This window comes from Streptantibioticus rubrisoli (genome assembly GCF_024436055.1).
Taxonomy (GTDB): domain Bacteria; phylum Actinomycetota; class Actinomycetes; order Streptomycetales; family Streptomycetaceae; genus Streptantibioticus_A; species Streptantibioticus_A rubrisoli.
On sequence record NZ_JANFNH010000002.1, the window covers coordinates 109867 to 167537 of the forward strand.

At 71.2% G+C, this 57671-nt stretch carries 43 protein-coding genes and 2 pseudogenes (2 of these 45 only partly in view); 18 read left to right on the plus strand and 27 right to left on the minus strand.

Annotated features, from left to right (window positions below):
• The 3 genes in view from NON19_RS03845 to NON19_RS03855 are tightly spaced (at most 39 nt apart) and all read left to right on the plus strand, a layout consistent with a single transcriptional unit that may run on beyond the window.
• Window positions 1-565, plus strand: the 3' portion of a protein-coding gene (locus NON19_RS03845; RefSeq protein WP_255925137.1) for a proline racemase family protein. It extends 440 nt beyond the left edge of the window; the window shows 565 of its 1005 coding nt (coding positions 441-1005); its start codon lies off the left edge, out of view; it ends in the stop codon at window positions 563-565.
• The gene (locus tag NON19_RS03850) at window positions 562-1941 is read left to right on the plus strand and encodes an aldehyde dehydrogenase family protein (protein ID WP_255925138.1); all 1380 of its coding nucleotides are present in this window, start codon (window positions 562-564) and stop codon (window positions 1939-1941) included. The genes NON19_RS03845 and NON19_RS03850 overlap by 4 nt, the downstream gene beginning before the upstream one ends.
• Before the next feature lie 39 nt (window positions 1942-1980).
• Window positions 1981-2661 carry a GntR family transcriptional regulator gene (locus NON19_RS03855; protein WP_255925139.1) on the plus strand — a complete coding sequence of 227 codons (681 nt, stop codon included), beginning with the start codon at window positions 1981-1983 and terminating at the stop codon, window positions 2659-2661.
• Window positions 2662-2729: 68 nt separating this feature from the next.
• Here NON19_RS03855 and NON19_RS03860 read toward each other — a convergent pair whose 3' ends face one another.
• From NON19_RS03860 to NON19_RS03895, 8 genes and pseudogenes are all read right to left on the minus strand, one after another.
• On the minus strand, window positions 2730-3524 hold the full coding sequence (locus NON19_RS03860; protein ID WP_255925140.1) for a methyltransferase domain-containing protein: 795 nt from the start codon (window positions 3522-3524) through the stop codon (window positions 2730-2732).
• A gap of 58 nt (window positions 3525-3582) precedes the next feature.
• Window positions 3583-4308: a maleylpyruvate isomerase family mycothiol-dependent enzyme gene (locus NON19_RS03865; RefSeq protein ID WP_255925366.1), complete on the minus strand. Its 726-nt coding sequence runs from the start codon at window positions 4306-4308 to the stop codon at window positions 3583-3585.
• A gap of 385 nt (window positions 4309-4693) precedes the next feature.
• Window positions 4694-6982, minus strand: a pseudogene (locus tag NON19_RS03870) (acyl-CoA reductase); the annotation flags it as partial.
• Window positions 6983-7020: 38 nt separating this feature from the next.
• Window positions 7021-8175 carry a LuxE/PaaK family acyltransferase gene (locus tag NON19_RS03875; RefSeq protein WP_255925141.1) on the minus strand — a complete coding sequence of 385 codons (1155 nt, stop codon included), beginning with the start codon at window positions 8173-8175 and terminating at the stop codon, window positions 7021-7023.
• Window positions 8172-9308 (minus strand): GNAT family N-acetyltransferase, encoded by a 1137-nt coding sequence (locus tag NON19_RS03880; RefSeq protein ID WP_255925142.1) that lies wholly within the window; start codon window positions 9306-9308, stop codon window positions 8172-8174. Before NON19_RS03880 ends, NON19_RS03875 begins: the two co-directional genes overlap by 4 nt.
• 5 nt (window positions 9309-9313) lie before the next feature.
• On the minus strand, window positions 9314-10597 hold the full coding sequence (locus NON19_RS03885) for an MFS transporter (protein ID WP_255925143.1): 1284 nt from the start codon (window positions 10595-10597) through the stop codon (window positions 9314-9316).
• Window positions 10594-11856, minus strand: a complete 1263-nt coding sequence (locus NON19_RS03890) for a phenylacetate--CoA ligase family protein (protein WP_255925144.1) — start codon at window positions 11854-11856, stop codon at window positions 10594-10596. Before NON19_RS03890 ends, NON19_RS03885 begins: the two co-directional genes overlap by 4 nt.
• Before the next feature lie 447 nt (window positions 11857-12303).
• The gene (locus NON19_RS03895; protein WP_255925145.1) at window positions 12304-14835 is read right to left on the minus strand and encodes a glycoside hydrolase family 15 protein; all 2532 of its coding nucleotides are present in this window, start codon (window positions 14833-14835) and stop codon (window positions 12304-12306) included.
• A 269-nt stretch (window positions 14836-15104) separates the two neighbouring features.
• Here NON19_RS03895 and NON19_RS03900 point away from each other — a divergent pair, with 269 nt between their 5' ends.
• On the plus strand, window positions 15105-16778 hold the full coding sequence (locus tag NON19_RS03900; RefSeq protein ID WP_255925146.1) for an alpha/beta hydrolase: 1674 nt from the start codon (window positions 15105-15107) through the stop codon (window positions 16776-16778).
• A 1-nt stretch (window position 16779) separates the two neighbouring features.
• On the opposite strand, the gene NON19_RS03905 is transcribed toward NON19_RS03900, so the two are convergent.
• The 4 genes from NON19_RS03905 to NON19_RS03920 all read right to left on the minus strand — a co-directional run bounded on the left by NON19_RS03905 (window position 16780) and on the right by NON19_RS03920 (window position 19154).
• A complete protein-coding gene (locus tag NON19_RS03905) occupies window positions 16780-17046 on the minus strand; it encodes a hypothetical protein (protein ID WP_255925147.1) in 267 nt (88 codons plus the stop codon).
• Window positions 17025-17192 carry a hypothetical protein gene (locus NON19_RS03910; RefSeq protein ID WP_255925148.1) on the minus strand — a complete coding sequence of 56 codons (168 nt, stop codon included), beginning with the start codon at window positions 17190-17192 and terminating at the stop codon, window positions 17025-17027. The genes NON19_RS03905 and NON19_RS03910 overlap by 22 nt, the downstream gene beginning before the upstream one ends.
• A gap of 81 nt (window positions 17193-17273) precedes the next feature.
• Window positions 17274-18437 carry a glycoside hydrolase family 64 protein gene (locus NON19_RS03915; RefSeq protein ID WP_255925149.1) on the minus strand — a complete coding sequence of 388 codons (1164 nt, stop codon included), beginning with the start codon at window positions 18435-18437 and terminating at the stop codon, window positions 17274-17276.
• Window positions 18438-18581: 144 nt separating this feature from the next.
• Window positions 18582-19154, minus strand: coding sequence for a TetR/AcrR family transcriptional regulator (locus NON19_RS03920; protein ID WP_255925150.1), 573 nt, complete (start codon window positions 19152-19154; stop codon window positions 18582-18584).
• Window positions 19155-19309: 155 nt separating this feature from the next.
• On the opposite strand from NON19_RS03920, the gene NON19_RS03925 reads away from it, so the two are divergent.
• On the plus strand, window positions 19310-20896 hold the full coding sequence (locus tag NON19_RS03925) for an MDR family MFS transporter (protein WP_255925151.1): 1587 nt from the start codon (window positions 19310-19312) through the stop codon (window positions 20894-20896).
• A 46-nt stretch (window positions 20897-20942) separates the two neighbouring features.
• On the opposite strand, the gene NON19_RS03930 is transcribed toward NON19_RS03925, so the two are convergent.
• Complete coding sequence (locus NON19_RS03930; RefSeq protein ID WP_255925152.1) at window positions 20943-24134, minus strand: bifunctional cytochrome P450/NADPH--P450 reductase; 3192 nt, start codon at window positions 24132-24134, stop codon at window positions 20943-20945.
• 203 nt (window positions 24135-24337) lie between these two features.
• On the opposite strand from NON19_RS03930, the gene NON19_RS03935 reads away from it, so the two are divergent.
• A complete protein-coding gene (locus NON19_RS03935) occupies window positions 24338-24991 on the plus strand; it encodes a helix-turn-helix transcriptional regulator (RefSeq protein ID WP_255925153.1) in 654 nt (217 codons plus the stop codon).
• A gap of 165 nt (window positions 24992-25156) precedes the next feature.
• Here NON19_RS03935 and NON19_RS03940 read toward each other — a convergent pair whose 3' ends face one another.
• Together NON19_RS03940 and NON19_RS03945 are read right to left on the minus strand one after the other, a co-directional pair.
• Entirely contained in the window at window positions 25157-26749 is a 1593-nt protein-coding gene (locus tag NON19_RS03940) for an APC family permease (protein WP_255925367.1), read from the minus strand.
• A 215-nt stretch (window positions 26750-26964) separates the two neighbouring features.
• Window positions 26965-27561, minus strand: a complete 597-nt coding sequence (locus tag NON19_RS03945) for a TetR/AcrR family transcriptional regulator (RefSeq protein WP_255925154.1) — start codon at window positions 27559-27561, stop codon at window positions 26965-26967.
• 113 nt (window positions 27562-27674) lie between these two features.
• Here NON19_RS03945 and NON19_RS03950 point away from each other — a divergent pair, with 113 nt between their 5' ends.
• From NON19_RS03950 to NON19_RS03965, 4 genes are read left to right on the plus strand one after another with little or no spacing between them, the layout of a single operon-like run.
• Window positions 27675-28865, plus strand: a complete 1191-nt coding sequence (locus NON19_RS03950; protein ID WP_255925156.1) for a cytochrome P450 — start codon at window positions 27675-27677, stop codon at window positions 28863-28865.
• A 5-nt stretch (window positions 28866-28870) separates the two neighbouring features.
• Window positions 28871-29086 (plus strand): ferredoxin, encoded by a 216-nt coding sequence (locus tag NON19_RS03955; RefSeq protein WP_255925157.1) that lies wholly within the window; start codon window positions 28871-28873, stop codon window positions 29084-29086.
• A 42-nt stretch (window positions 29087-29128) separates the two neighbouring features.
• On the plus strand, window positions 29129-30664 hold the full coding sequence (locus tag NON19_RS03960) for an ATP-dependent DNA ligase (protein WP_255925158.1): 1536 nt from the start codon (window positions 29129-29131) through the stop codon (window positions 30662-30664).
• A gap of 57 nt (window positions 30665-30721) precedes the next feature.
• Window positions 30722-31516 carry a TIGR01458 family HAD-type hydrolase gene (locus NON19_RS03965; RefSeq protein WP_255925159.1) on the plus strand — a complete coding sequence of 265 codons (795 nt, stop codon included), beginning with the start codon at window positions 30722-30724 and terminating at the stop codon, window positions 31514-31516.
• Between the two features lie 45 nt (window positions 31517-31561).
• Here NON19_RS03965 and NON19_RS03970 read toward each other — a convergent pair whose 3' ends face one another.
• The gene (locus NON19_RS03970; RefSeq protein ID WP_255925160.1) at window positions 31562-32593 is read right to left on the minus strand and encodes a methyltransferase; all 1032 of its coding nucleotides are present in this window, start codon (window positions 32591-32593) and stop codon (window positions 31562-31564) included.
• 309 nt (window positions 32594-32902) lie between these two features.
• On the opposite strand from NON19_RS03970, the gene NON19_RS03975 reads away from it, so the two are divergent.
• The gene (locus tag NON19_RS03975) at window positions 32903-34993 is read left to right on the plus strand and encodes a SpoIIE family protein phosphatase (protein WP_255925161.1); all 2091 of its coding nucleotides are present in this window, start codon (window positions 32903-32905) and stop codon (window positions 34991-34993) included.
• 2 nt (window positions 34994-34995) lie between these two features.
• On the opposite strand, the gene NON19_RS03980 is transcribed toward NON19_RS03975, so the two are convergent.
• Window positions 34996-35961, minus strand: coding sequence for an alpha/beta hydrolase (locus tag NON19_RS03980; RefSeq protein ID WP_255925162.1), 966 nt, complete (start codon window positions 35959-35961; stop codon window positions 34996-34998).
• Window positions 35958-37694: a glycoside hydrolase family 3 protein gene (locus NON19_RS03985; protein WP_255925163.1), complete on the minus strand. Its 1737-nt coding sequence runs from the start codon at window positions 37692-37694 to the stop codon at window positions 35958-35960. Before NON19_RS03985 ends, NON19_RS03980 begins: the two co-directional genes overlap by 4 nt.
• Window positions 37695-37896: 202 nt before the next feature.
• On the opposite strand from NON19_RS03985, the gene NON19_RS03990 reads away from it, so the two are divergent.
• The 3 genes from NON19_RS03990 to NON19_RS04000 all read left to right on the plus strand — a co-directional run bounded on the left by NON19_RS03990 (window position 37897) and on the right by NON19_RS04000 (window position 42145).
• Window positions 37897-39138: an exo-beta-N-acetylmuramidase NamZ family protein gene (locus NON19_RS03990; RefSeq protein WP_255925164.1), complete on the plus strand. Its 1242-nt coding sequence runs from the start codon at window positions 37897-37899 to the stop codon at window positions 39136-39138.
• A gap of 35 nt (window positions 39139-39173) precedes the next feature.
• On the plus strand, window positions 39174-40934 hold the full coding sequence (locus tag NON19_RS03995) for a serine hydrolase domain-containing protein (RefSeq protein ID WP_255925165.1): 1761 nt from the start codon (window positions 39174-39176) through the stop codon (window positions 40932-40934).
• A gap of 122 nt (window positions 40935-41056) precedes the next feature.
• Window positions 41057-42145 (plus strand): glycoside hydrolase family 6 protein, encoded by a 1089-nt coding sequence (locus NON19_RS04000; protein WP_372513993.1) that lies wholly within the window; start codon window positions 41057-41059, stop codon window positions 42143-42145.
• Here the strand turns inward: NON19_RS04000 and glxA are convergent.
• The 4 genes and pseudogenes from glxA to NON19_RS04020 form a co-directional block, all read right to left on the minus strand.
• The gene (gene glxA, locus NON19_RS04005; RefSeq protein ID WP_504979125.1) at window positions 42093-43925 is read right to left on the minus strand and encodes a radical copper oxidase GlxA; all 1833 of its coding nucleotides are present in this window, start codon (window positions 43923-43925) and stop codon (window positions 42093-42095) included. The genes NON19_RS04000 and glxA overlap by 53 nt on opposite strands.
• Before the next feature lie 31 nt (window positions 43926-43956).
• Window positions 43957-45829, minus strand: a pseudogene (locus tag NON19_RS04010) (glycosyltransferase family 2 protein).
• 226 nt (window positions 45830-46055) lie between these two features.
• Window positions 46056-46826: a maleylpyruvate isomerase N-terminal domain-containing protein gene (locus tag NON19_RS04015; RefSeq protein WP_255925167.1), complete on the minus strand. Its 771-nt coding sequence runs from the start codon at window positions 46824-46826 to the stop codon at window positions 46056-46058.
• 81 nt (window positions 46827-46907) lie between these two features.
• Window positions 46908-47807 (minus strand): LysR family transcriptional regulator, encoded by a 900-nt coding sequence (locus tag NON19_RS04020; protein ID WP_255925169.1) that lies wholly within the window; start codon window positions 47805-47807, stop codon window positions 46908-46910.
• Window positions 47808-47893: 86 nt separating this feature from the next.
• On the opposite strand from NON19_RS04020, the gene NON19_RS04025 reads away from it, so the two are divergent.
• Window positions 47894-49156, plus strand: coding sequence for a flavin-dependent oxidoreductase (locus tag NON19_RS04025; RefSeq protein WP_255925171.1), 1263 nt, complete (start codon window positions 47894-47896; stop codon window positions 49154-49156).
• 12 nt (window positions 49157-49168) lie between these two features.
• Complete coding sequence (locus NON19_RS04030; protein WP_255925172.1) at window positions 49169-49840, plus strand: alpha/beta fold hydrolase; 672 nt, start codon at window positions 49169-49171, stop codon at window positions 49838-49840.
• Window positions 49841-49861: 21 nt separating this feature from the next.
• On the opposite strand, the gene NON19_RS04035 is transcribed toward NON19_RS04030, so the two are convergent.
• Window positions 49862-51181, minus strand: a complete 1320-nt coding sequence (locus tag NON19_RS04035) for a phosphodiester glycosidase family protein (protein WP_255925173.1) — start codon at window positions 51179-51181, stop codon at window positions 49862-49864.
• 242 nt (window positions 51182-51423) lie between these two features.
• A complete protein-coding gene (gene ligD / locus NON19_RS04040) occupies window positions 51424-52431 on the minus strand; it encodes a non-homologous end-joining DNA ligase (protein WP_255925174.1) in 1008 nt (335 codons plus the stop codon).
• Between the two features lie 66 nt (window positions 52432-52497).
• On the opposite strand from ligD, the gene NON19_RS04045 reads away from it, so the two are divergent.
• Both NON19_RS04045 and NON19_RS04050 read left to right on the plus strand, forming a co-directional pair.
• Window positions 52498-53568 carry an ATP-dependent DNA ligase gene (locus NON19_RS04045; RefSeq protein ID WP_255925176.1) on the plus strand — a complete coding sequence of 357 codons (1071 nt, stop codon included), beginning with the start codon at window positions 52498-52500 and terminating at the stop codon, window positions 53566-53568.
• Between the two features lie 197 nt (window positions 53569-53765).
• Window positions 53766-54866, plus strand: a complete 1101-nt coding sequence (locus tag NON19_RS04050) for a type III polyketide synthase (RefSeq protein WP_255925177.1) — start codon at window positions 53766-53768, stop codon at window positions 54864-54866.
• On the opposite strand, the gene NON19_RS04055 is transcribed toward NON19_RS04050, so the two are convergent.
• The 3 genes from NON19_RS04055 to NON19_RS04065 form a co-directional block, all read right to left on the minus strand.
• Window positions 54861-55739 (minus strand): ABC transporter permease, encoded by an 879-nt coding sequence (locus NON19_RS04055; RefSeq protein ID WP_255925178.1) that lies wholly within the window; start codon window positions 55737-55739, stop codon window positions 54861-54863. The genes NON19_RS04050 and NON19_RS04055 overlap by 6 nt on opposite strands.
• Window positions 55739-56749: an ATP-binding cassette domain-containing protein gene (locus tag NON19_RS04060; RefSeq protein ID WP_255925179.1), complete on the minus strand. Its 1011-nt coding sequence runs from the start codon at window positions 56747-56749 to the stop codon at window positions 55739-55741. The genes NON19_RS04055 and NON19_RS04060 overlap by 1 nt, the downstream gene beginning before the upstream one ends.
• A gap of 75 nt (window positions 56750-56824) precedes the next feature.
• Window positions 56825-57671 carry the 3' portion of a PfkB family carbohydrate kinase gene (locus tag NON19_RS04065; protein WP_255925180.1) on the minus strand. Its footprint extends 134 nt past the window's final position, so the window shows 847 of its 981 coding nt (coding positions 135-981); the start codon falls outside the window, past its right edge; the stop codon is at window positions 56825-56827.

Genomic DNA, 57671 nt, shown 5'->3' on the forward strand with positions numbered 1-57671 from the left:
GTTCTGCCTCGGCCTCGACCGGGAGGTCCAGGTGCCGGGGTACGGGACGGTGCGCTACGACCTGGCCTTCGGCGGCAACTTCTACGCCTTCGTCGAACTGGACGCGCTGCGGCTGCCGTTCGACCGCTCCCGCAAGGACGACCTGCTCACCGCGGGCCTTGCCGTCATGGACGCCGTCAACGCCTCGCCGAGCCGCCCGGTCCACCCCGAACGGCCGGAGATCAGCGGTCTCAAGCACGTCTACCTCGCCGCGCCCGGCTCCGACGCGCAGCGGTCCCGGCACGCCATGGCGATCCACCCCGGCTGGTTCGACCGGTCACCCTGCGGCACCGGCACCTCCGCGCGCATGGCCCAGCTCCACGCGCGCGGCGAACTCCCGCTCCACCGCGACTTCGTCAACGAGTCGTTCATCGGTACCGAGTTCACCGGTCGGCTCGTCGAGGAGACCCGGGTCGGCGGCGTGCCCGCCGTCGTCCCCACCATCACCGGACGGGCCTGGATCACCGGCACCGCCCAGTACTTCCTCGACCCGGCCGACCCCTTCCCCGGAGGCTTCCTCCTGTGACCACGTCCTCGCTCGTCGTCTCACACAACCCAGCCGATCCGGCAGACCTCCTGCTGCGCGTCCCGGAGCCCGGTGCCGCCGCCGTGGCCGATGCCGTCACCAAGGCCCGCGCCGCCCAACCGGGGTGGCTGGCCGGTGGCGCGGGCGCCCGTGCGGCGGCCCTGGCCGCCATCGCCGAGGCCATCGAGGCCGCGGCAGCCGAGCTGGCCGCACTGGCCGTGCGCGAGGTGGGCAAGCCGCTCACCGAAGCCCGGGCCGAGGTGGCACGTACCGCGGCCATCTGGCGGTACTACGCCCAGGCCCCCTACGACCCCACCGGCGCCGTCCACGAACCCTTCGGCGGGTCCGGGCTGTTGCTCACCCGCCGCCGCCCGCACGGAGTCGCGGGCCTGATCACCCCCTGGAACTTCCCCTTCGCCATCCCCAGTTGGAAGGCGGCCCCGGCACTGGCGGTCGGCAACACGGTGGTCCTCAAACCCGCGCCCGAGGCCACGGCATGCGCCCTGCGCCTCGCCGAGATCCTCCAACAGACGCTGCCGCGCGCGGTGTTCACCGTGGTTCCCGGCGGCGCGACCGAAGGCGGCGCCCTGATCGCGTCCTCGGACGCCGTTTCGTTCACCGGGTCCACAGCGGTCGGCAACGAGGTGGTGCGCACCGCGACCGCCCGTAACATCCCGGTACAGGCCGAGATGGGCGGGGTCAACGCGGCGATCGTCCTACCCGACGCCGACATCGAACGGGCCGCCGCCCACATCGCCGCCGCGATCGCCGGATACGCCGGACAGAAGTGCACGGCCACCAGCCGGGTCATCCCGGTCGGCGCCGCCCACGGCCCGCTGCGCGAGGCCCTCGCCGCGGCGCTGGGGGAGTTGCGCACGGGCGACCCGGCCGACCCGGCCACCGTCTGCGGCCCGCTCATCAGCGAGCAGGCCCGAGAACGCGTCGGCCAGGCATGTCAGGGCCTGGCGGTACTGGCTGGCGGCACCACCCCCGACCGGCCCGGCTGGTACGCGGCTCCCACCCTGGTCGAGAAGCTGCCACCGGACCACGGACTGCTTCACGAGGAGGTCTTCGGCCCCGTCGCCGCGCTGCTGCCCGCGGACGACCTGGCCCACGCGGTACGGATGGCCAACTCCGTCCGGTACGGCCTGGTCACCTCGGTGCACACCGCTGACCTTGACGCGGTTCTGCACGGGCTCGACCATCTCGACACCGGCATGGTCCGCCTCAACGCCCCGTCCACCGGCGTCGACTTCCACCTGCCGTTCGGCGGCACCAAGGCCTCCAGCCACGGGGCCCGCGAGCAGGGGCGCGCCGCCCTTGACTTCTACACCCGCACCCGCACGTACACCCTGACCCCGGGCGCGGCCATGTGACACCGTACGCTGAAGTCCGACTCGGAAACGGAGAGCGTCATGGGGCACCTGAAATCGCGCAACCTCATCACCGCCCATGAGCGGTTGCGCGACCAGGTCGCCCACGCCCTGCGCGCCGCGCTGATCTCCGGTGAACTCCGCCCCGGCGAGCTGTACTCGGCGCCGGGGCTCGCCGAGGACTTCGGCGTCTCCGCGACGCCGGTCCGCGAGGCGATGCTCGACCTGGCCCGCGAGGGGCTGGTCGAGCCGGTCCGCAACAAGGGCTTCAGGGTCACCGAGGTCAACGAACGCGACCTCGACCAGTACACCGAGATCCGCACCCTGATCGAGGTCCCCACCGTCGGCCGGATAACATGCACCGCGTCCGCCGAGCAACTCCAGGCGCTGCGCCCGCTCGCCGAGGAGATCGTGAGCGCCGCGCGCCGCCACGACCTCATCGGCTACCTGGAAGCCGACCGCCAGTTCCACCTCGGCCTGCTGGCGCTCGCCGGCAACGAACGACTCGTCGAGACCGTGGGCGATCTGCGCAAGCGCTCACGCCTGTACGGGCTGACCGCCCTCAACGAACGCGGCCAACTGCTCCCCTCCGCCGAGGAACACCTGGAACTGCTGGAGCTGATGCTGGCTGGTGACGCCGAGGGCGCCCAGAAGTGCATGACCCGCCACCTGGGACATGTCCGCTCCCTGTGGGCCAAGGGCGAGGGTCGGCAAGCCCGGTAGCGCGGGACCGGGGGGCGGTCAGGGCGCCCAGCGCGCAGCTGGCCCGGACTCGCGCGGACCAGGGTGAGTCAGGCGGGGCGGCGGCCCCAGCAGGTGATGAGCGGGGCGGTGGTGACGTCCAGTTCCTCGCTGTCGAGGTTGGCCAGGTGCTGGTCGATCTCCGACTCGGTGGCCAGCCGGTTCCCCACCAGCTGCTCGCGCAGCTGACGTACGGTGGCCGCCTCCAGCTCCCGGCAGTCTGGCGAGGTGACCGGGAAGTACCCTTCCGCTCGAACATCGCGCAGCCCGGCACCGCGCAGCAGGGCGGGCAGCGTCCGGCCGAAGGAGAGGTCCACGCCCCGCTGGGCGAGCAGCGTACGGAACCCCCGACGGATGCGGTTGGCCAGTTCCTCCACTGGACCGCGCTCGTGCAGGCAGGCCAGCGGCTGCAGCGCCGGGTCGGCGTCCTCCACCACCAGCCAGCCGCCAGGGCGCACCGCCGCGGCCAACCGCCGCAGCACCTCGGCCCGGGTGGGCAGATGCACCAGCACCAGGCGCGCGTGCACCAGGTCGAAGCCACCGCCCGGCGGTTCCTCCCGCACCACATCGTGCCGCCGCACCTCGACCGGGGCGGCCAGACCGGTCAGCCAGCAGGTGTCGATGTCCGTCGCCAGCACGAGCCCGGTGGTCCCCACCCGTTCGGCGAGGGCGGTGGGCACCGAGGTCCCGCCCGCACCCACCTCCCAGCAGCGCCACCCGGCCGTCAGCCCCACCCGCTCCAGGTGGCCGAGCGTCCAGGGATCGAAGATCCCGGCGAAGGCATCGAACCGCCGACCGGCCTCACGTTGCCGGTTGTCCAGCAGATACCCGTTTTCTTGCGTCATGCGGCCATCCTCGCGCACCGAGGATGCGCGGCCGACCAGGACATACGCTGCCGCGCGCTTACAGCGGCGGCACCTTGGGCAGCGGCCCGCCGCCACTGTCCAAACCGGTGCCGTCGGTGCGGCCGGTCAACCAGCCGACCAGGGCGTGGGCGGAGCCCGTGACCGTCAGCGGCGGGCCTTCCGGGCGGCCGGTGGGCCAACGCTGGCCGTCGTCGGTGACTAGGAGCAGGGCGGGCAGCCCGCCGTGCCCGGCGAACTTCACCGTTGCCAGGAAGCGCAGTTCGGCGTGGACGAACTCCGGCGGGAGCTGGTCGACGGTGTAGCCGACGTCGAGATCCACATGGTGCAGCTCGACCTCGGCCAGGCGGCGCAGCGCCAGCCGCTCCGCCCGTTCCACCACGCCGTTGCGCATTTCGACCTGGTAGCCGAAGCGGTCGGGGGGCAGTGCGGCGGCGGCCGCGTCGAAGCGGGCGGCGGTGGCGCGCAGATCGGTCAGGTGCTCGGCCAGCGGCCGGTCGGCGTCGCGCTCGATGTCGGCCGCGCGTGCGTCGGCGCTGGCGTACATCGGGGTGCGGACGTCCGTACGCGCCCAGTTGAGCAGGTTGACCAGGGCGTCGGCGTTGCGTGCCAGGTGCGCCAGTACATGGCCGCGGGTCCAGCCGGGCAGCAGGGACGGCTCGCGGGCGGCCGCGTCGTCCAGCTTGCCGACGGACACGAGCAGGCGCTCGGTCGCCTCGTGGACGGCCGCCGCGCCATGCCGGAAATCGAACGGGGTGCCGGTCATGGGGCAAAGCTAGCGCGGCGGGCCCCCGCTTGGGGAGAGCACCGCGCAACTCCGCGCACCCGTCCAGGAACGCATCGCGTGCCGCCTGCGCCGACGGGGCGTAACGGCGGTCGAGGCGCAGCGTCAGGTGCTCACGGTCGGCCCCGCGGTCCAGCACCATCTGCAGCTCACCGCGGTAGGCCAACCGCTCCTCGGCGGTGCGGACGAACTGGCGGTAGTTGTAGAAGTAGGTGCCCACCCGCACCACATCGCCGTGCCGCCCGAGCAGTTCGACGCGCGGGGTGCGGCTGCCGCAACCGCACTCGCCCGGCACCGTGCGGCCCAGGTCGCCGATGTCGTACCGCTCAAGGCGCTGCCCCTGCCGCACCCGGCTGGTGAAGACCAGCCGACCGGGCTGCCCGTCCGGCACCGGGCGGTCGGCCTGCGGGTCGAGCACCTCCAGGATGTGCAGTTCGGTCAGCACATGGTGCACCGAGCCCTCGGCGTACGCGCACTGGTAGCCGAGCGGCCCGAGGTCGGTACTGCCGTAGGCGGCCGAGCGGATCACCTCTACCCCGAAGTCCGCCTCCAGCGTGCGGCGTTGCTCCGCGGTGAAGTGCTCACCGCCGTAGAACACCTTGCGTATCCCGCCGTACGGCCGGAGCAGGTCGGCCTGCGAGTGGAACAGCTGCCACAGGTACGACGGCATGCCGAAGACGGTGTTCACCCGGTACTCGATCAGCGCCTCGGCGATCGCCCGGTGGTCGGACCCCGCGGCGATCGGGATCTGGGTGGCGGTCAACCGCTCCAGGATGGAGAAGAAGCTGATGAAGCTGCCGTACATCCCACCGCAGAAGAACAGGTTCGCCGCCCGGTCGTGCCGTGGATCGAACCCGGCGGCCAGCAGGCCGTGCGCACCGGCGCGCATCTGGGTGTCGTAGTCGTCGTGGGTGAAGACCGACAGCGCGGGCGTCCCCGTGGTGCCGCCGCTGCGGAAGTACAACTGCGCGTCGTCCGGGTCGATGTCGCGCAGCGCGCGCTGTACGCCCGCCTTGTCCAGCAGCGGTCCGCTCGGCGGCGCGGGCGGGATCACCGGGCGCACCAGGTCGTCCAGGCAGGCCACGTCGGCGAACCGGTCGTCCGCCTGCACGCTGACCCGGCGGCTGTAGCGCTGCAGCGCGTACACACCGTCGTGCGGTTCGCCGTGGTAGCTGTCCGGCATCGCGCCGACCGGGGTGACCCGCAGGACCCCGGCCGCGATGGCGGCCCGGGACAGCACCGCGATGTCGGACCTGCCACCGCCGATCGCCGCGGTCTGCAGATAGCGGCGCATCGGCCGCAGCACGGAGGTCATCCGGGCGCGCGGCAGCGGCTTGACCCAGATGCTGCGGTGCAGCGGTGAGGCGGTCAACGCGGGCCGGGAGTCGGCCAGTACCCGCCAGGAACCGTCCTCGGCGGTGATGACCTGGGTCAGCCCCAGATGGCTCTCCAGCCGGGCGACCAGTTCCGTGGTGGTGATCTCGGCCCGGGCGGCCTCGTCGATCCGCGGCACCGGTCGCTCGGCCGACACCTCGCGGAGCACGGCGGCGAACCGCCGGGCGAAGTCAAAGACCTCCTGCGTGTCGTCGGTGTCGAGGTAGACCACCTGCGGGCTGGAGCAGGCCTGTTGCTCGAAGCGGCACACGTCCACCGCCAGCGCGGCCAGCGTCCGCGGATCGGCCCACACGTCGCGGGTCAGATAGCCGAACGAGATCCTGTGGCCCCATTCGACCAGTCGGCAGCCCGCCGGAACGTGCGCGGCCACCCCCTCGACGGCCGCCTCGCCGCCCCAGACGGCCACCGCGTCCGCGGCGGCGCAGATGTCCCGCAGCCACTCCTGCCGCGACGACGGGAAGCGCAGCGCGATCAGCCGGGACGCGATGGCGCCGGTCGGGTCGGCGGCGGCCAGTTCGGCCAGCAGGAGTTGGGCGAGCGCGGTGTCACCGCTGCTGGTCTTGAGCACGTTGACGTTGCCCGCGAGCAGCCCCTCGATCACGCTCAGCGGGGCCACGCCCGCCGAGTTGCCCGGTGCGATGTGTACCACCAGGCCGACCGGCGCCCACGCCTCGAACACCGTGCTGCGCGCGTCCGGGCGGGTCAGCCGCTCCGGCGCGGGACCGCCCAACTCCCGGCGCAGCTTGCGGGTGAGCGCGGTACGGCTGACGGCCTCGGCGATCTCGGTGAGCACCGCGTCCGCCTCCGCGGCGTCCGTACCGGCGTCGAGCAGTGGCTGGGCCAGCCGGGCGCGTACGCCACGCGCCCGGTCGCGCAGCGCGGTGCTGAGCGCGTCGCAGGCGGCCAGCACGGTGTCGGTGTCCAACGGCTCGGCCAGCGCCGCCTCCACGACGGCCGGAAGGTCGACAAGTCGCTTGGCGGCTTCGTCGTCGCCGATGAACTCCCCCTGCCAGAAATGCACGTCGCCGGTCACAGCACCTTCTTGTTCGCTTCTCCGCCCGCGCGGCGTGGGTGCGGGCATCGATGTTTCCTGCGGCCCGGCGGCCGCGCGTGCGTCGCTCGCAGCGCCTTCTTGTTCGCTCCTCCGCCCGCGCGGCGTGGGTGCGGGCATCGTTGTTTTCTGCGGCCCCGCGGCCGCGCGTGCGTCGCTCGCAGCGCCTTCTTGTTCGCTTCTCCGCCCGCGCGGCGTGGGTGCGGGCATCGTTGTTTTCTGCGGCCCCGCGGCCGCGCGTGCGTCGCTCACGCCATTCCCTTCAGCAGTTCCGCCGCCGCGACCGCGCAGCTGCGGTTGCGGCTCAGTCCGGCGCGCCCGTGGATGGTGAACCAGTCGGTGCCCAGCGGGCAGTCGCACGCCTCGCCGGGCTGGAGCGAGGCCAGGTCGCCCATCACGACGCTGTGCGCCGGAACGGAGGTGATGTACGGGGAGACCAGGTGCAGATATCCGCGCTGGCCGTACGGCAGTTGCTCCAGCGTCTCCGTGGAGCGCACGGCCGCCCGCGACCACACCGGGACGTGCAGCCGGTGGCGTTTGCACTCCACGTACGGCACGCAGTGCTCGACGGAACCGTAGGTGTCGCGGATCCGCTCGCCGGGGATGCCCAGTTGGTCGGTGACGGCCGCGTAGAACAGGTCCTTGGGGATCTGCCGGTCGGCATGCCCCTTCCAGCCGCCGCCGAGCACCACCAGCGAGTCCTCGGGCAACCGCAGTGCGGGCAGGCCCAGTTCGCGCATCCGCTCCAGCGTGAAGTGCAAGAACGCGGGAAAGCCCAGGATCCGTACCGGCAGCCCTTCGTCCGCGTAGCGCTGGAGCGCGCCCAGCACACCGAAGACATCGAACTCATGGCCGCGGCCGGTGTGCTTCAGCGCGTACGTCACCTGCCGGGCGGGCGCGAAGTCACACAGGTAGTTGTCGGTGAACGAGGTGCCAAGGCGCATCTCAGGCGCCGGTTGGTAGCTGTACAGCAGGTAGTTGACCGGCTGGTCGGGGGTGATCCAGCCGTAGAAGTCGAAGATCCGGGCGACCATGCGCTGTGCCGCGCGGATGGTCCACTCGTCGAAGAACATCTGCGACTTCTGACCGCTGGTACCGGACGAGGTCAGATGGAGGAACACCTCCTCGCGCGGGATGGACAGCACCTCGTGCAGCTTGAAGAAGTTGGCGTGCACCAGCGGGGCGAGGTCGCCCGGCGGGGTGTCCGCGAGCAGCGAGCGGAAGAACGGCGAGCGCTCCGCGTGCCAGGCGTTGGCCTCGGCCATGGCGGTGGCGAACAACTCGTCGGCGTCCGTCGCGTACGGGTCGGCCAGGTCGCACAGCCGCTGTACGTGGGGCAGCGCCGCGGGGTCGGGGACCTCGACGGGGGCCAGGTGCGGGTTCGGTGGATTGGCGGGGGTCATGAGACAACCTCGGGAAGGGGCAGATACGTCGAAGTCCAGGCCGTCAGATAGGCCGTGAGGTACGGCTGGAGCACACCGTCGGCCGTGACGTCGCGGAAGTCGATCTGGCGGCTGGTGCGGGAGAGCACCACATAGTCGTGGAACCGGTCAGCGGCCCGGCGCATCGCCGGATACACCGCGGCCGGAACGAATCCCTGGGCCAGGAAGGCGGCGAGACCGGCGGTGTCGGCCAGTGGAAGCAGCGCCTCCACATAGTCCGCACCGGCTCGTGCCACCGCGTCCATCAGCGGTTCCAGCGCGTCGGTGGCCGCGCCGAGGTGCGGATGCACCGCGAGCAGCGCGCAGCTTCCGGCCGCCCGGTCCAGCTGCGCGTACACCTCGAAGCGGCCGTCACCGGGCAGCAGTACGGCGTTCGGCGTGTGCAGCGGGAAGAACCGGCTGGCCGGGTCGGGGTAGAGCTCCAGGAACCGGCGCCGTACGAAACCGGGCGCGTCGAGCAGTTCGAAGTCGGCCCCCGAACGCCTGGTTCGACGCGGCGAGTTGGGCTCAGCCGGTGTGACGGCCACCGTGCCGAAGCCGATGCCCGTGCTCTCCTCGCAGGCGCGCAGCAGTGGGCACAGCGCCCGCGGCACCTTCGCCACCGGCTCCCGGCGGCTGAGCACCCCGTCGGCGTAGCGGACGAACAGCGCCAGGCTCTCGCAGCCCTCCACCTCGGCCGCGTTGGGCATCAGGCCGACCGGCTGGAACCCGTTGCGCAGCACCACGTTCCGCGGGCCTCGGGTGACCATGCGGACCGTGGCGTACACCGAGTCCACCGCGCCGCCGTCGAACGCCGCCGCGCACACCGATCCGGTCAGCTGTCCGGCGAGCCCGGCCTGGCGGTGCGCGGGGTGGACGGCGAGGCCGACGAGCTTGCCGACCCGGGTGCCGGGATCGGTCTGGACGACCGCGGAACCGGCCAGTTCGCCGGTGCCGGTACGGGCGGTGAGCCAGTGGGTGTCCGGGTCGGCGATCAGCCGCCGCATGACCGCCGGGTCGCTGCCGAGGGCGACCGGGTAGCCGTGCCCGTAGACGTCGAAGTACAGCTGCCGCAGCTCGGCGATGTCGCGCGGTGTCGCCGGGGTGAGCGTCATGGCCGTCACCGTTCACCCGCCAACGCCATGGCCGCCTCCAACGGCTGGTCGTCCTCGACGGGTTCCCCCTGCTGGCGGCCGCCCAGCAGCCACAGCGCGAGGGCCGCCGGGACCAGTCCGGCCGCCTGGACCAGGCACAGCGAGCGCGGCGAGAAGTGGTCGCCGAGGAAGCCGAACACCAGCGAGGAGACCGGGAACGTCGCACCGAGCAGGGCCTGCATGGCGGCGAAGAACACCGGCTTGTCCGCGGTGGGTACCAGCCGCTGGAACAGCGCCACGAAACGCACCCCGACCGCACCCACACACCATCCGGCCACCACCAGTGCGCCCGCGACCGCGCTCTGGCTCGCGATCGCGCCGGGCAGCCCCAGCGCGGCGGCCATCGCCACCAGGCACACGCCGCCGGTGGTCGCCGGACCGCCGGGCAGCCGTCGGCCGGTGAACGATCCCACCAACGCGCCGACGCCCAGGACGGATTCGAAGGTGGCGACCGTGCTGCCGTCGGAGTGCAGCACCGAGCGCGTGTAGAGCGGCATCACCACATAGACGGACGTCGTGAACAGGTTGGCCGCCGTCAGGCACAGCAACACCCAGCGCACCAGCGGGTGTCCGGTGAGCACCTGGCGCAACGTACGCCGCTCGACGGTGCCTTGCTCCTCGTCCGGCCCCGCCGCCACGGCTCCCGCGAAGCGGGCCAGGCCGAGCAGTGCGGCCGCCGCGAGATACGCTCCGGCGCACCCGGCGAGCACCGCGGGGAAGCCCCCGGCGTCCACCACCAGCGGCCCCAGCAGACCGCCCGCGAGCCCGGCGAGCGACTGGGTGGACAACTCGAACCCGGTGGCCGCCTCGATGTCCGCGTCGTCCACCAACTCCGGCACCGACGTGGTCAGACACGGGTCGAACAGGGCCTGGCAGGCCGCCAGCACCAGCGCCGCCGCGTACGCCACCACCAGCGGCAGCGCGTGCAGCCAGGCCCATGCCGCCACACCCGCCGCGGCCACCCCCGCCACCGCCGCGGAAATCCGCAGCACCTCCCGGTGCGGGCACCGGGCGATCACCCGGGCCACCAGCGGGGCCAGCGCCACCGCGGGCAGGGTGCTCACCGCCAGGAAGGCGCCGGAGGCCAGCCCCCGGTCACCGCCGACGGCGTAGCCGACCAGCCACCACACGGCACCGACCTGGAACATCCGGTTCGCCGCCTGGGTGAGCACCTGGGCGGCCCACACGGTGCCGAACGCCCGGTTGCGCAGCACCAGGGGCAGTCGCCGGGCGCTTGCCGTCGCCGTCATGACCGCGGCCTCTCGTCCAGCACCCGGATCAGCTTGCCGGAACGGGAGTTGACCGCCAGCTCGCCGATGCGGGCCCACTCGACGACCGGCGGATGGATGTGACCGGCCTGTACCGCCTGGCCGTACAGCGGACGGGCCGCGAGCAGCTCCTTGACGATCGCGGCGGCCAAATCCTCCAGCCCGGCGGCCTCCTGGTCGTACGCCAGCCGCAGCACCAGCTCGTCGCGGCCGTCCCGGCGGCGGGCCACCAGCTGCGTGCCGACCACCCGCCCGGCCAGGTCGGCGGCGCTGACGATGTCGTGCACGTCCTGCGTGTAGAGCGACACCGGGCCGATGCGCACGCCCTCCTCGGAGCGGCCGAGGATCCTGAAGTGCCCCGCGTCGGCGTCCACCCACTCGGCGCGGTCGCCGGCGGGGTAGCGAAGGATCGGCATCAGGCGCCGCCGCAGATCGGTCACCACGGCCCGGCCCGGTACACCGTTGACGGTGATCGGCTGGCCGGTGTGCTCGTCCAGGATCTCCATCACGGTGTACGGCGAGAACGGCCGGTGCACCCGGGGGTCGCCGCCGGGCACGGCGGCGCCGAGCAGCCCGGCGTCGACGCTGGCGTAACCGATGGAGCGCGGGAGGGCGTTGGGAAAGGCGCGCGCCAACAACCGGTGCTGGTCGGAGAAGAGGCTCTCGCCGCCGAAGAACAGCAGTTCCACGTGGTGGAGTTGGCGACCGGCGGCGATCAGATGGTCGGCCAGTGAGCACAGGGTGGTCGGCGTACCGGCCACCACGTCGACCTCGAACTCCTCCAGGGTGTGCGCGGTCGACTCCAGCGGCGCCGCGCCGCCGATGGGCAGCCGGACGTTGTCGACGGGGGAGTGCTGGAGAGAGTCCAGGATGAAGGTGTAACTGGCGTACAGCTCGCCCGCGTAGAACAGGTCGGCGACCCGGTGCCCGGGACGCAGCCCGGCCCCGACCAGGTTCTCGCCGAACGCGGTGGTGAATTCTCGCCACTCGTCACGCGTGTAGAAGGAGAATTTCGGCGCCCCGGTGGTGCCACCGCTTTTGAAGACCACCGCTTCCGTGAGCGCCCCGGTCAACAGGCGATTGCCGCGTGGTGAGTTGGCTCGCCAGAACTCGGCCTGCGGCACCACCGGCAGGTCCGTCAGCTCGGCCACCCGATCCGGCAGACCGGCGTAGAGCTCGGAGTAGAACGGTGAGTTGTGACGCGCGAAGCGTATGAGTTCCGTTGTTTGTTGAACGGGCATCGATTCCTGCTTTGTGGCATGCGAAGGAGAGTGACCTCACATGGTTGAGAGATCACTTGACGGATTGCGGTGCCGCCGTACGGGCCGCCTCACACCGGTGGCAGCGGTCCGTCTCCCGTGTTTCGGGAGTATTTCCGGCGGGTGGGGAGCACGCTAGCTGTAGCCGAGGTGACCCCGGCAGGCGAGCAGGCGATTTCCAGCCGGTCGGAGCTGGAAGGAATGCGCCAGGTAAAAGGTTGAATTCTGGCCAACTCGCGGTACGCGCGGGCCGTTTGATGTCCCCACAGTGCAATAACGGTACCACCCCTTCCGGTCCCATTCCGCACTGCGGCCGTGGGCTGCGGGTATACCGCTGTCCCGGAACCGTGGTATGAGCGGGGCCTGCCGGAAAGCCCTCCGGCCCGCCCCGAATGAACGGGACGGGCCGGAGGGGGACGGGCAGTTGGATCAGCGCCAGGTGTCGTTCAGCGTGACCGATGATCCCGAAGCGCCGGTCGTGTACGAGCGGTTGGGATCGCTTTCCCAGGTGACGCTGCCGTCCGGGTTCTTCTTGATGTACTTGTACTGGACAGTGGTGTTCGCCGGAAGCGGGACCGTGCCGCTCCACACCGGATAGGACGCCGAGGACAGCGCCACCGACTTGGCCGGGTCCCAGGAGCCCAGCGCCGGAACGGAGCCCACGACGAACACGTTCTGGCCCCAGTACGTGGTGGCGTTCTCGTCGAAGGTGACCGAGACCTGGTTCGGCGGGCCGCCGCCCGCGTACCGCTGGGCCACGACCGCCGGGGTGTCCACCGTCTTGCCCGCCGAGATGTCGACGGCCAGCCGCACGTACTGCGCCATGGTCCACATCAGCGGGGTCGCGGAGTTGTCCGGCTGCCCCTGGGTGAAGCCGTCCGCGCTGGCACCGGGCCAGATCTGCTCGGAGATCTGGTAGCCGGTGTTGGCCGCGTTGGCCATCGAGCCCAACATGGCCTGGGCGCCCGCCAGATCACCGGTCTGCACGTCGTACTCGCCGCGCTCCCCGCTGAGCACCGGCCACGGCCGCCCGAGGCCCGCGCCCGTGTAGTCGCCACCGGACGAGGTCTCCCCGTAGCCGTCGTGGTTGTAGCGGCCCCAGTAGGTGCCGTAGCCGGGGACGGCCGTCTTGATAGTGGCGTCGACGGCCGCCAGCGAGTTGGTGATCTGCTGCGACGACGCGGGCTTCACCCCGAGCCGGGACAACTCCAGGAAGCCCTGGTCGACGACGGCCCGTTCGTCGTAGGTGCCACCGTTGTTGGAGATGGTGACGGTGTCGCCGTTGTTGGGATTGCCGTTCGGGGTGATCCGTACGTAGTACGAGCCACCGGCGATCGAGCCCGTGGTGGTGTACGTGTCGGAGTCCACCGCTGTCTGGAAGGCGTCGGCCTTGGCCAGATAGGTGGCCGCGTCCGAGGAGTCCCCGTTGGCGGTGGCTAGCTGCGCGGCACACACCAGACCGGCCACCTCGGCGGCCATCGTGGACGGGGAGTAGCCGCCGTTCTCCTCCCACCGCTCCTGGCCGGTGGCCGGGCCGTTGCTGACGAGGTAGTCGGCGAGCAGCTTCACCTTGGACCACGTGGCGGCGTCGGTCCTGCCCAACTGGTAGGCGAGCACGATGGGGAAGGCGACCTGGTCCTCCTGGACCCCGCCCCACTCCTGGGTGCCGTCCAGCCAGCTGTTCTGCTTCACATAACCGCTGGACGTCTCTTCGTAGTTGAGGACGTAGCTCAGCGCGTCGTTGGCGTCGGCGGTGTCACCGGCCGCCAGCAGGGCGGTGGCCATCTGGTACTCGTCGCGGGTCCACACCAGGTGGTAGCCGTGCGCCCCCGCGCTGTTGGCGCTCACGCTCCCGCCCCACGGGGTGAGCGGCGCCGCGACGAAGCCGCCGACGTGGGTCTTGTCCTCGTCCGCCTTCACCTCCATCAGCGAGACCTCGTACTGCTGCTTGAGCTTGGTGTCCGAAGCCACCGACGCGGGCGGTGCGTTGAGGCCGCCGAGCCAGTTGTGCCAGCCGGACCGAAAGCCGCTCTCGGCCGTGTCGAAGCCCGCGCCCAGCGAGGCGGAGGCGTCGCTGACCGCCGCACCGGTGCTGGTGTCGAAGGCCAGGGCGAGGGTGAAGGTGGTGCTGCCGCTGGCGGCCACCGGGATCTGGGCGGTCTGCGCGATGTGTCCCGCGGTCGGCGCGCTCTGCCCCGGTGTGGTGAGTTGGTGACTGGCGGTCAGCTCGCTGGCGCCGTCGCTGGTGGTGCCCGCGTAGCCGGTGGAGGACGCGGTGAAACCGGTGGACGACGCCAGCGCGCTCGCCACCGAGCCGTTCGCCGCCGTCAGATCACCACTGGTGTCGGTGGACCCCGTGTTGCCCATGCCCTCGTTGCCCAGCGCCGGGTTGTACTGCGCGTACAGCGACAACGGGCTGCTGGAGAGGTTCTGGAACGTGGTGCGCACCAGGACGACCGAACGGTCCGGGTCGGCGACATACGTCTTTGTGATCTTGTACTTGCCGTTGGTCGCGGTGTTGGTCTGTTGCCACTCCAATGACGTGGGATCGACGAGCGAGACCGCGTGGCTGGTGTTCGCCACCTCGTTGTCGGTGAACGACGAGCCGTCCGTGACGTAGTACTGGAGCCCGAAGGTGTCCGGGGTGTCGGGCTGCGGATAGAACACGTTCTGCAACTCGCCGTCGCCGATGGTGTACCAGATCTTCGACTGGGCGGACAGCGCGTTGGCGAAGCCCTGCACGTGCGGCTCGTTCCAGTACGCGTTCGCACCGGGTGCGCCGGGCGCCGGTGCGGCGACCGCGCTGCCCGCGGAACCGGCGAGCACGGCGGCGGCCAGCGTGACCGCGGCGGTGAGCAGTGACGTTCTGCGCGGCAGCGGGGCGCTACGCGGCCGGGACGGTGATCTGCCGGGTGGTCTGGTGGGCTGGCGGGGTGGCCGCTTGCTCGACTTGTCGAACATATCGCTGCACTTATGCCTTTCGGTCGCCAGGGGTGGGGGACCTCGCACGACGTCAAACGTGATCGAGGCGCCGCAGGGCGCGCCACCGCCCCAAGGGTGCTGGAACGGGCGCTGTGTGAGCCTCCTTCGACGACGCGTACCTGTCAAGATTTCAAACAGTGGTCGTCTGGGCGCGGTTGCGGTGTTCAAGCGGTGAAGACGGCGTCGGTCGTCACCGAAGTGGCGGCCTCCCGGGTGCGGGGCGGCAGGGTGCCACTTAGTGTGACGGCATGGGTCCCGTCCGGTCACGATCACCGCTGTCCGGCATGCTGGCACGGCGCGGACCGGGCGGCGTCTGGATCATCGTGCTGGCCGTGCTCGCCGTGGTGGCGCTGGTGCTCGCCGCGCTCGCGTACGCGGCCACCCTGCCGTACGCGCCGTACGACCCGCCCTCCGACTCCCGCGACCCCCGGCCCGACCTGCGCCGCTACTACCAGCAGACACTCAGCTGGACGCACTGCGGCCGACACGGGGTGAGCGGCGGCGTGCGAACGCCTGCCGCCGTCTCCGCCATGCGGTGCGCCCGGCTGAAGGTGCCGCTGGACTACTCCGCCCCGGCCAAGGGCACCCTCACGCTCGCGGTGAGCCGCTTCGGGGCCAGCGGCGGACGGCACCGGCTGGGCTCGCTGGTGTTCGGCTTCGGCGGCCCCGGCGGATCGGGTGTGGACCAACTCGCCGCTCACATCGGCGGTTTGGCCCGGCTGCGGCAGTCGTACGACCTCATCGGCCTGGACCCGCGCGGCTGGGGCCGCAGCCACCCGCTCACCTGCACTGACCCGCGAGGCGCGGCCCCCGTCGCGGCATCGGCCGACACGGCCGCGCCGGGCGACGCCGACCCGGTGGACGACGCGGCGGTGCAACTGCGCACCGAAGCACAGCAGTACGCGGATCACGCCCGCGACTGCGCGCGGCTGTCCGGTCCGATGCTGCCCTACGTCGGAACCACCAACATCGCCCGCGACCTGGACGTGCTGCGGCAGGCCCTGGGCGACCGCAAGCTCAACTACTTCGGAACGTCCTACGGTTCGCAACTCGGCGCCGTCTACGCCCACCAGTTCCCGCACCACACCGGCCGCTTCGTGCTCGACGGCATCGTCGACCCCACCTCGGACACCAAGCGGACGGCGCTCGCCAGGGCCAACGAGGACGAACGCGGCATCCGTGACTTCCTCACCGACTGCCTGCGGCGACACGGTGCCGAGTGCCCCTTCCACGGCACGGTGGACACCGCCGAGGCCCGGCTGCGCCGCGCTTACGACGCGCTGGACGGCCATCCGCTGGCGGTACGTGGCGCCGTACTCGACCAGCAGACCTTCAGTCACGCCCTCGCGGACTCCGTCTTCGACCAGGGTGAATGGCATGCGCTGCGGTCCGCGCTGCGCGCCCTCGTGATCCGCCGTGACGCCCTGCCGCTCGCCCGGCTCGGCGGCGCGACCGGGCCGGGCGGCGCCGGTGTGACCCGGCGGGTCGCGGCCGGTGACCCTCCGGCCGACAACGCGTACGCGGCGAGCCTGGCCGTACGGTGCCGGGACTCCGCCGACCGCTACACCCCGCAGGAGGCGCAGGCGGTACTGCCCAGCCTGGTGCGGGCCGCGCCGATCCTCGGCCCGTTGGGCGTGCACGAACTGCTGGCGTGCACCGGATGGGTCGGCGGCGGGGACGACTCCTGGCGTGACGTACGGGCCGGGGGCGCGCCGCACATCCTGATGGTGGCGACGGCCACCGACCCGGTCACCCCGCACGGCGGTGCGCGACGGATGGCGGAGGCGACCGGTGTCGGCGTGGTGCTCACCTACCGGGGGCAGGGCCATGGCGCCTACCGGCTCAGTGAATGCGTTCGGCAGCGGGTGGACCGGTTCCTGCGCACCGGTCTGATGCCCGCGGACGGTAGTACCTGCGACTGACTCAGCGCACCATGACGCGGTACACATCGGAAGCCGCGCTCGGTTGGAGGCGCTTGTGCCAGTCCTCGAAGAGCACGCCGCGGAACTCGTAGATCCCGCGACGCGCCGCCTTCACGTCCATGGTGACGCTGCCGCCCGAGACATCACCGCCCCTGGCGCACCTGAGGTTGTGCCATGCCTGGTGTCCGGTGCGCTCCTGGACGCAGAACCGCTTGAAGAAGTAGTCGTCGTTGTCCCCGCTGCCCTTCAGATGGATCCGGGCGTGCACCGTCCATGTGGGTGGACGGTGCGCGGCCCCGCCGAGAACTCGATGTCGGACTTGGCGGAGGCCGTCGCGGCCGCCAGGCCCAGCGCCGAGGCGCCTGCCAGGGCGACGACGACGCTGCGCGTCGCCAGCCGGTTGAGTCGGCTCATGGTGTGCGTTCCCCCTTGCTCAGAAGGTCGGTCGTACCGGTGGTACGACTGAAAGATGGCGGAACGCCAACTTCCGTTGCCTCACCACGGCGTGAGGGTGAGGGTGAGTCCCGTGGGCGCCGTGTCCTGGATATAGCTGGCGAACCCGGCGACATCATCGAAGGCGAAGCCGTACGCCTTGCCGTCCACCGTGGCCGAGTGCACCGCCTTCGCGTAGTGGTTGGTGGTGTCGGCGGTGTAGAACGCCCTGGCGTCCGTGACCGGCTGGTTGTGCTGGGCGGCGAGCACCGAACGGTTGAACCCGGCGCCCAGGACCGCCGCGACCGGCCCCGTCGTACCGTCGTTGGGAGCGGCCAGCGCACCGTCGCAGAACAGTACGTCACGGGTGGACGGGCGGGAGAAGGAGACCGGACGCGGGCCGTTGAACGTGAGCGCGTCACCGCTGACCCGGCCGGTGAACGTACCGGAGTTGACGGTGACCGTCAGATCCGTGCCGCGGTAGGTGTCCCAGACCTGGTTGACGTACGCGTCGTAGTACGAGGGGGAGAACAGCCCCGCGTCCAGTCCGTGCCCCGGGGCGATGACGCGCAGCTTGTTACCGACGACCAGCTTGTCGAAGCCGGGCGCGGCGGCCACCGCCGAGAAGACGGCGTCACGCCCGCCGGGCCGGATCGTTCCGGTGCTCTGGTCGGCCGCACCGGTCAGCCGCAGGGAGAGCGGCACGCTGAACTGGTCGACGGCCGTGGTGTTGCAGTACATCCCGCCGCTGTTGAACGTGAACTCCGAAAAGTCGTGCAGGACCCGGTAGTTGGGGTCGGACGACACCCAGCCCGCCGGGTACTGGAGCGCGGGACGCCCCGCGCCGTCGGCGACCGCCTTGAACCTCAACTTGTCGCCCAGGGCGACGTAGATCCGGCCGGACATCCTCGGCAGCGTGAGCCGGGTGTCCCCGGAGGCGGCCAGCGGGATGGCGTAGTCGGTGTACCCGTCGGACCCGTTGTCGCCCAGCGACACGGGGGTCAGCGTGCCGTCCGGCTTGACGTAGCACTGCTTGCCGGTGGCCAGGTCGGTGCCCACGATGTAGAGCCGCACCGAAGTGTTGGCGTAGTTCCCGGAGTTGTTCACCACGGTGAGCGGCAGGCCGCTGCCCGCCGCCGACCCGGCGAACGCACGAGAAGTGAAGATTCCGGCGGCGGGTATGGTCGCTCCCGCCAGCCCGAGAAGAAACGATCGTCGCTTGACCATGGCTCATTCCCTGAGGTGTGGGGGGTGTGACGGCCACTCATGTGGGGTGAGTGGAAGCCACGTTCAGGTTCTGACCCGAAGCCAAGCAGAAATGGTGTAGTCCTTTCAAGAGGTGTGCGCGGCGGGGCTCTTCCTCAGCCCGCGCTAGTCTTCGCTCCGTGGCATCAGGTCCTGGGCGACCTGGCGGGCGACAGCGAGGATGTCCGGGTCGGGGATGGCGAGGTCCTGGGCGGCGAAGCCCGCCATGTTGACGCTGAACAGGGCCATTCGGGCGCGCAGTTGGTCGGCCGGTGTGGCGTCCGGGCCGAGGAGGAGCTCGACCAGTTCGGCGATTCGGCCCTTCACGCCGCCGCGGTCGGGGGCCAGGTCGCGGATGACGTGCTGGTTGGTGGTGGCGAACCGGGCGATCTGCAGGCCGCGTCGGCCCGTCATGCCCACCCAGCGGGTCAGCAGTTCCTCCCGCAGCGCCGCGCCGCGAGGCTGGGTGCGGCCCCAGGCCAGTAGCTCCTCGAACTCCTCCATGTACTCATCGAACAGCGAACGGATGATGTCTTCCTTGCCCGCGAAGTGGTAGTACAGCGCGGCCTTGGAGATGTCCAGGCGCTCGGCGATCTCCCGCATCGAGGTCGCCTCGTAACCGTTGTCGGTGAACAGTTCGAGCGCGATCTCCTGGATCTCCGCCTTGGTGTCGCTGCCCTTGCGCCGCCGCTCTGTCATCTCGTGCCTCATTTCTCGTCCGTCGCCCTCGATCTTCCCTCATCGTCGGCCGCACTTGCCGACCGGTCGGTAAGTAAGTTAGTGTCTCGCTTGCCGCTTACTGACCGGACGGTAAGTGACGGCTTCGGATCCCATCGAACCCCTGGACGGACTTCATGGCTAAGGACACCGTGGCGGGCGTGCCCGGCGCAGCGCCCGAACACGTTCGGTTCAGCGGCCGTCAGATCCTCGTCGCCATGAGCGGCCTGGTCATCGCGATGCTGCTGGCCCAGCTCGACAACATGATCGTGGCCCCGGCGCTGCCGACGATCGTCGGCGATCTCGGCGGTCTCAACCACCTGGCCTGGGTCACCACCGGCTACATCCTGGCCTCGACGGTGGCCACCCCGCTGTGGGGCAAGCTGGGCGACCTGTACGGGCGCAGGTCCAGCTTCATGTCCTCGATCGTGATCTTCCTGATCGGCTCCGCGCTGTCCGGTATGTCGCGGAACATGGCCGAGCTGATCGGTTTCCGCGCCCTACAGGGGCTGGGCGCCGGTGGTCTGATGGTCGGCGTGATGGCGATCATGGCCGACCTGGTGCCGCCGCGTGAGCGCGGCAAGTACACCGGCGTGATCATGGCTGTGATGCCGGTGGCGATGATCGGCGGCCCGCTGGTGGGCGGCTTCATCACCGACCACCTGACCTGGCGCTGGGCGTTCTACGTCAACCTGCCGCTGGGCGTGATCGCGCTGGTGGTGTGCTGGTTCACCCTGCGGCGGCTGCCCACCGGCAGCGGGGCGGCGCGCGTCGACTGGAGCGGCGCCGCGCTGCTGACCCTCTGGATCACCGCCCTTGTGCTGATCACCAGTTGGGGCGGCAGCCAGTACGCGTGGGGCTCCTGGCAGATCGCCGCGCTCGGCGTCGTCACGGCGGTGGCCTTCGCGGCGTTCGTCGCCGTGGAACGGCGGGCGGCGGACCCGATCATGCCGTTGAACGTGTTCAAGGACACCAACTTCTCGCTGGCCGGTGCGCTCAGCTTCATCTCCGGCTTCGCGCTGTTCGGCGGGGTGACGTTCCTGCCGCAGTTCCAGCAGTTCGTGCAGGGCGCCTCGGCCACCAACAGCGGTCTGCTGCTGATGCCCATGATGATCGCCGTCATGGCCGTCTCCCTGGTGGGCGGCGCCCTGATCACCAGGACCGGCCGCTACCGCGCCCTGCCGATCATCGGCAGCGCCCTGGTCGTCGTCGGCCTCGGGCTGTTCGCCACCATGGGCGCGCACACCTCCAGCACCACCACCTCCCTCTACATGGTGGTGCTCGGCGCGGGCATGGGCGGACTGCTCCAGACCACCTCGCTCATCGCCCAGAACAGCGTGCCGCCGCGCGACATGGGCGCCGCCACCGGCGCGTCGACCTTCCTGCGCAACATGGGCGGTTCCCTCGGCGTCTCCCTGCTCGGCGCCGTCTACACCACCCGCCTCAGCGACTACCTGGCCGCCCACGGCGCCACCCCCGGCCACCACACCGGCTCCGCGGCCCAGATGACCCCCGCAGCACTGCGCGCCCTGCCGGAGGCGGCCCGCCAGTTGTTCCAGGGCGCGGTGGTCAACGGCATCGGCGCGATCTTCACCTGGGGCGCGGCGATCGCCGCCGTGGGCTTCGTCCTCGCCTGGTTCATCCGCCATGTCCCGCTGCGCGGGGCGGCACCCCGGCCGGTCGAGTCCGCGGCGGCGGACGAGCGGGCGCCGCTGACCGTCTGACCCGCACGTTCGGCCCCACCGCGGCAGCGGTAGGGCCGTCGTGCTGTCAGCGGCTGGCGTAGACGTCCTCCACATAGCGGCCGTGGTCCACCAACTCCCGCCACCAGCGCTCCGCCTCCGCCGCGTCCGCGCCCGTGTGGTGCGCGTACAGGCGCTGGAACGCGGCGCGCACACCGGGGGCCATCCGGGCGCCGTCGCCGCAGACGTACACCTTGGCGCCGGAGTCGAGCAGTCGCCACACCTCGTCGGACTCGGCGGCGATGCGGTCCTGCACGAACCGGCAGTCGTTCACAGGGGCCTTGAAGAACGTCGGCCGCATCGACACCGCGCCCGAAGCCTGCGCGCCCTCCAGTTCCGCGCGGTGCAGGTAGTCGACGTCCGGGTGGTCACAGCCGAAGTAGCACAACGCCGGTGCCAGCGCGGCCCCTTGGCGGACCAGGGCGAGCCGGTCGGCTATCGCGCCGCGGAACGGCGCCAGACCGGTACCGGCGCTGACCATGATGACCGGAGTCTCCGCGCCGGGCTCGACGCGGAAGGAGTCACGGCACGGCTGGACCCGCGCGTACACCGTGTCCCCGGGCCGCACCCGGTGCAGATACGCCGAGCCCACGCCCTGGAAGGTGCCGCGTCCGGACCTGGCCGGAGCGCTGAGCAGGGAGACCATCAGGTCCACATGGCGCGCGTCGGCGGCGGGCGAGGAGGACACCGAGTAGTGGCGCGGACGCATCGCGGGCAGCAGCTCCAGCAGCACGGGCCAGCTCAGGCGGCCGTGCAGGGCTGGGTGGTCCTCGATCACGTCGAGCAGCCCGGCGTCCGTCCCCTCGGCGGCCAGCCGCCGCAGCGCGGCCTGCTCGGGCGGGCACGGGTTGAGGTCGGCCAGCAGGGCGAGCTGCCGGGCGGTGGGGGAGTCCTGCAACTCCACGTAACGGCTGAGGAGTTCGAAGGCCGAAACCGGCCGGTCGAGGGGGAGCGTGCCGCGGTTGGGCCGGTGCGCGCGGATGTTCAGCAGCGTGGCCGGGGCGGCGCCGAACAGTCGCAGCGCCCGCTCGACCAGTTCCGGGTCGTTGACCGGCAGCACGGTCAGGTGATCGGCGGTCCGGTAGCCAACGCCCTCGGGCAGCGCGAGGCGCACGAAGCGCTTCGAGCGGCCCAGCGGGTGCCGCAGATCCGCGAGGTCGCCGGTCTCCACCACGGTCATCGGGACCATCCCGTGCCGCTCGGCGAGCGCGTCCAACGGCGCGCCGACCACCTCCGTCACCTGGTACGTGTGGCCGGGGTCCGAAGACGTGTCCGGGGCCGCGTCCGGGTCGCCGTACCGTTCCAGCAGTGTGCGGCGCAGCGCCGAGGTGAAACGTTCCACGGAGCCCGCCAGATCCCCGGACGCGTCGGCCTCGGCGCGCGGCAGCAGCCTGGTGCCGCCGAGCTCCGCGAGCCGGGCGTCGATCAGGGTGGGCACCCGCTGGTACGTGGCCGCCCAGTTGCGGTCGCCGACCCCCAGGACCGCGAAGCGCACGCCCTCGGCGGCGCCCTGTTCGGCGTTGGCCAACCATCCGACGAACGCGTCCGCGTCGTCGGTGGGCTGGCCGTTGTAGGAGGCGGCGACGATGACCAGCGCAGCGTCGGTGGGCAGCGCCGCGGTGCGGTCGTTCAGCGCTGCCACGGTCACCTGGCACCCCAGGTCACCCGCGGCGTCGGTCAGTTGGGCGGCGTACTCGCGGCAGGTGCCGAAGTTGGAACCGTGCAGCACGGTGAGGGAGGTGCCGGGCCTGACCCGGGACGGCAGCCCGGCGTCGGCGGGGGTCGCCGCGGCGGGCTGGCCCACCGCGGGAGAGGCGGCGCGTGTGGTGCGCGGCGCCAGGGCGAGGGTGAAGCCCTCGGGCTTGAGGGTGAGGGTCTCCTTGACGCGCAGTTGGTAGCCGGTGTGGTCCAGGAACCGGTAGCGGTGGATCAGCAGCCCCAGCAGCATGGTGGCCTCGTGCAGCGCGAACTGCCGCCCGATGCAGGCGCGTTCGCCAGTGCCGAACGGCTTGAACGCGTTCGGTGAACGGGCCGCCTCGGTCTGCGGCGCGAAGCGCTCGGGGTCGAACTCCTCGACGTTGTCGCCCCACACCGGGTCGCGGTGCAGCATCGGCGTGAGCACCACCACGCACTGCCCCGCCTTGAGCGGGTACCGCCCGCCGATCACGGTGTCCTCAACGGCTTCGCGCAGGAACGCGGCGGCCGTGGGCCACAGCCGCAACGTCTCGTTGAGCACCTGGCGCACATAGCGCAGCTTGCCGATGTCCTCGAAGGACGGCTCCGGGTCGGCCGCGTCCCCCCACAGCGCGTCCACCTCGGCCTGGGCCAGCCGCAGCACCTGCGGGTTCTTCATCAGGTAGTACAGGGCGAAGGACAGGGTGCCGGAGGTGGTCTCGTGCCCGGCGATCAGGAACGTGATCACCTGGTTCCGGATGTTCGCCTCGTCCAGCAGCTCTCCGCTGACCGGATGCGGCGATCCCAGCATCAGCCCGAGCAGGTCGTCCGTGGAGGTGTCACCGTTGGCCTTCCGCTTGCCGATCACCTCGTCGACCACCTCGGCCAGGAAGGCGGCATCGGCCTGGAACGCCTCGTCCTGCTCCGTGTAGTCGACGCCCGGCACCCGCGCCAGGCGCTCCTGGCTGTGGGCGAGCGCGCGCACCAGGGCCTGGACGAACGGGTGCGGGTCGCTGCGGCGGAAGGACTCGAAGTCGTAGCCGAACCCCGACAGGCCGATGGTGTCCAGTGTCATCCGGGTCATGTCGTCCGCAACGTCCACCGGCAGGCCCTTCGCCAGGCGCTCGTCCCAGGAGGCGATCAGCCGCCGCGCCACCTTGAGCATCGTGGGGTGGTAGGTGCGCATGGAGCCGAGCGCGAACGCGGGCAGGAGGATGTCGTGCGCCTTGGCCCAGTTGGGCTCGTCGTGGTAGGCGGTGAACAGGCCATCGGCGGTGATCCCGCGGACGTTCTCCAACGCGGCCCCGATGCCCTTGCGGAACCGGGACTCGTCCGAGACCTCATCGACCAGCTCCAGCGAGGTGACGAAGGCCGTGTCGCGCTCGTGGAAGCGCTGGGCGAAGAAAGGGCCGTGACGGCGGGCGATGGCGATGGCGCGTTGCAGCGGCGTGCTGGTGGGTTCCGCCGTCGACAGGTCGACGGTGGGCAACTGGAGCTGCGGGTACCCCTGGAGGACTTGGAGCGTGGCAGTGGGCGTGTCGATCATGGCCGATGTCTCTCCCCGTGATGTGGTGCTGTCGCTGACTACGATCGCCGAGTCCGGCAGCGATTCCAGGGGGAGAACTACATGATCGTGTAGTCGCCGGCGCGTGTTTGGGTGGGCGGCGGACGGTGATGTGTGCTACGAGGGAGATCCCTGGGGCAACGGCTCACGGGAAGAGTGAGGTCGGGCACGGAGAGGAGCGCACGATGGCGGACACGCCGGAGCAGCGGGCCGCCCTCTGGCGCAACCGGTTCATCAGCCTGCTCGACCGGTCGCCGGTGCCGATAGCGATCAGCCACACCGACGGTGTGATCGCGGGCGCCAATCCCGCTTTCGCGGCGATCTGGGGGCTGCATCCGGGGCAGCTGGCCAGCCGTCAACTCATGGATCTGTTCACCCCGACCAGCGTCGGCCAACTGCGCAAACTCGACGAGGCGCTGCGGCACGGGCGCCGCTCCCGCTATCCGGTGCGGGTGCGGTGGACGGCGGGCGGCGCGAGCCATGACGGCGAGCTCGTCGTGGAGCCGGTGAGCGATCCGGAGGAGGAGTCCCCGCCACTGCTGGTGACGCTGCACCCCGACGAGGAACCGCAGGCGGCGGCGCGCCCGTCCGGGGCGGGGCCGGACGTGGTGGTCAGCGCACAGGAGTCGAGGATCCTGGCACTGGTCGCCGCGGGCAACACCACGGCGGCGGTCGCCCGGGTGGTGGGGCTCAGTGCGGACGGGGTCAACTACCACCTGAAACGGCTGTGCACCGTGCTGGGCGCCGCCAACCGTACGGCTCTCGTCGCCAGGGCGTACGTGCTGGGGCTGCTCGACCTCGGCGCCTGGCCGCCCGCGCCACCGCCCGGCGGGGGGTGAGGCCGGGCCTCGCGGGGTGCCGTGGGCTGGACACCGCGGCGCCGCGCGGGTAGTTCGCACTGCGGCAGGCTCTGTTCAGGGCGCCCCCGACGCGGATTGCTCCACCGGGACGGCGAGCGACCCGCGTGGCGCAGTCCGGCGGTGCCGAACTCACCTCGGTCCCGCCTACGCCGCAGGCGAAGCCGAAACTCCAGCCTCCGCCGAGAGCGACAGATGGCGCGCCCCCGCCCGCACCGCCCAGTAGAAGATCGCCAGCGACACAGCCGCCACGGTAAGTGAGTCGTAAGGGGCGGCAAGCCGCCCCGAGCCCTTGAACGTGCCGAGCCAGGACAGCAGCGTCAGCGCCGCCAGATACACCACCAGCCAGGCCCCGACGCGCAGTTCGGCGAGCAGCGCCGAGCCGTAACCGCCCCGCCACATGGCCAGGAACACCAGCAGCCCGGCGAGCACCAGCGGCAGCGCGAGCCGCAGGTCGTGCCACCCCGACCAGTAGACGAACTCGCTGGACACCACGAAGCTCACCGGCGCGATCCACCGCACCCCCGGCACCCAACTGGGCGCACCACCGGTCGCCCGGGTGCGGAACGCCGCCACCGCCACCGCGGAGGCCGCGTAGATCAGCAGGTACATGTCGCCCATCACGGCGACGATGTTCTGCCAGCCGCCGAACGGCAGCAGGAACACCACGATCACCGCGAGGTTCAGCGCCAGCGCCCGGTGCGGAATGCCATGGCGAGGGTTGACCCGCATGAAGAAGCGCGGCAGCAGACCGTTCTTGGCCAGCGCGTAGGTGTGCCGCGCGTCGATCGCCACGCCGACGTAGGCCGAACCGCCGGGCGACAGTACGGCGTCGGCGTACAGCAGACTGGACAGCCACTGCAGGTTGAGGATCAACGCAAGCTGCCCGAAGGGAGATTCGAAGTCCACGCCGTGCCAGCCATGGCCGAGCAGGTTCTCCGGAACACTGAAGAGGAACGCCAACTGGAGTCCCAGGTACATCAGTAGGGCCAGACCGATTCCGGCGAGCACCGAAGCGGGAATGGTGCGCCGGGGATTGCGTGCCTCGCCGGAGAAGTCCAGGGGGGCCTGGAACCCGTTGACCGAGTAGACGATGCCGCCGGTGGCCAGCGCGCTCAGGCAGGCGGCGTACCCATAGGGCGCGAAGCCGCCGTGGGCGGTGAGCCGACCGGAGTGCCAACCGGAGGCGAACAGCGCCGCTATGGTGACGATCGGCACGAGGACCTTGAACATCGACACGAGGTTGTTCAGCCGCGCGAACATCCGTACCGCGAACCAGTTCAGCGCGGTGAGCAGCACGCTCAGCGCGACCGCGAGGCCCAAACCCGACAGGGTGAGCCGGTGTCCGTGGTAGATGCCCGGCAGATAGTGCGCCGCGTACTGCATGATCGCGCTGATCTCGGCCGCAGTGCCGCCCACCGACAGCAGTGCGGACCAACCGATCAACGTGCCCACCAGCCGTCCGCTGGCGTACAGCGGCCAGCGCACCGTGCCACCGCCCTCCGGCCGCGACGCGCCGAGCTCCACCATCACCAGCGCCACCAGCCCGCACAGCACACCGGCGCCCACCCACGACAGCAGCGCGGCCGGACCGGCCGTCTGTGCCGCGTACATGGCGGCGAACAGCCAGCCGGAGCCGACGATGTTGGAGAAGCCGATCGCGGTCAGACCCCAGAACCCGAGGACGCGGCGCAACCGGTGCTCCTGTGTGGCCACGGTTGACGCATCGGCCTCGCCCATCAAGTGATCCGGCACGGAGCGGTCTCCTCCATCGTCGTTCGCGGATGGTCAAGACTGCCATGAAGCATGGCACCTGCCGGAGCACCGTCCACGATGAGGACGGCGTCCACGATGAGGACGGCGTTCACGATAGGACGGCGTTCACAATCCGGATCGACGGCCACAGTGGCGGCATACGGATCCGCCGCCCCGCCACCTTCGCGCAGTGCGGACGGTCAGGCGCCGGACGCCGGGACGGGCGTGGCCAGCCCCTCCAGCAGCGTGCGGGCCGCGCCCAGCACCAACTCGCAGATCTCGTCCGGGTCGGCGCTGGCCAGCGGCTCCTTGCCGACCACCACCCGCATCAGGCCGATGCCGAGCAGCCAGGACAGCACGAGGTCGGCCCGCAACTGACTGTCCTGCCGATCGCTGAGGGTGGCCAGCACCCGGGCGTACTCGTCCCCCAACAGCCTTCCCGTTGCGGCCACTTCGTCACTACCGCCGGTCGAGCGCAAGAACGCCTCCAGTGAGCGGTCGCCCAGCCGTCCGTCGTCGGCCAGCAGCATTCCGCGCAGCGCCGCCTCCAGCAGGCTCTCCGGCGCGGTGGCGCTCAGCTGCTCACGGCCGTTGCGTTCCAGTACCTCGCCGAACAGGGCCTTCTTCGAGCCGAAGTAGCGGAACAACAGTGCCTGGTTGACACCCGCGCGGGCCGCGATGTCCCGCACGGTGGCGCGCTCGAAGCCGCGCTCGGCGAACAGCGCGGCCGCCGCGTCCAGCAGTGCCTGCCGGGTCGCCTGGGCGTCACGTGCCCGCTTCTGCTGGATCTCGACCATCTTTGCTCCCTCCCCGAGGGTCCGTCAGAGTAGCGGCTCAACTGGACCGTTGACCGCGGCTTCCGGTGGATCTACGCTCTATGTAAGCACGTGCTTACACTTGGAGGCGCAAGGTGACCGCAGCTGACATCGAGCCCCTGACCTACCCCTTCAACGAGGCGATCGGTCTCGGGATCTCCGAGACCTACGAGCAGGCCCAAGTGACCGACGGGCTGATCCGGGTACGCATGGCGTACGGCGAACCCGCCTGGCTGGTCACGCGGTACGCGGACGCCCGGCTGGTGCTGGGTGACCGGCGGTTCAGCCGGGCCGAGGCCGTCCACCGCGATGCGCCGCGGCAGGGCGAGTTGCGGCAGGACGCCGGCATCCTCAGCATGGACCCGCCCGACCACACCCGGCTGCGGACCCTGGTGGCCAAGGCGTTCACCGTCCACCAGGTGGAGAAACTCCGGCCCGCGGTCAAGGAGTTGGCAGAGAGGTTACTTGACGAGCTGGAGGCCGCTGGGCCACCGGCGGACCTGGTCGAGGACTACGCGCTGCCGATACCCGTCGCCGTGATCTGCCGACTGCTCGGCGTGCCCACCGAGGACCGGCCGCAGTTCCGGGTGTGGAGCGACGCGGCGCTGTCCACCAGTTCGCTGACGGCCGAGGAGTCCGAGGCCAACCGCGAGAAACTGCGCGCCTACATGGGCCAGTTGATAGCACACCATCGCGTCGAACCGCAGGACGACCTGATGACCGCGCTGATCGAAGCGCGGGACGTGGGGGACCGGCTCTCCGAGCTGGAGCTGGTCGACCTGTGCGTGGGGTTGTTGGTCGCCGGTCATGAGACCACGGCCACCCAGATCCCCAACTTCGTCTACACGCTGCTGGAGCACCCCGGCGAACTGGCCCGGCTACGCGCCGACCTCAGCCTGATCCCCACCGCCGTCGAGGAGTTGATGCGGTTCGTGCCGCTGGGCAGTGGCGCGGGCTTCCCCCGGTACGCCACGGAGGACATCGAGGTCGGCGGCACCCTGGTGCGCGCGGGCGAGCCGGTGCTGGTCGCTGTGGGCGCGGCCAACCGGGACGCGCTGCGGTTCAGCGAACCGGGCAGGCTGGACATCGCCCGCCAAGGCAACCAGCACCTCGGGTTCGGGCACGGCGTGCACCACTGCCTGGGCGCACCGCTGGCCCGACTGGAGCTGCAGGAGGCGCTACGGGCCCTGATCACCCGCTTCCCGGGCCTGCGGCTGGCGGGCGACATCGAGTGGAAGACCCAGATGCTGGTTCGCGGTCCACGCAGCATGCCGGTGGGATGGTGACCCGTATGACCTGGCACATCGAGATCGACAAGCACCAGTGCATGGCCTCCGGGATGTGCGCGGGCATCGCGCCAGAGCTGTTCGCGCTGGACGACGACCACGCCCGTCCGCTGAGCCCCGACGTGCCGCCGGACGAGCGGGCGCTGGACGCCGCCGACTCCTGTCCCGCGATGGCCATCACCGTCACCGATGGGGAACAGGTCGTCGGGCCACGGCCCTGACCCGGGGCTGCGCGTCGGCGTGGTTCGAGTGACCATGGAGCCATGCTGCTGGCCGATGTCGCCCGGACCTCGCGGGAGGTGGCCCAGTCCGCCGCGCGCTCCCGCAAGGTGTCCCTGCTGGCCCAGTTGTTCCGGGCGACGGAGCCCGAACAGGCCCCGATCGTGATCACCTATCTGGCCGGGCGGCTGCCGCAGCGCCGGATCGGGGTGGGCTGGAGCACGCTGGCTGAGCCGGTACCGGCGGCGGCCGAGCCCCGGCTGGACGTGGCCGAGGTCGATGCCGCGCTCGGCCGGATCGCGGTCATCACCGGCAAGGGCGCGCAGAGCGAGCGGCGACGGCAGGTGCGGGAGCTGATGTCAGCCGCCACCGCGGACGAACAGCGCTTCCTGCTCGCCCTGATCGGCGGCGAGCTACGCCAGGGCGCCCTGGACGCGCTGGCCGTCGAGGGGCTGGCGGCGGCGGTCGACGTACCGGCACAGGAGGTGCGCCGGGCCGTGATGCTGGGTGGATCGCTGGGCGCGGTCGCCGAGGTGCTGCTGGACCGCGGCTCCGCCGCGCTGACCGACTTCCAACTGGAGGTCGGCCGCCCGGTGCTGCCGATGCTGGCGCACACCGCCAAGAGCGTGGACGAGGCGCTGGACAAGCTCGGGCCGTGCGCCATCGAGGAGAAGCTGGACGGCATCCGCATCCAGGTGCACCGGTCGGGAGAGACCGTACGGATCTACACCCGCACCCTTGATGAGATCACTGCACGGCTCCCCGAGGTGGTCGCCGCCGTCCGCCAACTGGCCGCCGATCGGCTGGTGTTGGACGGCGAGGTGATCGCGCTGGACGCGGGCGGGCGGCCCAGGCCGTTCCAGGAGACCGCAGGACGGGTCGGCTCCCGGCTCGATGTGGTGGGCGCGCGGGCCGCGTTGCCGCTCTCACCGGTCTTCTTCGACCTGCTGTCGGTAAACGGCCGCGATCTGCTGGCGTTGCCCACCGCCGACCGCCACGCCGAACTCGCCCGGCTGGTGCCCGAGCCGCTGCGGGTCCGCCGACTGGTCGCCGACGACCCGCGGGATGCCGAAGCCCGCCAGGCGGCACGGGAGTTCACCGAGGCGACGCTGGCCCGTGGCCATGAGGGGGTACTGGTCAAGGCGCTGGACGCGCCGTACCGCGCGGGTCGGCGCGGCGCCTCCTGGCTGAAGGTCAAACCGGTGCACACCCTGGACCTGGTGGTGCTGGCCGCCGAGTGGGGGCACGGGCGGCGCACCGGGAAGCTGTCCAACCTGCACCTGGGAGCGCGGCGGCCGGACGGTGGCTTCGCCATGCTGGGCAAGACCTTCAAGGGGCTGACCGACGCCATGCTGGACTGGCAGACGGACCGGCTGCGGGAGTTGGCGGTGCGCACCGAGCCCTGGGGGGTGGTGGTGCGGCCCGAACTGGTGGTGGAGATCGCCTTCGACGGGGTGCAGCGCTCCCCGCGTTATCCGGAAGGGGTGACGCTGCGGTTCGCCCGGGTACTGCGCTACCGCGAGGACAAACCGGCCGCGGAGGCGGACACCGTGCAGACGGTGCTGAGCTTGCGGACGTGAGGCTTCGGCGGGTGTGGCGTGCTTGGCGGCCTGTGGCCGGATGGTTACGGTGTGCCCATGGAGCCGGTGAGCGCGGTGCTGCTCGACATCGACGGGGTACTGACGGTGTCCTGGCAACCGCTGCCCGGCGCCGTGGACGCCGTACGGCGGCTGCGCGCGGCGCAGATCCCGCTGGCGCTGGTGACCAACACGACCTCGCGCACCCGCGCCGCCATCGCCGACACGCTCCGCGAGGCGGACTTCCCGGTCAGCGCCGAGGACATCCTCACCGCGCCCGCCGTCACCGCCCGCTATCTGGCCGACCGCCACCCCGGCGCCCGCTGCGCGCTGCTCAACAGCGGTGACATCGCGCAGGACCTGACCGCGGTCACCCTCGTCGCCGACACCGATGACACACCGCCCGACGTGGTGGTGGTCGGTGGCGCGGGGCCCGAGTTCGACTACCCGTCGCTGAACCGGGCGTTCGGCCACCTCCAGCGCGGCGCCCGACTGGTGGCGATGCACCGCAACCTGTACTGGCGCACCGCCGAAGGGCTCAGTCTGGACACCGGCGCCTTCCTGGTGGGCCTGGAACAGGCGGCCGGGGTAGAGGCGGAGGTGGTCGGCAAGCCCGCCGAGGCGTTCTTCCGCACCGCCCTGGCACATCTGGGCGTAGCACCCGGGCAGGCCCTGACCGTCGGTGACGACATCGAGTCCGATGTGCTGGCCGCCCAACGGCACGGCATCACAGGGGTGTTGGTCAAGACCGGCAAGTACCTGGCGCGCACCCATGAGAACGCCTCCGGGACCCCTGATCATGTGCTGGACTCCATCGCCGATCTGCCGGACCTGCTGGGGCTCACGGATCGCTGAGGGCGGTACGGCAAGGCGCATGCCGTACCGCCCTCAGCCCCCAGGTCACTTGGTGCCGACCACCATCGAGTCGGGACCGTCGAGGTGTTCCACCCGGCTGTCCCGGAACCCGGCCTCCGCCAGCCAGGCCCGGCAGTCGGCGCCGGTGTAGTCGAATCCGCCCTTGGTCTCCACCAGCATGTTCAGGCTCATCAGCAGCCCGAAGTCGTTCTCCCGGCGCTCGTCGTCGATGAGCGTCTCGAAGACGATGACCGCTCCGTCGGCGGGCAGCGCCTCGTACGCCTTCTTCAGCAGCATCCGCTTGGTGGGCAGGTCCCAGTCGTGCAGCACATGCCCGAACACCAGCACATCGGCGCGGGGCAGCGGATCGGCGAAGAAGTCACCGGCCCTGAACGACAGCCGTCCGGTCAGGCCCGCCGAGGTCACGTACTCCTCGAAGTGCGGGCGCACCGGCGGAAGGTCGAACCCGGTGCCGGACAGATGGGCGTGGCGCCGCAGCACCCCGGTGAGCAGTGCGCCCTCGGAACAGCCGATGTCGGCCACCGTGCGGTACTTTGGCCAGGGGAAGCGCTCGGCGATCTTGGCTATGGGGCGGGACGACAGGCTGGTCATGGCGCGTTGGAAGGTCCTGCGCTGGTCGTCGTCGGCATACATGTGGTCGAACATGTGGTTCTGCCCGGCTTCGTCGCGCTGTGGCTCGCCGGTGCGCAGCGCCTCGGTCAGCCTCGCCCACGACGGATACAACTGGTGTGTGGCCATTTCCAGCATCCCGCCGATATACTCCGGTGCGCCGCGCACCAGGAACCGTGCCGTGTCAGGGGTGTTGGCGTACCGGCCGGACGCGTCCCGGTCCAGGAAGCCGAGTGCGACCAGGGCGTCGAGGAAGTCCTGTGCGCCACGCGGATGCAGACCGGTGCGCAGGCGTAACTCCTCTCCGTCCAGCGGACGTTCGGCGAGTTCGCCGAAGACGTCCAACTCCACCGCGCTCAACAAGGTGTTGGCGTCCCAGAATCCGAGCCCCACCCGCAGGATTCGCTCCGGTGATCCGGAATCCCGGCGGCTGTCGTGGTGGGTCACCTGATTTACCATCAGTTCGGTCCCCTCTCGGAGCCGTGTGTCGTGCCGGTCGGCGCGACAGGGGCGATTCTGCTGGACGCTCATGACTGCCGCCAGACGGTCGAGCGGCCCGGGTGTCGCGTGGCCGCGGAATTTTATTTCCGACATACGGGATATTCGGCGGTAAAGTCTGGCGGCGGACACTCCATGACCACGAGATCACCGCAGTCCAGGGGCTGCGGCTCCAGGCGAAGCGGAGAGAGGATGGAGCGAAGTCGGACGCAGCGCACCGGCCACGGCCGACTCGACGGGCGAAAGGGGTGACCGGGAATGAGTACCACCGACGCGTTCCCGGCTGGCCTGGGTGGCCCCGAGAGCTCGGACGCCTCCGCCCCGCCCGGCGGACTGCTCGACGTGCTGAGCGTCGCCGCGGTGGTACTGGACGCCACCGGGCGGATCACCCTGTGGAGCCCCCAGGCGGAGAAACTGTTCGGCTACAGCGCCGAGGAGGCGCTCGGCCGGTACGCGGCGCGGCTGCTGGTGGACGAGCGGAACCGGGAGCAGATCCTCAAGCTGTTCGCCGAGGTCATGGCGGTCGGCGAGAACTGGGCCGGGGTGTTCCCCGTCCGGCACAAGGACGGCAGCACCCGTCTCGTGGAGTTCCGCAACATGCGGCTGCAGGACGCCCACCACGGCTTCTACGCGCTGGGGATCGCCACTGACCAGGCCACCTTGCGCCGGCTGGAGACCGAGCTGTCGCTGTCCGTACGGCTGGTCAGCCAGTCACCGATCGGCCTGTGCGTACTCGACACCGACCTGCGGTACGTCTCGGTCAACCCGGCGCTGGAGCGGATAGACGGCATCCCCGCCGACCAGCACATCGGCCACCGTGTCCGCGAGGTGCTGTCGTTCCTGGATGTCGACCGGATCGAGGCCTCGATGCGCCAGGTGCTGGAGAGCGGTGTGCCGCTGCTCGACCAGTTCGCCACCGGCCGCACCCCCGCCGACCCGGACAACGAACACGCCTGGTCGGTGTCGTACTACCGGCTGGAGGACCCGGCCGGGCGGGTACTGGGCCTGGCCGCCTCGGTGGTGGACATCACCGAACGGCACCGCGCGGCCACCGAAGCGGCCCAGGCCCGCGAACGGCTCACCTTGATCGCTGACGCCACCGTACGCATCGGCACCACGCTCGACCTCGACCAGACCGCCCGCGAACTGGCCGAGGTCTGCGTCCCGGCGCTGGCCGACGTGGCCGCGGTCGACGTGCTGGACTCCATCATGGACGACCGGCGCGGCAACTCCGGCACGGAGCGCGACCGACCGGCCTTCCGCGCCCTGGCCGTGGCGGCGGCCTACCCGACCGAGGCCACCAGGGCGGCCGATCCCACCGGCGACGTCGCCGCGTACGACCCGGACCGGTTGGTCACCCAGGCCGCGCGTACCGGCCGTCCGGTGCTGGTGCCCAGAGTGCGGCCGGAGGACCTGCCCCGCATCGCCCGCGATCCGGCCGCCGCCGAACTGCTGGCCCGCTGCGGGCTGCACTCCTACCTCGCGGTACCGCTGATCGCCCGAGGCGCGGTGGTCGGCGCACTGGACCTCAAACGCGCCCGCAACCCGGTGCCGTTCACCGAGGACGACGCCGTGCTGGCCAGCGAGCTGGCCGCCCGCGCCGCCGTGTGCATCGACAACGCCCGCTGGTACCAGGCACAGCGCAGGGCCGCCCTCACCCTGCAACGCGACCTGCTGCCACCGCCCCCGCCGCGCCGCCCCGGGCTTGAGGTCGCCTACCGCTACCAGCCCGCCGCGGGCACCAGCGAGGTCGGCGGCGACTGGTTCGACGTCATCCCGCTCGCCGGAGACCGCACCGCGCTCGTCGTCGGCGATGTGATGGGCAGCGGCATCAGCGCGGCGGCCACCATGGGCCAGCTGCGCACCGCGACCCGTGCGCTCGCCGAACTCAGCCTTGACCCCTCCACCCTCCTGGGCCACCTCGACCACATAGCCGACGGCCTGGGCCGCTCCACCACCTGCGTCTACGTCGTCCACGACGCGCAGCGGGCGAAGTGCAAGATCTCCAACGCGGGCCATCTGCCTCCGGTGTTGATGCGTCCCGGCCAGCCCCCTCAACTGCTGGACCTGCCCACCGGCGCTCCGCTGGGCGTCGGCGGCGTGCCCTTCGAGACCACCGTCGTGGACCTGGCTCCAGGCGACCAACTCGTGCTGTACACGGACGGGTTGGTGGAGACCCGGGACACCTCCATCGACGTCCGGCTCGGCGCCCTGCTCGATGTGCTCTCCGGCCCGCCCCGGCCGCTGGAGACCACCTGCGACGTGCTGCTGCGGGTGCTGCGCCACCCCGACGACCACGACGACGTGGCGCTGCTGATCGCCCGCTCCACCGGCGTCACCGAGCGGTGAACTCAGCCGCGCACACCCATCGCGCCGAGCAACAGCGGTAGCGAGCGGTGCAGTTCACGCTGCCAGTACGGCCAGCTGTGCGTTCCATGGCCGTAGAAGTCGGTGACCAGACGGCGGTCGCCGAGCGCGTGCAGCCGGTCGGCCAGATGGTGGCCCTCGGCCAGGAACAGCGTCTCGTACGGGCTGGTCACCCCCGGCGGGTCGAACGGCCCAGCGGTGCCGTCCCCACACGACAGGAAGACCGGCAGCCGCCGCAACGCCCCGGCCAGCACGTAGGGATCGTGCTCCGCCCAGATCGCCCGGTCGGCCACCGGGTCGCCCCACAGCGCGTACGGGTCGGCGCCCTGACCGCGCACGATGGCCAACACGTTGGCGGGCCCGCCGTGTTGGTAGAGCGGATCGGCGACCCCGCTGTAGGAGGCGGCGGCGCGGAACATCCCCGGGTGCCGGGCGGCGTAGGACAGCGCGCCGAAGCCACCCATCGACAGCCCGGCGACCGCGCGGTCGGCTCCCGCGCCGTAGGAGCGCTCCAGCAACTGCCGCAGCTCGGTGAGGTGGAAGGCCTCCCAGCGTGGCGCGCCGCCGGTGCCGTGGTTCCACCAGTCGCTGTAGAAGCCGGTCCTGCCCGCCTCCGGCATCACCACCAGCACTCGGCGCAGCGCCGGGATGCTGGCCACGTCGGTCTTCGCCGTCCAGCCGGTGTAGTCGTCGCAGCAGCCGTGCAGCAGCCACAGCGTGGGCCAACTGCGGTGCGGCCGGGGCGTCCAGCCGTCAGGGGTGAGCAGCCGGACCTTGGCGGTGGTGCCGAGGGCGGGGGAGGAGACGGTCAGATCGAGTTGCCGGGTGCTGATCCGCCGTTCGGCGACCACCCGGGCGGCAGCACGGTCGTGCGCCAGCGCGGGCGTGGCGGTCAGCGCGAGGACGGCCACGACTCCCAGCAGGGGCAGCACTCGAAGCACACGTCTCATCGCTGGTATCCGATCCCCGAGCCGAAGGCGAACAGCGTTCCGCCGCCGGACACCTGGCGAACGGTGACCGGCAGCCTACCCGTCGGCGCGGTGCCCAGCAGGCAGTTCGCCAACGCGGTCACGGAGACCGGTTGGTAGTCATAGGCAGCCAGATACGTGGTGGCGGTGGGGAAGTACGCGATGTCGTACGGTCCGCCGACCGAGGCGACCACGACCGGTTTGCCGGTGGCCAGCAACTGGCGCACCAGGCTCTGCTGGGCGGGGTCGTTCCAGGCGTTGTAGGTGGTCACCACGGTGATGTCATGGGCCTTTGCCGAGGCCACCGCGGCGTCGATGGTGTGCTGGTCCGGTGAGCCGGTCCACAGCCGGTCGGTGGCCAGCCCGTGGGCGGTCAGGTCACCCGCCAGGTTCAGCGTGGTGGCGGTCCCCCATCCGGTGACCAGGACCTTGGACCGCGGTGCCAGCGGCAGCACGCGGCGGGTGTCGCGCAGCAGTGTGATCGAGCGGCGCGCGATCCGGGCCATCACGCCGGAGGCGTGGTACGGATCGGGGGGTGGCGGCGGCAAGTGCCCTTGCAGCAGGCCCAGTTGGGTCTTCATTTGCAGGATGCGGTACACCGACTGGTCGATGCGCGCGGCGCTGATCCTGCCCGTGCGCACGGCGTCCAGCACGGTGCGCACCGCGCCCGGCAGATCCGGTGGCATCAGCAGCTCGTCGTCGCCCGCGTTGATGGCGTCCAGTACCACCTGGTCCGGGGGGATCCCGGCGAGCGCGGCGGCGCTGAGCGCATCGGTGATGACCACACCGTCGAAGTGCAGCGTGCCGCGCAACAGGCCGGTGACCACGGGCCTGGACAGGCTCGCGGGCAGGCCGGACGGATCGAGGGCGGGCGCCACGATGTGCGCGGCCATGATGGACGGCACACCGGCCGCGATGGCCGCCTGGAACGGCGGCACGTCCCTGGCCATGATCTGGGCCCGGGTCTCATGGGTGACCGCCACCCCGTTGTCCGTGTTGACCGTGGTGTCGCCGAGCCCCGGGAAGTGCTTGGCCTGTGCGCCTTCGCCGCTCGCCGCGTAGCCGCGCACCGCCGCGGCGGCGAAGCGCGCGGTCCACGCGGTGCGGTCGCCGAACGCCCGCGGCCCGTCGGCACTGTTGCGCGGGTTGGTGTTGACGTCCACCACGGGCGCGTCGTCCATGTTGACGCCCAGGGCGCGCAGTTGGGCGCCGGACACCGAGGCGGCGCGGTAGGCGGCGGCCGTGTCGAAGGTGGCGCCGATCGCCATGTTGCCCGGCGACACGGCGAGCGGTGCGCCGATCCGGTTGACGGTGCCGCCTTCCTGGTCGGTGCTGATCTGCAGCGGGACGCCGCCGGGGGTGGCGGTCGCGGCCTGCTGGAGCCCGGCGGACAGCGCGGCGATCTGGCGGGGGTCGCCCAGGTTGTCGCTCCAGGAGAAGTAGATGATGCCGCCGAGGTGGTATTCGGCCAGCAGTTGCGCGCCGTTGCCCACGTCGGCGCCGTAGAGCCGGTGGTTGGCCGCGACGTCCGCGGGGTCGGTGGTGGTGGCGGTGGAGCCGTACACCTCGGAGACGAACAGCTGGCCGACCTTCTCCGGCAGCGTCATCCGGGCCATCACCGCGTTGACCTGGCGGTCCTCGCAGGACGCGCCCGGTGCGGAGCTGAGGGTGGCCGCGAGGACGGCCAGTACGACGGCGGTGACCGCACGAACCATGTCGCCTCCCGGCGGGGGATGGTGTGCGGTATTGCACCGCGCCCCTGATGGGACGTCAACTGCTCTATCAAGCCGCGTGTTTGCCCCCTGTGAGAGCCCGCCGCGATGCCGGGTAGCCCCCACGGCGGAGCCCGGTGGTGTCAACCCCACCGCATCGTTGACCTGACCGCGTCACATCCGTACGTTGCCAGACATGCCCCTCATGAGCAGGCGCAGCCTCCTCGCCGCGAGCGCGCTCGCGACGGGAACCGCGGGCGCCGCCGCCCCGGCGCACCGCCGGGACCAGGTGGTGACCGGAGCCGACGCGCTGGCGGCACAGGGCTGGCGGGCGCTGGCCGGACGCCGGACGGGCGTGCTCACCAATCCCACCGGCGTGCTGCGCGACCTCACCCACATCGTGGACGCCATGACCGCGGCGGGCGCCCGACCGGTCGCCGCGTTCGGCCCGGAACACGGCTTCCGCGGCACCTCCCAGGCCGGTGGCTCCGAGGGCGACTACACCGATCCGCGCACCGGCATCCCGGTCTACGACGCCTACGGCGCGAGCGCGGAGCAACTGGCCGGGATGTACCGCAAGGCGGGCGTGGACACCGTGGTCTTCGACATCGCCGGTGTCGGCGCCCGCTTCTACACCTACACCTGGACGATGTACGTGGCGATGGCCGCCGCGGTGCGCACCGGCGCCGGGTTCGTCGTGCTGGACCGCCCCAACCCGATCGGCGGCCAGGCGTACGGCCCGCAACTCGACCCGCGCTTCGCGACCGGTGTCGGGCTCAAACCCGTCGTCCAGCAACCGGGCATGACCGCCGGTGAACTGGCCGGGATGTTCGACGAGTTGTTCCTGCCCGAGGACACCGGCGGCCGACGGCTGGAGCGCCTGGAGGTCGTGCCGGTGCGCGGCTACCGGCGCGACATGCTGTTCACCGACACCGGTCTGCCCTGGGTGCCGCCCAGCCCCAACATGCCCACCGGCGACACCGCGCTGCTCTACCCCGGAACGTGCATGTTCGAAGGCACCCTGTTCTCCGAAGGCCGCGGTACCACCCGGCCGTTCGAGATGATCGGCGCGCCCGGCATCGACTGGCGCTGGGCCGAGGCACTGGGCGCGCTGGGCCTGCCGGGCGTGCGGTTCCGGGAGAACTACACGGTCCCCACCTTCGACAAGTTCGCGGGCACCACTTGCGGCGGCGTCCAGGTGCACCTCACCGACCGCCGCCTGGTGGACCCCATCACCACCGCGGTGGCGATGATCGTGACCGCACGTCGGCTGTACCCCGCGGTCTTCGGCTGGCGCCCCGACCACTGGATCGACGACCTGACCGGCTCCAGCAGGCTGCGCACCATGGTCGACGCGGGCGCCCGCACCGACGAGGTGGTCGGCGCCTGGCACAACGAACTCGAAGCCTTCCGCAGGCGCCGTGAGCCGTTCCTGCTCTACCGGTAGTCCGCGCGCGTACCGAACGAGGGGAGAACCGCGCGATGTTCGCCCGCCAAGCCGCCCTGGCGGCGGTGGCACTGGCCGCCGCCGTGGGTCTGGTCGCCGGGGCCGCGCCCGCCACGACGCGCCCACCCACCGGCCGCTTCGACCAGCCGCACCGGGGTTTCGCGCCGCCGTGGACCGTACTGCGCCGCGGCACCCCCGAGCAGGCCGGGCTCGACCCCGCCCCGATCCGTACCGCACTCGCCCAGGAGGACGCCTGGACCCGGCCCGACCCGGGCACCGGGCATCCGATGTTCTCCGGCCAGGTCACGCTGCTGGCCCATGACGGGCTGGTGGTGGCCGACCACGCCAGCGGCTACGCGCTGCGCTACGCCGACCGGCAGGGCGATCCGCTCCCGGCGGACCGGCAGATCCCCATGCGCACCGACACCGTCTTCGACCTGGCGTCACTGTCGAAGCTGTTCACCTCCATCGTGGCCGTGCAGCAACTGCAGGCCGGGCGGCTCGACCTGAACGCCACCGTCGCCAGCTACCTGCCGGAGTTCGCCAGCCACGGCAAGGGTGCGATCACCATCGAGCAACTGCTCACCCACACCTCCGGCCTGCCACCCGACCCCAGCCCGCCGCTGTGGCAGTACCCCGACCTGCCCTCCCGTACCAGGGCCATCCTGGACACCACTCCGCGGAACCCACCAGGCAGCACGTACCTGTACTCCGACCTGAACATGCTCACGTTGCAGCAGGTCCTGCAGCACGTCACCGGCAGGCCGCTGGACACGCTGGTGCGAGACGGCATCACCGGCCCGCTCCGCATGCGCGACACCATGTACAACCCGCCCGCGTCGCTCAGGCCCCGCATCGCCGCCGAGGAGTACGAGCAGGGACCCGGCGAGCCGCAACGCGGGCTGGTGTGGGGGCAGGTGCACGACGAGAACGCCTGGGCGATGGGCGGGGTCGCCGGGCACGCCGGGGTGTTCTCCACGGTCGCGGACGTGGCGGTGCTGGCCCAGACCATCCTCAACGGCGGTACGTACCGCGGGCACCGGGTCCTCAGCCCCTACTGGGTACGCCAGATGCTGACCGACTTCAACGGCCGGTTCCCCGGCGACGGGCACGGGCTCGGCTTCGAACTCGACCAGCGCTGGTACATGGGCCGGTTGGACAGTGCGGCCACCGCGGGCCACACCGGCTTCACGGGCACCACGATCGTCATCGACCCCGAATCCCGTTCCATCGCACTCCAGTTCAGCAACCGTGTCCACCCCACCCGCGACTGGGGCTCCACCAACCGGGCCCGCCGCGCCGCCGCCGACTCACTCGCCGACGCGATGGCGGTGCGCGCACCGCACGGCGTACCGTCCTGGTACTCCGGCATAGGCGACTCCAGCGCCGCGACGCTTACCGTACCCATGACTTCGCGCGGCGCCGCGCTGTCCGTCCGCTACAGCACCTTCGTGGACACCGAACCCGGCGCCGACCAGGTCCCCTTGGAGTCCAGCACCGACGGCGGCACCACCTGGCAGCCGGTCCCGGTCACCGTCACCGGTCCGGGCGCGCCGCCCGGCGCCCAGGCGGCTCTGTCCGGCGGCACCCGCTCCTGGTGGCGGGCCGCCGCCCAACTCCCGGCAAAGCACGGGATGTTGAGGCTGCGCTGGCGGTACACCACGGACCCCTCCTACACCGGCCGCGGGGTGAACGTCTGCGGCGTCCGGGTGTCCGACGACCACGGCGTGCTGTTCGACGGCGACCGGGACCCGGGCGCGTTCACCGCCGACGGCTGGACGTTGGGCGGCCGCTGAGCGCACGACTCGCCCGATGCGCTGAGTCGCGTCTGACCAATCGCCATATGTGAGTCTAGGAGGGATATCGGTGGTATCGGGCCGCTGCCGTTGAGGAACGAGGAGGGTGAGCACTGGTGCGCCTGTCGGCTCGCTATACGACGTCCGCCTGTATCGCCGCCGCACTGCTCGGAGTCCAGGGGCTGCTCACCCCCTGGTCCACCGCCGCCGGTGGACCGCTGACCGTACCGCTTGACGATCCCGGGGCCACCGGCGGTTCGCCCTTCTGGGTGGATCCGCGCAACCGCGCCGACGAGCAGGCCGCGGTGTGGCAGGAGCGTGGCCGCGAGGACGACGCCGACCTGCTGCGGCGGATCGCCGACCAGCCGACGGCCACCTGGCTCGGCGAGGGGGACCCGACCGAGCGCGTCCGGCAGGTCACCATGCAGGCCCAACTCGACCGGCGCATCCCGGTGTTGGTCGCCTACAACATCCCGCACCGCGACTGCGGCCAGTACTCCGCGGGCGGCGCCGCTGACGGCGCCGCGTACCGCGCCTGGATCGACCGGCTGGCCGGCGGGATCGAGAACCGCAGGGCCTGGGTGGTGCTGGAGCCCGACGCGGTGGCCCACCTGGTCACCTGCCCCGCCAACCGGGGCGACCGCGAACGCCTCGGCCTGCTGGCGTACGGGGTGCGCACCCTCAAGTCGCTGCCGAACACCTCCGTCTACCTGGACGCCGGAAACGCGGACTGGATCCGCGACCCGAGGCAACTGGTCGACGCGCTGCGCAAGGCGGACATCAAGGAGGCCAACGGGTTCGCGCTGAACGTGTCCAACTTCCAGACCACACAGGCCAGTGAGGAGTACGGCCACCGGTTGTCGGCGCTGCTGGGCGGCGCGCACTTCGTCATCGACACCAGCCGCAACGGCGGCGGCCCGCTGGTCCGCGCCGAGCAGGCCGCGCGCAAGCAGGGGGCGCAGTCCTGGTGCAATCCGCCTGACCGGGCGCTGGGCAGCCCGCCGACCACGGTGACCGGTGACCCGCGGGTGGACGCCTACCTGTGGGTCAAGCGCCCCGGCGAGTCCGACGGCACCTGCCCCGGCGGCCCGCCCGCGGGCCAGTGGTGGCCGGACTACGCCCTCCAACTGGCCCGCAGATCAGGTAACTGGCCGAACCTCACCGAACATGGATCCAGCGGGCCAGCGAAGGAGTCCCGCGCTGGTCGGTGAGGAACAGCATGTACCAGCCGGACGGCACCAGCGACGTATCCCGCGGCACCGTGACGGTGACCGAACGGCCGTGCCGCGCCAGGTCCAGGGCGATCGAGCGCTGTTCCACGTCGGTGACATGGGTGACGGCGCTCGGCCGCATCAGTCGCGCGGCGCGCACCACCCCGGCCGAGCCGCTGTGGAACGTCACCGACTCGCCCCGGTCCACCTCCACCGGGCCGGAGCCCAACTCCGGTCTGGCGCGCCCGTACAGGTACGGCGGGCTGTAGACCTCGATGCGCTGCTCGAAGGGGGCGTCCTCGGTGTTGGCCTTGTCCGCGAACAGCGGGTTGGAGCCGAACACGGCGATCCGCCCGTCCGGCAGCAGCAGTGCCTCGGAGTGGTAGTCCCGGCCGACGGTCGGTGCGGCGGCCGGGCGGAACGTGCCGTGGGCCGGGTCGTAGAACTGCGCCCGGAGGATGTCGCTGGCCTCCTTGCCCCGGTAGTCCAGCGAACCACCGGAGGTGAACACCGAGTCGTCCGGGGTGAGCACCGCGTTCAGGTAGCGGGTGCCCTGCGGCAGGTCGGGGCCGTCCTGGTAGCGCGGGTTGCGTTGGGCGAGGTCCACGACCGCGGTGCGCGCGGTCGACTGGTGCGACTCGCCCACCCCGCCACCGCCGAGGATCATCACCGACTGCCGCTGGGCCGCAGGCAGCAGTACGGACGCGGAGGTCTCCGTCTGGTCGGGGTCGTGCAGTCCGGGCACCGGGGTGAAGGTGTTGGCGCGCGGATCCCACAGGCCCGGGGTGCGGCCGCGGTCGGCCGGGCCGTAACCGGCGTTGGAACCGGAGCAGAACAGCTTGCCGCCCTTGGTGAGGAACAGCGCCGGATAGGTGGGGAAGTAGTGGTTGGGCCCCGGGGACCACCTACGGGTGGCCGGGTCGAAGACCTCGTTCTTGCCGGGGATGATCTGGCCCATGTCGTCCAGCCCGGACACCGCGAGCACCCTGCTGTCCGCGAGCGTGACCAGCGTCGGGTACCACCGCGCCTGGGACATCGAGGCGACCTGGACGTAGCGTTCGGCGACCGGGTCGAAGACGTACGACTCCCGCAGCCCCTGGAAGTCCTTCTTGTCCAGCCCGAGTTTGGTGGCGAGACCGTAGTGGTTGCGCGCGTCGGCGCCCTTGAGGCCGACGATGCGGTACTGGTCGGCGGTGTTCGGGATGCCCGCCTCGCCGTCGCGCGGCGACTCGACGTAGACCCGTGCCTCGCTCGCGGTCACCGTGACCTTCCTGGCCGGGCCGGAGCCGGTCACCGTCTTCCTGGCCGCCGGTACGGTGACCGGGAGTTGGGAGGCGTACTCCTTGCCGGTGGAGCCGCGGAAGACGGTGCCCCTGGGGAACGTCATCGGGCGGTCCGGGCTCTCGTTCTTGACCACCATCGCGCCACGGCCCGCTTGACGTCGCCCTGGAGCTTCTCGTAACGGGCGGTGCCGCCCGCCACCAGCAGTTGCCCGTCGGGGGAGTTGGGCGTGGCCGCCGCAGAACATGTCCTTCGGGGTGGGGACCTCCTTGAAGGTGTTGTTCGCCGGGTCCCACAGCACGCTTTTGAACGTGCCCGCCCGGAAGTTCCTCACGTTGTTCCCCGATCCGGCGATCAGCAGCACCTTGCCGGTGTGCAGCAAGGCGGCGTGGATCGAGTTGATCCGGTACTGCCTGGGCACGTCGACCAGGTCCCAGTGGCCGTACGCCGCCACACCGATCGCGGTCTTGCGGGTCTGCGGGCTGGGTCGGTACCTCACAGGATGTGTTCCTTTGACTGGTGCGTTGGGTCTAGCTGGTGTGCTGTGCGACGGGGCGGTGCGCCTGGCGGCCCGGTGCCCGGGACCGCTGCCGCGCGATCGTGGTCCGCCACACCAGCACCGGCGCGAGGGCGGTCAGCAGGGCGAGCGCCGCCCAGGTGCGCATCGCCACATGGGTGTGACCGAGGAGGAACGAGGCGGCCAGCGAGCCGCCGAAGACCGCCACCCATCCCAGGTGGGTGGCGAAGGTGGCGAGCCGGTCCGGGCTGGCCGAGTCGCCCTTGACGGTGACCACGAAGCCCGCCTTGCGCCGCAGCAGCGCGCCGACCAGCGATCTGGCGTACAGCGGCGCGGACAGCGCGGACATCACCATGCCCGCCGCGCCCGAGGAGCCCTCCGGCTCGTGCGGGCTGACGTTGTGCCGCCGGTTCCACAGGTACAGCCCGATCTGCAGTGCCGCGGCGTCGCTGTAGCCTCATCCACACCTGCGACTCGATGTGGATCCCGGAGGCGCCCAGCACCAGGAACAGCACACAGGAGACGCCGCCGAGGATCCAGTTGAGCGCCGACATCGGATAGAAGCTCACCAGCAGCGAGTAGTTGAGCAGTCGGCCGGGGGAGAGCGAAAAGGGGGTCTTCCAGAACTGCCGCAGCAGCGTCTCGTAGGTGCCCCGGCTCCAACGCAGTTGCTGGTTGAAGAAGTCGGTCCAGGACGACGGCCCTTCACCGACGGCGAGCACGTCCGGGGTGTAGACCGAGCACCACCGGTTGCCGGTGCGCGGATTGCGCCTGCGGTGGATCTCCCAGCCGGTGGCCATGTCCTCGGTGATGGAGTCGTACAGCCCGCCGACCTGCCGCAGCGCGCTGACGCGAACGCAGTTGTTGGTGCCCACGAACATCGGTGCCCGGTAGGCGTTTCCCGCGCGTTGGATGAGCGCGTGGAAGAGGAACTGCTGGCTCTCCGACGCCTTGGTCACCGCGGTGTCACAGTTGCCGTACACCTGCGGGCCGACGACGAACGCCACGTCGGGGTCCCGGAAGTAGCCCAGCATCCGCTCCAGGAACTCCGGAACGGGCACGTGGTCGGTGTCCACGCACGCCATGAAGTCGTAGTCTTCGCCGTGCTCGCTCAGCCAGGAGTTGTAGTTGCCGTGCTTGGTCCTGGCCCGGAAGGGACCGGTGGGCTGGTTCCACTTCTCCACGCCCTTGCGGGAGAAGTGGCGTACCCCCAACTCAGCGCACAACTGGCGGACTTCGCGAACGTCTCCCTCGTCCAGCAGCCACACGTCCAGCGGGCCGTCATGACGCAGCCTGACGGCGCCCTGCAGTGTGGCGCGGACCATCTCCAGCGGCTCCTTGCCTGGGACGAAGCTGGTCAGGAACGCCACTCGGGTGCCCGGCTCGGGCCGGACTGGGACCGGGTCGCGGGCGACCAGCGTGGCGTGCGCGTTGGAGAGCACGTTGATCACGCGGAAGGTCTCGATCAGCCCGATGGAGACCAGCATCACCGTGTCCAGTACCGTCTCCCAGCCGGGTACATAGCGCCGGTGCACCCAGTGCTCCGGCTGCATCAGCCAGATCAGCGGGAGCAGTGAGACGACCGGCGCCGCCCCCAGCAGCAGGGCGGTGCGCACCCGGTGCCCTTCGGCGGCGAGCAGGCTGCGGTAGCGCACCCGGTACGTGCCGTCCGGGCCCGGATCGGGTTCGGTGAGTGGCCCGGCGAGTTGGGCGAAGCGTTCGTAGTCGTACGTGGCGGAGCGCCGTGCCCCTGGTCTGCTGGCGGTCCGCGTGCTGGGCTCGCCGCTCGGTGAGCGAGGTCCCGGCGCGACGGCCGGGACCGGCAAGCGGGTGTTGGTAGCCGTACGATCGGTCGTCTGCCGGTCACTGTCCTGCGAAATCGTCACAGCATCCCCGTACGCATAGCGAAGACTGACGCCCCCAAAGACGAGAATCGCCCAGTGCGAGGTGCGTGGCGATGGACAGCAGCCACAGCAGTGATGAAAGACGGGCCCCGAGCAAGCTCGGCGGCCGGATGGCGGCTGCCATCGAACTACCCAGCGAAGGACGGGAGTTGGGCCGCTTCAGGGCGGGGTGGGCATCGGGCCGCGGAGGGCGTCTGCCCGGTGCCGATCAGTACCCGCCGAGCAGGGTGCGCACCGCGCGCAGTGCGTCCGGTCCCGCGGCGCTGTGCCAGCGGCTGGCGTCCGCCGGGCGGCGTCCCCACAGCAGTAGTACCCGGGTGGCCGCGTCGCTTTCGATGGTGGCCGGACCCTCGGGAGGGGCGAAGCCGATGCCCGTGCCGTTGGCGTCGGAGGTGACCACCACGTCGTCGGTACCCGCAACGCGCAGGCGCCCCTCGATCCTGTCCCCGGGGCCCAGGTCCAAACCGGCCAAGCCGCGGGCCAGAAGGGGACGGCCGACCAGGGTCACGCTGTGCTCCGTCATCCAGGGCTGGTTGAGCGCGTCCGTGGCGGTGCGGTCGTCACCCGTCAGATCCCAGCGGTGCAGCACCAGTTCCTCGCGCATGTGCTCCGCGAAGAACGGGACGTTCACCGTCCGGCCGGTCCATGTCACTTCGGTGGCCTGCGGCAGATCACGCTCGGCTGCCGCGCAGATCTCGCAGAGCTCTTCGCAGCGCGCGACGAACGCGGACCACAACTCCGAATCCGGCATGGCCCGGTAGGGGGATTCGCGATGGAAGCCACGGGTCCCGACCGGCTCGCCCGCGAGGTGGGCACCGAGCACCCTGGCAAGTTCCTCGGCGTTGCCGGTCTGGTGGATGACGATGTCGCGAACCGTCCACGCCTCGCACCAGGTGCCGTCGTCGGGCCTGCGGGCCTGCGCGGCATGCACGAAGGCCTCCAGCTCGGGAAGCGTCTCAGCGACGCGCGCCGGGATCATGGACGAGGCGTATCCGCGCGACGGCGGCGGCAAACCGCTGGGCACCCGTATGCGGGACGCCGGGGAACCGCGGCGCGGATCTCACTCGCCGCGCCCCGCGGTCCCCAGCATCGCCCGCGTGTGACGGATGAGCGCCCGGGCCGCCGGGCTGATGGGGCCCGTGGTGCGCCAGGACAGGGCCAGTCGGCCGTGGAGTTCGGGGTGGGTGATGCGGATGGCGTGCAGGTGGGCGGCGCGGGCGGTGGCCAGGGAGTTGGGGAGGACGGCCACGCCCAGGCCCCTGGCGGCGAGTTGGGCCAGGACCTGCGGGTCGCTGGCCTCGAAGGCGATGCGGGGCTGGAAGCCCGCCGCCGTGCATGCCTCGTCAAGGCGGGAGCGCAGGCCGGTGCCCGGGGGAAGGCTGATCAGCGGCAGGTCCCGTAGACCGGTCACCGGGATGGCGCGCCGTGCGGCCAGGTCGTGGTCGTGGCTGACGGCGGCGACGAGCAACTCGTCGGCGACGACCTGGGTTTCGACGCCCTGCGGAGTCGTGGAACCCAGGCCGATGAACGCGATGTCGAGCCGTCCGGCGAGCAGTGACTCGACCAGCCGGTCGGAGTTCGCCTCGCAGAGGGTGATCTCCACGTCCGGATGCCGCTGGTGGAACCCGGCCAGCAGGTCCGGCAGGTCCAGCGCCGCGCTGGAGGCCACCACCCCCACCGCGACGCGCCCGCGCACCAGCCCGGTGAGTTCGTCAACGGCCAGCCGCACCCCGGCCACCGCGTCCAACGCGGCCCGGGCGTACGGCAGTACGGCCGCGCCGACCTCGGTGAGCCGGACGGTGCGGCCCGAGCGGTCGAACAGCTCCTGGCCGAGCTCCCGCTCCAGTCGGCGGATCTGCGCGCTCACCCCCGGCTGAGCGACATGGACCCTGGCGGCGGCCCTGGTGAAGCCCGCCTCCTCCGCGACGGCCACGAAGTATTCCAACTGCCGAAGTTCCATAACTGCTCATTCTAACAATCAGTTGATCTAGATCTTGGACTTCTGATCGCGCGGCGCGCAGAGTGGTTCCAGAAGGGAGGGCCACCATGGACAAGCCCCACACCCCGCACGTTCTCGTGGTGGGAGCCGGGATCGGCGGGCTGACCGCCGCGCTGAGCCTGCACGCCGCCGGAATCCGGACGACCGTGATCGAAAGCGCGCGGGAGATCCGGTCCCTCGGGGTCGGGATCAACCTCCAGCCGCACGCGGTAAGGGAGTTGACGGAACTCGGCCTCGACGACCAGCTCGCCGCCACCGCCATCGCCACCGCGGAGACCGTCTACGTCGACCGGTTCGGCACCCGGATATTCACCGAACCGCGCGGCCGCGAGCGCGGATACCACTGGCCGCAGTACTCGGTGCACCGTGGTGAGCTGCAGGCGCTGCTGCTGTCCGCGGTACGCGACCGGCTCGGCCCGGACGCGGTGCGCACCGGAACGCGGCTTGAGGACTTCGTACGGACCCCGGACGCGGTGGCCGCGCGGGCGGTCGACCGGGCGACCGGACGACGTGTCGAGCTGACGGCGGACGTACTGGTCGGCGCGGACGGGGTCAACTCGGTAGTGCGCGCCCGGTCGCACCCGGGCGAAGGGCCGCTGCTGTGGTCCGGGGTCCGGATGTGGCGCGGGGTGACCGAGGCGGAGCCGATGCTCACCGGGCGTTCGATGGTGATCGCGCACGACGAGCGGGGCGTGCAGTTCCTCGCCTACCCGATATCCCGGCGCGCCGCCGAACAGGGCCGGGCGCTGCTCAACTGGGTGGCCATGGTCCAGGTCGCCGACCCCGGCCCGCTGCCGGAGAGCGCGGGCTGGAACCGTGCGGTGCCCGCCGCCGACGTACTGCCGCACTTCGCCGACTGGACGTGCGACTGGTTCGACGTGCCCGGCCTGATCCGGGCAAGCGCCGGGATCCTGGAGTACCCCATGGTCGACCGGGACCCGCTCCCGGCCTGGGGCCGGGGCCGGGTGACACTGCTGGGCGACGCGGCCCACCCGATGTATCCGGTGGGCGCCAACGGCGCATCCCAGGCCATCGTCGACGCCCGCGTCCTGGCCTACGAACTCGCCACCAGCCACGAGCCGTTGACCGCGCTCACCCGCTACGAGCGGTCCCGTCGCCCGACCACCGACGCCGTCGTGCTCGCCAACCGGCGGATGCACCAGGCCGGTAGGGCGGCGGCCACCCGCAGCACAGGGGAGCTGACCCGCTCCGGCATGCTGGGCACGATCACCGACACCTACCGCGACACCACCGGCGCTGACGTCGCCGCGCTCAACGACCGCGCCTCGCTGACCCCGACACGACACTGAGGAGTACCGGCCATGACGACCTACGTGCTCATCCCCGGTGCCTGCCACGGCGGCTGGTGGTACCAGTCCACCGCGCGCGAGCTGCGGCAACACGGCCATGACGCCTACGCGTTGACCCTGACCGGAATCGGCGACCGCGCCCATCTGCTGAGCGCCTCGGTGAACCTTGACACGCACATCGAGGACGTGGTGCGGCTGTTGGAGGACGAGCGGATCGAGGACGCGGTCCTGGTCGGCCACAGCTATGGCGGAATGGTGATAGCCGGGGCCGCCGACCGAGTGCCGCAACGCGTGGACGCGCTGGTCTACGTGGACGCGTTCGTCCCCGAAGACGGCGACTCCTGCTGGACGTTGACCAATGACTGGCAGCACGAGTGGTACATGAGCGGCTCCGCCGAGACCGGCTTCGCGCTCGCCCCGCTGGACTTCTTCGATCCGCGGACCACCGCGCACCCGCTCGCCTCGCTGCTCCAGCGGATCCGGCTCACCGGTGCCCTGGAAGGCGTTCGGCGCCGGGACTACGTGTGGGCCAGCGAGTTCCAGGACAGCCCCTTCACCCGCTTCCACGAGCGGCTGCACGGCGACCCCGCGTGGCGCACGCACGCCCTGCCGACCGGCCACAACGTCATGCGCGACGGGGCGGACGACCTGCTGAAGATCCTGCTGGACGTGGCCGAGCGGTAACCCCGGGCGGGGCCATGCCGGTTACGGCTGGGAGAACAGCCCGATGCCCTCGGGGACGAGCCGCTCGGTGCCGTCGGCCGGATGGTTGCGCACGGTCACCCGGTCGCTCCCGGGGCTGCGGGCTACCAGGGTCGCCGATCCGCCGCCGTCCAGGTCGACCCCGTTGTCCGCGCCGAGCTCCCGCATCGCGTGGGCGAACTGGGTCAGCGTCATGCCGTGGTGGCCCTGCGGACTGCCGTCCAGCGCCAGCAGGTACAGCCGGCGGCCACCGGCCCCGTAGCCCGCGCCAGCCCGTACCGCGCTCTGCCGGTCGTCCAGGTCGTGCAGCGGGCGGCCGCCGCGAAGGATCGGCACCGCTCCTATGGCGAACCGCAGCGGTCGCGGCTGCACCCTGGCCAACTGCTGGGCCAGCGCCTCCTGTTCGTGCTCGGCCAGTTGCCGCAGGGTCTGCGCCAGACCGGTCGGCGCGGTGCCCGTCTGGGCGACCATCTCGGCGGCCATCGTCAACGGCGGTGTGGTCGCGGGGTATCCGGCCTGCTGGTGCTGTACGTCGACCCGGTCGCCAACGCGCAGTTGCCGCAACGCCTGGGCGCCGCCCTCCCGGCCGACCAGCACCACGGTGTCATGCGGGATCGGCCCGGAACCGGGCTGGGCCGACACCGAGTCGACCCGACCGCCGCGCACCGTCACCTCGTAGGTGTCCGCGCCGCACCCCATGGCGCGCGGGCCGCAGACCGCGCGGTAGCGAGAGGCCTTGCCCCACTGGTCGGTGAAGGCGGAGACGCCGCCCTCCGGAATCGCGTACTGGTTGAAGCCGCGCAGTGCGAGGGTGCCGTGTGCGGTGTTGACCGAACCCGTCACCGACACCCGGTCCAGACGCGCCACCCCGTCGGTGCCGATGCCGATCACGTCCTCCTCGGAGGCCCCCCGGGGCAACCGCGGCCCCATGCGCTGGCTGCGCGGCGCCGCGGCCTTGAGTACCACGCCCTCGGAAATCGCCGGACCGACGGCGGCACCGGTCGCCGTCGCCCCCTTTATGTCGAAGAAGTCCCCGTTGACACCGGCCACCGCGCCCTGCGCGTCGGCCATCCGCGACACGGTGTCCCGTGCCGCCACCGCCCCGGGCCGCAACAGGCCCACCCGCACCCGGCGGTCGTTGAGATCGGCGATCAGCACATGGCCGTTGGCTATACCGCCCCCGGCGGGCACCGTGAAGGCCCGGTACTCGATGCCGGGCGAGACCTGGAAGCGCTCGGTGAAACGCAAACGCACGGCGCCATCGGCGGAAGCGTTGATCACACCGGTTCCGGTGCTCAGTACACCGGCCAGGACCAAGGACACCCACGCCGCCCGCGGACGGCACGCACAACTGGCCACGACTTTCCCCAAGTACTCATCGGATACAGGACATCCAGAGGAATACCCGCGAATTCATGCTGATTAGCTGTGATATGCCTACATGGCGGACCGGGTCGCCGCGTTGGCGGCGCAGGAGTTGCGGGACGGCGCGTGCTGTGGTTTCTGGTTGGTCAACGGCCCGGCCGGTCAACCGGGTTGGCCAACGCCGCCTCGCTCGCGGCCGTTCAGCGCTTGCGTGCCCGGCTGGGCTGTACCCGGGTCGGCTCGCCCTCGGCCTTGGGGTGGTCCGGGGGGTAGGGCATGTCGCCGAGGCCCTCGTCGTGGGCCTGCCGTTCGGCGAGTTCCAGCAGGGCCTCAAGACCGAAGGCGTGCTCGGCCATGTCCGCGTGTACGTCGCCGAGTTCGGCGAACCGCACCGGGACCGTGGCCAGGTCGAAGTCCTCCGGCACCGCCTGCGACAGCTCCTCCCAGCGCAGCGGGGTGGACACCGTCGCGCGCGGCCGGGCGCGCAGCGAGTAGGGCGAGGCGATGGTGCGGTCCCTGGCCATCTGGTTGTAGTCCACGAACACCTTCTCCCCGCGCGACTCCTTCCACCAAGCCGAAGTGACCCGTTCGGGCATCCGCCGCTCCAGCACCCGGGCCAGCGCGATCACCGCCCGCCGGGCCTCGGTGAACGTCCAGCGCGGCAGCAGCGGCACGTAGACGTGCACACCGCGTCCGCCGGAGGTCTTCGGCCAGCCGCGCAGCCCGTACTCCGCCAGCAGCTCGCGCAGCCCGTACGCGGCGCGCACCGCGTCCTGGTAGTCCGTGCCCGGCTGCGGATCGAGGTCGATGCGCAGCTCGTCGGGGTGCTCGGTGTCACAGCGCCGTACCGGCCAGGGGTGGAAGGTCAGACAGCCGAGGTTGGCCGCCCACAGCACGGCGGCCGGCTCGGTGGGGCACACCTCGTCGGCGAACCGGCCGCTGGGGAAGGTGATCCTGGCGGTGGGCAGCCAGTCGGGCAGGTTCTTCGGGGCGCGCTTCTGGTAGAAGGACTCGCCCTCCACGCCGTCCGGGAAGCGCTGCAACATGGTGGGCCGATCGCGCAGACCGCGCAGCGCCCCGTCGGCGACCGCCAGGTAGTACCGGGCCACGTCCAGCTTGGTGAAGCCGCGCTGCGGGTAGTACAGCTTGTCGGGGTTCGACAGCCTTACCGCGCGTCCGGCGACTTCCAGCTCGACGGCCTCTGCCATGGCTCCACGCTAGGTTCTGCGCGCCGTCGCCGCGCGCGGTGGCCCGCTGGGCCGCAGCATCGGAGTATGCGCCTGCCCGTGATGCCGCCCGTCGCCCCGATGCTCGCCAAGTCGGTAGCGGACATCCCGCCGGGCATGCAGTACGAGGCCAAGTGGGACGGCTTCCGGGCGATCGTCTTCCGGGACGGCGACGAGGTGGAGATCGGCAGCCGCACCGGCAAGCCGCTCACCCGCTATTTCCCGGAGGTGGTGGCCGCGGTGCGCGCGCAGCTGCCGCCGCGCTGCGTGGTGGACGGGGAGATCGTGATCGCCCACGACGGGCGGCTGCACTTCGAGGAACTGCTCGAACGCATCCATCCGGCCGCCTCGCGGGTGCGCACGCTGGCCGAGCGCACGCCCGCCTCGCTCGTCGCCTTCGACCTGCTGGCGCTGGGCGACGACGCACTGCTGGACACGCCGCAGGAGGCCAGGCGGCGCATGCTGGTGACGGCCCTGGAGGGCGCGGAGCCGCCGGTGTACACCGCACCCGCGACCACCGACCAGGCGCTGGCCCGCGAATGGTACGGGCAGTTCGAGGGCGCCGGTCTGGACGGGGTGGTCGCCAAACCACTCGATCAGGTGTACCGGCCGGGGGATCGTGTCATGTTCAAGATCAAGCATGAGCGGACCGCGGACTGCGTGGTCGCCGGGTACCGGTTCCACAAGAGCGGGCCGGTGATCGGCTCCCTGCTGCTCGGGCTCTACGACAGCGGCGGCCGGTTGCACCACGTGGGGGTGTGCGCCTCGTTCCCCATGGCGCGCCGCAAGGCGCTGGTCGAGGAGTTGGCGCCGCTGCGGCTGGACGACGTGTCAGGCCATCCGTGGGCGGACTGGGCCGACGAGGAGGCGCAGGCCACGACCCGGATGCCCGGCGGCCCGAGCCGGTGGAGCGGCGGCAAGGACCTCAGTTGGGTGCCGCTGAGCCCGGATCGGGTGTGCGAGGTGGCCTACGACCACATGGAGGGGACGCGCTTCCGGCACACCGCCCGGTTCCGCCGCTGGCGGCCCGATCGGACGCCGCACAGCTGCACGTACGAGCAGTTGGAGGAGCCGGTCGGCTACGACCTGACGCGGCTGCTGGCGCGGCCTTCGCGGTGACCGGGACGGAACCCCCGGTGGCCGTCGGCACCCTGCCGAACCGTTTCCCGAAGTTGCGGTCGGCGGTGCCTCGCGATGAGATTGACTGGAACAGCGGATCGATTCGGCGGTATCCGCAGGCCATACCGGCCTCCTGGTGAAACCGGTGAGCTCACCGGACGCCCTTCCGCCCCCCTGCGCTCGATAGCGGAGATCTCATGGCAACCCTGTGCAGACCGGCTATCTGTGTTCCCGAGCATGTCATCACGATGGAGCAGACTCTGGAACTGGCCCGCAGTCTGCACGCGGACCATCCGCAACTCCGCCTGGTGCTGAGGCTGATCGAGAACACCGGCGTGCGTACCCGCCATATCGTCCAGCCCATCGAGGAGACCCTCAAACACCCGGGTTTCACCCAGCGCAACGCGCTCTACGAGGCGGAGTCGAAAAGACTCGTACCGCCGGTCATCGAGCAGGCTCTGGAGTACGCCGAGTTGCGCCCGGCGGACATAGACCTCATCGTCTATGTGTCCTGTACCGGTTTTATGATGCCCTCGTTGACGGCCTGGCTGATCAACACCATGGGCTTCAGAACGGACACCCGGCAGACGCCGATAGCCCAACTGGGCTGTGCGGCGGGCGGTGCCGCGATCAACCGGGCACATGACTTCTGCCTGGCCTATCCCGGCGCCAACGTGCTCATCGTGGCCTGCGAGTTCTGCTCGCTGTGCTACCAGCCCACCGACGTGGGCGTCGGCTCGCTGCTGTCCAACGGCCTGTTCGGCGACGCCATCGCCGCGGCCGTGGTGCGCGGCGACGGCGGCACCGGCATACGACTGGAGCGCAACGGCTCCCATCTGGTGCCGGACACGGTGGACTGGATCGCCTACGGAGTGCGCAACACCGGGTTCCACTTCCTGCTGGACAAACGCGTTCCGAAAACTATGGAGATGCTGGCCCCGGCACTGCGCACACTCGCCGAACAGCATTCCTGGGACGTGTCGGGGCTCGACTTCTACATCATCCACGCGGGCGGCCCGCGTATTCTGGACGACCTGTGCCGACTGCTGTCGCTGAAACCCGCCGCGTTCCGCTACAGCCGGGAGACGCTTGAGACCCGCGGAAACATCGCCAGCGCGGTGGTGTTCGACGCGATGGCGCGGATGTTCGCGGACGGCACCCAGGTGGATTCCGCGCGCGGGGTGATCGCCGGATTCGGTCCCGGAATCACCGCCGAGATAGCACTGGGCAGTTGGACCTCGGCCGCGACCGCGGGCGACGAGGAAGACCTGGTCGCGGTCGACGCGGCGCCGTCATGAGAGCACACGGCGGCGGAAGTTCCGCAGCCCCAGGCCGAGGAAGAGGGCGCAGAAACCGATGAGCACCGGATAGACCACGTACAGGTGCATGTGCGACGCCCCGGTGAATCCGGCGCGCATTCCCTCGGTGAGGTAGATCAACGGGTTGACCAGCACCAGGATTTGCAGCCAGTGGAATCCGCCGATGTGCACCAGCGACAGCTTGGTCCACTGGTAGTAGGTGCCGCCGAGGAAGACGAGCGGCAGCACCACGAACCCGAACATGACACCGATGTTCCGCGGCTCGAAGGTGGTGCCCAGGAGCAGCCCGAGTGAGGTCATGGTGACGCAGGCCAGCGGAATCAGGGTGACCACGATCCACCAGTGCACCGTCAGATGCGCGTGCACACCCGGTGCGTGCACCACCGCCGCGATGGGCAGCACGATGACCGCGGAGATCAGACCCTGGGTCGCACCGGACAACACCCGGGCGACCGCCACCAGCCACAGCGGGCACGGGGCCTGCACCCGGTCCTCTATCTCCCGGGTGAAGCCGAACTCCTGGGACATCTGGATGGCCACCGACTGGATGCCCTGGAACATGATGGCGATCGACACCACCCCCGGCACCAGCACAGTGGCGAACGCCGACTCACCCGCCGTGCCACCGCCGGAGCCGATGCCCTGGCCGATGGTGGGGAAGACGTAGAGGAACACGAACACCAGCAGGAACGGCTGCATCAGCGTACGGCCCACGAACTCACCGAAGTTCTTGCGCAGTACGGTCAGGTCGCGCCGGATCAGCGCCGCCAGCGCCGAGCGGCTGGCGGCCGCGGCGGACCTGGTCGGCCGCACGGTGATCCGGGGTACCGAAGGGGCGCTCGGCGCGGCCATCAGTCCCTCAGCTCCTTTCCGGTGAGGCTGATGAACACCGTCTCCAGGGTGCTCTCGGCGATCGACAGGTCGACCAGCTGGAAGCCACCGGACTCGGCGCTGGCCACCACCCGGGTCAGGATCCGGTCGCCGCCCGCCACCTGGAGCTCCACCCGGCCGTCCACCAGCCGGGTGCGCACCACACCGTCGATGTCCCGGCGCAGCCGTGCCGCGAGCGCGTCGGGGTCGCCGCTGGTGGCGACCGTGACCACGGTGTCGGCACCGAGGCCGCGTTTGAGCGCGCCGGGGGTGTCCAGCGCCAGGATCCGGCCGTGGTCGATGATCGCCACCCGGTCGCAGAGGTGGTCGGCCTCCTCCATGTTGTGCGTGGTCAGCAGGATGGTCTGGCCCTCGGCGATCAACTCGTCGAGAACCTGCCACAAGGCCAGCCTGCTCTGCGGATCGAGACCCGCCGTCGGTTCGTCCAGGAACAGCACGGCCGGGCGGTGGAAGATCGCCCGGGCCACCATCAGCCGCTGGGCCATGCCGCCGGACAGCGCGTACACCGAGGCGTCGGCCCACTTCGACAGCCGGAACTGGTCGAGGAGCTCATCGGCGGTCCGTCGCGACCGCCGGGCGGGAATGCCGAACAGCAGACCGTGGAAGTACAGGTTCTCCCACACCGTCAGCGCCCGGTCCAGGGTGTTCTGCTGGGTGACCACGGCGATGACCTGCTTGGCCAGCGTGGGTTGGGCGATGACGTCGACGCCGCCGACGTACGCCGCGCCCGCGGTCGGCACGACCCGGGTGGTGAGCATCCCGACCGTGGTGGTCTTGCCCGCGCCGTTGGGGCCGAGCAGCCCGAAGATCTCGCCCTGGTACACGCACAGGTCCAGCCGGTCCACGGCCGCGAAGTCGGTCTTCGGGTAGACCTTCGTCAGACCGTGGGTACGGATGACCGGCTCCCGGCCGTCGGCCGCCGCCGCACCGCGCCGTACGGCACGGACCGCTTCCGTCTCCGGCGTCCCCATGGCTCACCTCGCCGCGTCAGGCCCCGGGGTACCCTCCATCGTCCGCCCGGCGTCCGGCCGGTACAACCGCGGCCGCTACGGCAGCACGGCGGCCTGGTGGGCGGCAAGCTCGGCCAGCGTCGGCGGATCGGCGCCCGGGCGGCCGCAGGTCAGCGCCGCCACCAGGTTGGCCCGCGCCAGGGCGGCCGCCACGGTGGCGTCCAGTCGCCGGGTGGCGGTCGCGGCCCGCAGCCTGGTTCGGGGCGTCGCGTCCGTCCCGGCGGACAGGCCGCCGAGCAGCCCGGCCGCCAGCAGACCGCTGAGCAGGCCCGCCATGAACGCGTCACCCGCGCCCACGGTGTCCACCACCGGCACCGCGGGCACCAGCACCTCGCACCGCCCCGCCCGCCAGAACACGCCCGTGCTGGCCGAGCCCCGGGTCAGCACCACCAGGGACGGACCGGCCGCCGCCCACCCGGCCGCCACCTCCTCCGGCCGCCGCCGCGGATACAGCCAGGCCAGATCCTCCTGGCTGGCCTTGACCACGTCGCTGGCCGCCACGAACGCCTCGACCCGCGGCCGCTCCGCTTCGGCGCCGCCGAGCAGGCTGGGCCGCAGGTTCGGGTCGTACGAGACGGTGGAAACCGTCCGGGCGGCGCGCACCGCCGCCGCCACCCGCGGCGCGCCGGGGGAGAGCGCGGTGGCGATGGAACCGGTGTGCAGATGCCCGGGCACCAGCTCAAGCGTGCTCGGGGCGATGTCCCAGTGCAGGTCGAAGGTGTACGTGGCCGAACCGTGCTCGTCCAGCATCGCGGTCGCGGTCGGCGAGGGACCCGGCACCACCGAGCCGTCCGTCAACTGCACACCGCTGCCCAGCAGATGACGCAGCAGCGCCCGTCCGTTGTCGTCCTGGCCGACCCTGGTCGCCAGCCGCACCAGGTGG

Bases quoted from the DNA above. Each gene is read 5' to 3' on its own strand.
- NON19_RS04050 (WP_255925177.1), top strand. From the start codon at position 53,766: ATGGCAACCCTGTGCAGACCGGCTATCTGTGTTCCCGAGCATGTCATC.
- NON19_RS04060 (WP_255925179.1), bottom strand. From the start codon at position 56,749: ATGGGGACGCCGGAGACGGAAGCGGTCCGTGCCGTACGGCGCGGTGCG.
- ligD (WP_255925174.1), bottom strand. From the start codon at position 52,431: ATGGCAGAGGCCGTCGAGCTGGAAGTCGCCGGACGCGCGGTAAGGCTG.
- NON19_RS03975 (WP_255925161.1), top strand. From the start codon at position 32,903: ATGAGTACCACCGACGCGTTCCCGGCTGGCCTGGGTGGCCCCGAGAGC.
- NON19_RS04045 (WP_255925176.1), top strand. From the start codon at position 52,498: ATGCGCCTGCCCGTGATGCCGCCCGTCGCCCCGATGCTCGCCAAGTCG.
- NON19_RS04020 (WP_255925169.1), bottom strand. From the start codon at position 47,807: ATGGAACTTCGGCAGTTGGAATACTTCGTGGCCGTCGCGGAGGAGGCG.
- NON19_RS03865 (WP_255925366.1), bottom strand. From the start codon at position 4,308: ATGACCGGCACCCCGTTCGATTTCCGGCATGGCGCGGCGGCCGTCCAC.
- NON19_RS03945 (WP_255925154.1), bottom strand. From the start codon at position 27,561: ATGGTCGAGATCCAGCAGAAGCGGGCACGTGACGCCCAGGCGACCCGG.
- NON19_RS03920 (WP_255925150.1), bottom strand. From the start codon at position 19,154: ATGACAGAGCGGCGGCGCAAGGGCAGCGACACCAAGGCGGAGATCCAG.
- NON19_RS03910 (WP_255925148.1), bottom strand. From the start codon at position 17,192: ATGAGCCGACTCAACCGGCTGGCGACGCGCAGCGTCGTCGTCGCCCTG.
- NON19_RS03935 (WP_255925153.1), top strand. From the start codon at position 24,338: ATGGCGGACACGCCGGAGCAGCGGGCCGCCCTCTGGCGCAACCGGTTC.
- NON19_RS04055 (WP_255925178.1), bottom strand. From the start codon at position 55,739: ATGGCCGCGCCGAGCGCCCCTTCGGTACCCCGGATCACCGTGCGGCCG.
- NON19_RS03925 (WP_255925151.1), top strand. From the start codon at position 19,310: ATGGCTAAGGACACCGTGGCGGGCGTGCCCGGCGCAGCGCCCGAACAC.
- NON19_RS03930 (WP_255925152.1), bottom strand. From the start codon at position 24,134: ATGATCGACACGCCCACTGCCACGCTCCAAGTCCTCCAGGGGTACCCG.
- NON19_RS04015 (WP_255925167.1), bottom strand. From the start codon at position 46,826: ATGATCCCGGCGCGCGTCGCTGAGACGCTTCCCGAGCTGGAGGCCTTC.
- NON19_RS04025 (WP_255925171.1), top strand. From the start codon at position 47,894: ATGGACAAGCCCCACACCCCGCACGTTCTCGTGGTGGGAGCCGGGATC.
- NON19_RS03875 (WP_255925141.1), bottom strand. From the start codon at position 8,175: ATGACCCCCGCCAATCCACCGAACCCGCACCTGGCCCCCGTCGAGGTC.
- NON19_RS03980 (WP_255925162.1), bottom strand. From the start codon at position 35,961: ATGAGACGTGTGCTTCGAGTGCTGCCCCTGCTGGGAGTCGTGGCCGTC.
- NON19_RS03900 (WP_255925146.1), top strand. From the start codon at position 15,105: ATGGGTCCCGTCCGGTCACGATCACCGCTGTCCGGCATGCTGGCACGG.
- NON19_RS03855 (WP_255925139.1), top strand. From the start codon at position 1,981: ATGGGGCACCTGAAATCGCGCAACCTCATCACCGCCCATGAGCGGTTG.
- NON19_RS03940 (WP_255925367.1), bottom strand. From the start codon at position 26,749: ATGGGCGAGGCCGATGCGTCAACCGTGGCCACACAGGAGCACCGGTTG.
- NON19_RS03995 (WP_255925165.1), top strand. From the start codon at position 39,174: ATGTTCGCCCGCCAAGCCGCCCTGGCGGCGGTGGCACTGGCCGCCGCC.
- NON19_RS03915 (WP_255925149.1), bottom strand. From the start codon at position 18,437: ATGGTCAAGCGACGATCGTTTCTTCTCGGGCTGGCGGGAGCGACCATA.
- NON19_RS03990 (WP_255925164.1), top strand. From the start codon at position 37,897: ATGAGCAGGCGCAGCCTCCTCGCCGCGAGCGCGCTCGCGACGGGAACC.
- NON19_RS03955 (WP_255925157.1), top strand. From the start codon at position 28,871: ATGACCTGGCACATCGAGATCGACAAGCACCAGTGCATGGCCTCCGGG.
- NON19_RS03860 (WP_255925140.1), bottom strand. From the start codon at position 3,524: ATGACGCAAGAAAACGGGTATCTGCTGGACAACCGGCAACGTGAGGCC.
- NON19_RS03960 (WP_255925158.1), top strand. From the start codon at position 29,129: ATGCTGCTGGCCGATGTCGCCCGGACCTCGCGGGAGGTGGCCCAGTCC.
- NON19_RS03890 (WP_255925144.1), bottom strand. From the start codon at position 11,856: ATGCCCGTTCAACAAACAACGGAACTCATACGCTTCGCGCGTCACAAC.
- NON19_RS03880 (WP_255925142.1), bottom strand. From the start codon at position 9,308: ATGACGCTCACCCCGGCGACACCGCGCGACATCGCCGAGCTGCGGCAG.
- NON19_RS03985 (WP_255925163.1), bottom strand. From the start codon at position 37,694: ATGGTTCGTGCGGTCACCGCCGTCGTACTGGCCGTCCTCGCGGCCACC.
- NON19_RS03895 (WP_255925145.1), bottom strand. From the start codon at position 14,835: ATGTTCGACAAGTCGAGCAAGCGGCCACCCCGCCAGCCCACCAGACCA.
- NON19_RS03885 (WP_255925143.1), bottom strand. From the start codon at position 10,597: ATGACGGCGACGGCAAGCGCCCGGCGACTGCCCCTGGTGCTGCGCAAC.
- NON19_RS04030 (WP_255925172.1), top strand. From the start codon at position 49,169: ATGACGACCTACGTGCTCATCCCCGGTGCCTGCCACGGCGGCTGGTGG.
- NON19_RS03965 (WP_255925159.1), top strand. From the start codon at position 30,722: ATGGAGCCGGTGAGCGCGGTGCTGCTCGACATCGACGGGGTACTGACG.